Origin of the sequence: Neobacillus drentensis (assembly GCF_036965425.1) — a bacterium.
Taxonomy (GTDB): Bacteria; Bacillota; Bacilli; order Bacillales; family Cytobacillaceae; genus Neobacillus; species Neobacillus drentensis_F.
Window position 1 is genome coordinate 1,964 of the sequence record NZ_JBALPP010000005.1, and the last position, 47,391, is coordinate 49,354.

40 protein-coding genes, 1 tRNA gene, 1 pseudogene and 1 riboswitch are annotated in these 47,391 nt (G+C 38.5%); of the genes and pseudogenes, 33 read left to right on the plus strand and 9 right to left on the minus strand.

Annotated elements, in window-relative coordinates; genetic code table 11:
- Nucleotides 1-307 precede the first annotated feature (307 nt).
- The 14 genes from V7161_RS00565 (at nucleotide 308) to V7161_RS00630 (ending at nucleotide 14,612) form a co-directional block, all read left to right on the plus strand.
- On the plus strand, nucleotides 308-1,240 hold the full coding sequence (locus V7161_RS00565; protein WP_335441789.1) for an alpha/beta hydrolase: 933 nt from the start codon (nucleotides 308-310) through the stop codon (nucleotides 1,238-1,240).
- A gap of 215 nt (nucleotides 1,241-1,455) precedes the next feature.
- Nucleotides 1,456-1,628, plus strand: a riboswitch (Lysine riboswitch).
- Between the two features lie 162 nt (nucleotides 1,629-1,790).
- Nucleotides 1,791-2,120: a DUF3870 domain-containing protein gene (locus V7161_RS00570; RefSeq protein WP_335441790.1), complete on the plus strand. Its 330-nt coding sequence runs from the start codon at nucleotides 1,791-1,793 to the stop codon at nucleotides 2,118-2,120.
- Nucleotides 2,121-2,314: 194 nt separating this feature from the next.
- Nucleotides 2,315-2,971: a CoA transferase subunit A gene (locus tag V7161_RS00575; protein ID WP_335441791.1), complete on the plus strand. Its 657-nt coding sequence runs from the start codon at nucleotides 2,315-2,317 to the stop codon at nucleotides 2,969-2,971.
- Nucleotide 2,972: 1 nt separating this feature from the next.
- Complete coding sequence (locus tag V7161_RS00580; RefSeq protein ID WP_335441792.1) at nucleotides 2,973-3,635, plus strand: 3-oxoacid CoA-transferase subunit B; 663 nt, start codon at nucleotides 2,973-2,975, stop codon at nucleotides 3,633-3,635.
- Nucleotides 3,635-4,825, plus strand: coding sequence for a thiolase family protein (locus V7161_RS00585; RefSeq protein ID WP_335441793.1), 1,191 nt, complete (start codon nucleotides 3,635-3,637; stop codon nucleotides 4,823-4,825). The genes V7161_RS00580 and V7161_RS00585 overlap by 1 nt, the downstream gene beginning before the upstream one ends.
- Entirely contained in the window at nucleotides 4,813-6,198 is a 1,386-nt protein-coding gene (locus V7161_RS00590; protein ID WP_335441794.1) for an aminotransferase family protein, read from the plus strand. The genes V7161_RS00585 and V7161_RS00590 overlap by 13 nt, the downstream gene beginning before the upstream one ends.
- Complete coding sequence (locus V7161_RS00595; RefSeq protein WP_335441795.1) at nucleotides 6,182-7,495, plus strand: aspartate aminotransferase family protein; 1,314 nt, start codon at nucleotides 6,182-6,184, stop codon at nucleotides 7,493-7,495. The genes V7161_RS00590 and V7161_RS00595 overlap by 17 nt, the downstream gene beginning before the upstream one ends.
- Before the next feature lie 25 nt (nucleotides 7,496-7,520).
- On the plus strand, nucleotides 7,521-8,981 hold the full coding sequence (locus V7161_RS00600) for an aldehyde dehydrogenase family protein (RefSeq protein WP_335441796.1): 1,461 nt from the start codon (nucleotides 7,521-7,523) through the stop codon (nucleotides 8,979-8,981).
- Between the two features lie 32 nt (nucleotides 8,982-9,013).
- Nucleotides 9,014-10,534 (plus strand): M81 family metallopeptidase, encoded by a 1,521-nt coding sequence (locus tag V7161_RS00605; RefSeq protein WP_335441797.1) that lies wholly within the window; start codon nucleotides 9,014-9,016, stop codon nucleotides 10,532-10,534.
- A complete protein-coding gene (locus V7161_RS00610) occupies nucleotides 10,522-11,001 on the plus strand; it encodes a GNAT family N-acetyltransferase (RefSeq protein WP_335441798.1) in 480 nt (159 codons plus the stop codon). Before V7161_RS00605 ends, V7161_RS00610 begins: the two co-directional genes overlap by 13 nt.
- Nucleotides 11,002-11,072: 71 nt before the next feature.
- Nucleotides 11,073-12,482, plus strand: a complete 1,410-nt coding sequence (ablA, locus tag V7161_RS00615) for a lysine 2,3-aminomutase (RefSeq protein WP_335441799.1) — start codon at nucleotides 11,073-11,075, stop codon at nucleotides 12,480-12,482.
- A gap of 2 nt (nucleotides 12,483-12,484) precedes the next feature.
- The gene (locus tag V7161_RS00620; RefSeq protein ID WP_335441800.1) at nucleotides 12,485-12,763 is read left to right on the plus strand and encodes a YokU family protein; all 279 of its coding nucleotides are present in this window, start codon (nucleotides 12,485-12,487) and stop codon (nucleotides 12,761-12,763) included.
- A 124-nt stretch (nucleotides 12,764-12,887) separates the two neighbouring features.
- Entirely contained in the window at nucleotides 12,888-14,372 is a 1,485-nt protein-coding gene (locus V7161_RS00625; RefSeq protein WP_335441801.1) for an amino acid permease, read from the plus strand.
- 166 nt (nucleotides 14,373-14,538) lie between these two features.
- A tRNA-Gly gene (locus V7161_RS00630) sits at nucleotides 14,539-14,612 on the plus strand.
- Nucleotides 14,613-14,692: 80 nt separating this feature from the next.
- On the opposite strand, the gene V7161_RS00635 is transcribed toward V7161_RS00630, so the two are convergent.
- Nucleotides 14,693-15,364 (minus strand): B3/B4 domain-containing protein, encoded by a 672-nt coding sequence (locus V7161_RS00635; RefSeq protein ID WP_335441802.1) that lies wholly within the window; start codon nucleotides 15,362-15,364, stop codon nucleotides 14,693-14,695.
- 109 nt (nucleotides 15,365-15,473) lie between these two features.
- Here V7161_RS00635 and queG point away from each other — a divergent pair, with 109 nt between their 5' ends.
- From queG to yhbH, 6 genes are all read left to right on the plus strand, one after another.
- Nucleotides 15,474-16,604 (plus strand): tRNA epoxyqueuosine(34) reductase QueG, encoded by a 1,131-nt coding sequence (gene queG, locus V7161_RS00640; protein ID WP_335441803.1) that lies wholly within the window; start codon nucleotides 15,474-15,476, stop codon nucleotides 16,602-16,604.
- A 77-nt stretch (nucleotides 16,605-16,681) separates the two neighbouring features.
- Nucleotides 16,682-17,554, plus strand: a complete 873-nt coding sequence (locus V7161_RS00645) for an amidase domain-containing protein (protein ID WP_335441804.1) — start codon at nucleotides 16,682-16,684, stop codon at nucleotides 17,552-17,554.
- 71 nt (nucleotides 17,555-17,625) lie between these two features.
- Nucleotides 17,626-18,099, plus strand: coding sequence for a tRNA (uridine(34)/cytosine(34)/5-carboxymethylaminomethyluridine(34)-2'-O)-methyltransferase TrmL (trmL, locus tag V7161_RS00650; RefSeq protein ID WP_335441805.1), 474 nt, complete (start codon nucleotides 17,626-17,628; stop codon nucleotides 18,097-18,099).
- A 59-nt stretch (nucleotides 18,100-18,158) separates the two neighbouring features.
- Nucleotides 18,159-18,908 (plus strand): oxygen-insensitive NADPH nitroreductase, encoded by a 750-nt coding sequence (gene nfsA / locus V7161_RS00655; protein WP_335441806.1) that lies wholly within the window; start codon nucleotides 18,159-18,161, stop codon nucleotides 18,906-18,908.
- 329 nt (nucleotides 18,909-19,237) lie between these two features.
- Entirely contained in the window at nucleotides 19,238-21,133 is a 1,896-nt protein-coding gene (locus tag V7161_RS00660) for a PrkA family serine protein kinase (protein ID WP_335441807.1), read from the plus strand.
- Nucleotides 21,134-21,371: 238 nt separating this feature from the next.
- On the plus strand, nucleotides 21,372-22,538 hold the full coding sequence (gene yhbH / locus V7161_RS00665; protein WP_223593098.1) for a sporulation protein YhbH: 1,167 nt from the start codon (nucleotides 21,372-21,374) through the stop codon (nucleotides 22,536-22,538).
- A 38-nt stretch (nucleotides 22,539-22,576) separates the two neighbouring features.
- Here yhbH and V7161_RS00670 read toward each other — a convergent pair whose 3' ends face one another.
- Nucleotides 22,577-23,083 (minus strand): PTS sugar transporter subunit IIA, encoded by a 507-nt coding sequence (locus V7161_RS00670; protein WP_335441827.1) that lies wholly within the window; start codon nucleotides 23,081-23,083, stop codon nucleotides 22,577-22,579.
- A gap of 18 nt (nucleotides 23,084-23,101) precedes the next feature.
- A pseudogene (gene nagE / locus V7161_RS00675) lies at nucleotides 23,102-24,538 on the minus strand (N-acetylglucosamine-specific PTS transporter subunit IIBC); the annotation flags it as partial.
- 291 nt (nucleotides 24,539-24,829) lie between these two features.
- Between nagE and nagA the strand changes: the two are divergent.
- The 4 genes from nagA (at nucleotide 24,830) to V7161_RS00695 (ending at nucleotide 28,708) form a co-directional block, all read left to right on the plus strand.
- Entirely contained in the window at nucleotides 24,830-26,038 is a 1,209-nt protein-coding gene (nagA, locus tag V7161_RS00680) for an N-acetylglucosamine-6-phosphate deacetylase (RefSeq protein WP_335441808.1), read from the plus strand.
- A complete protein-coding gene (nagB, locus tag V7161_RS00685; protein WP_335441809.1) occupies nucleotides 26,025-26,762 on the plus strand; it encodes a glucosamine-6-phosphate deaminase in 738 nt (245 codons plus the stop codon). Before nagA ends, nagB begins: the two co-directional genes overlap by 14 nt.
- 61 nt (nucleotides 26,763-26,823) lie before the next feature.
- Complete coding sequence (locus V7161_RS00690) at nucleotides 26,824-27,546, plus strand: GntR family transcriptional regulator (protein ID WP_335441810.1); 723 nt, start codon at nucleotides 26,824-26,826, stop codon at nucleotides 27,544-27,546.
- 133 nt (nucleotides 27,547-27,679) lie between these two features.
- Nucleotides 27,680-28,708 carry a CAP domain-containing protein gene (locus tag V7161_RS00695; protein WP_335441811.1) on the plus strand — a complete coding sequence of 343 codons (1,029 nt, stop codon included), beginning with the start codon at nucleotides 27,680-27,682 and terminating at the stop codon, nucleotides 28,706-28,708.
- A 45-nt stretch (nucleotides 28,709-28,753) separates the two neighbouring features.
- Here the strand turns inward: V7161_RS00695 and V7161_RS00700 are convergent, their stop codons facing one another.
- From V7161_RS00700 to V7161_RS00710, 3 genes are all read right to left on the minus strand, one after another.
- Nucleotides 28,754-30,013: a HAMP domain-containing sensor histidine kinase gene (locus tag V7161_RS00700; protein WP_335441812.1), complete on the minus strand. Its 1,260-nt coding sequence runs from the start codon at nucleotides 30,011-30,013 to the stop codon at nucleotides 28,754-28,756.
- A gap of 142 nt (nucleotides 30,014-30,155) precedes the next feature.
- Nucleotides 30,156-31,310: a GGDEF domain-containing protein gene (locus tag V7161_RS00705; RefSeq protein ID WP_335441813.1), complete on the minus strand. Its 1,155-nt coding sequence runs from the start codon at nucleotides 31,308-31,310 to the stop codon at nucleotides 30,156-30,158.
- Nucleotides 31,311-31,449: 139 nt separating this feature from the next.
- Nucleotides 31,450-32,109, minus strand: a complete 660-nt coding sequence (locus V7161_RS00710) for an FMN-dependent NADH-azoreductase (RefSeq protein WP_335441814.1) — start codon at nucleotides 32,107-32,109, stop codon at nucleotides 31,450-31,452.
- A gap of 393 nt (nucleotides 32,110-32,502) precedes the next feature.
- Between V7161_RS00710 and V7161_RS00715 the strand changes: the two genes are divergently transcribed.
- Both V7161_RS00715 and V7161_RS00720 read left to right on the plus strand, forming a co-directional pair.
- Nucleotides 32,503-33,921, plus strand: a complete 1,419-nt coding sequence (locus V7161_RS00715; protein WP_335441815.1) for an MFS transporter — start codon at nucleotides 32,503-32,505, stop codon at nucleotides 33,919-33,921.
- A 261-nt stretch (nucleotides 33,922-34,182) separates the two neighbouring features.
- Nucleotides 34,183-35,559 (plus strand): glycoside-pentoside-hexuronide (GPH):cation symporter, encoded by a 1,377-nt coding sequence (locus V7161_RS00720; protein WP_335441816.1) that lies wholly within the window; start codon nucleotides 34,183-34,185, stop codon nucleotides 35,557-35,559.
- Nucleotides 35,560-35,614: 55 nt separating this feature from the next.
- Here V7161_RS00720 and V7161_RS00725 read toward each other — a convergent pair whose 3' ends face one another.
- Nucleotides 35,615-36,808: an ROK family transcriptional regulator gene (locus V7161_RS00725; protein WP_335441817.1), complete on the minus strand. Its 1,194-nt coding sequence runs from the start codon at nucleotides 36,806-36,808 to the stop codon at nucleotides 35,615-35,617.
- Nucleotides 36,809-37,017: 209 nt separating this feature from the next.
- On the opposite strand from V7161_RS00725, the gene uxaC reads away from it, so the two are divergent.
- The 7 genes from uxaC (at nucleotide 37,018) to V7161_RS00760 (ending at nucleotide 44,966) form a co-directional block, all read left to right on the plus strand.
- Nucleotides 37,018-38,421, plus strand: coding sequence for a glucuronate isomerase (uxaC, locus tag V7161_RS00730; protein ID WP_335441818.1), 1,404 nt, complete (start codon nucleotides 37,018-37,020; stop codon nucleotides 38,419-38,421).
- 51 nt (nucleotides 38,422-38,472) lie between these two features.
- Entirely contained in the window at nucleotides 38,473-39,885 is a 1,413-nt protein-coding gene (gene gndA, locus V7161_RS00735) for an NADP-dependent phosphogluconate dehydrogenase (RefSeq protein WP_335441819.1), read from the plus strand.
- Between the two features lie 204 nt (nucleotides 39,886-40,089).
- The gene (locus V7161_RS00740; protein ID WP_335441820.1) at nucleotides 40,090-40,986 is read left to right on the plus strand and encodes an AraC family transcriptional regulator; all 897 of its coding nucleotides are present in this window, start codon (nucleotides 40,090-40,092) and stop codon (nucleotides 40,984-40,986) included.
- Nucleotides 40,986-41,873, plus strand: a complete 888-nt coding sequence (locus V7161_RS00745; RefSeq protein ID WP_335441821.1) for a sugar phosphate isomerase/epimerase family protein — start codon at nucleotides 40,986-40,988, stop codon at nucleotides 41,871-41,873. Before V7161_RS00740 ends, V7161_RS00745 begins: the two co-directional genes overlap by 1 nt.
- 2 nt (nucleotides 41,874-41,875) lie before the next feature.
- Nucleotides 41,876-43,036, plus strand: a complete 1,161-nt coding sequence (locus V7161_RS00750) for a Gfo/Idh/MocA family protein (RefSeq protein ID WP_335441822.1) — start codon at nucleotides 41,876-41,878, stop codon at nucleotides 43,034-43,036.
- A 64-nt stretch (nucleotides 43,037-43,100) separates the two neighbouring features.
- Complete coding sequence (locus V7161_RS00755; protein WP_335441823.1) at nucleotides 43,101-44,105, plus strand: Gfo/Idh/MocA family protein; 1,005 nt, start codon at nucleotides 43,101-43,103, stop codon at nucleotides 44,103-44,105.
- Between the two features lie 3 nt (nucleotides 44,106-44,108).
- On the plus strand, nucleotides 44,109-44,966 hold the full coding sequence (locus V7161_RS00760; RefSeq protein ID WP_335441824.1) for a sugar phosphate isomerase/epimerase family protein: 858 nt from the start codon (nucleotides 44,109-44,111) through the stop codon (nucleotides 44,964-44,966).
- Here the strand turns inward: V7161_RS00760 and V7161_RS00765 are convergent.
- The gene (locus V7161_RS00765) at nucleotides 44,914-46,005 is read right to left on the minus strand and encodes a nuclease-related domain-containing protein (RefSeq protein ID WP_335441825.1); all 1,092 of its coding nucleotides are present in this window, start codon (nucleotides 46,003-46,005) and stop codon (nucleotides 44,914-44,916) included. The genes V7161_RS00760 and V7161_RS00765 overlap by 53 nt on opposite strands.
- Nucleotides 46,006-46,114: 109 nt before the next feature.
- Nucleotides 46,115-47,284: an ROK family protein gene (locus tag V7161_RS00770; RefSeq protein WP_335441826.1), complete on the minus strand. Its 1,170-nt coding sequence runs from the start codon at nucleotides 47,282-47,284 to the stop codon at nucleotides 46,115-46,117.
- Nucleotides 47,285-47,391 lie beyond the last annotated feature (107 nt).

Here is a 47,391-nt window from a genome sequence, read left to right on the forward strand (position 1 = left end):
AGACCCGAAAAAAAGCCGTCACGGTAAGTAAGAGGGCTTCATAATGCCCGTCAGGCTCGGAAAATAGATGTCACGGTAAGTAAGAGGGCTTCATAATGCCCGTTACCCCCAAAAAATTGTCGTGATGCTCAATAAGTGCGGAGCTGCATGTAATACTCAAAAGTGGTTGACAATTTTTAACGACTCATTTATATTCATGATAAGTTAAAATGTGACGGAGATTCGGAGACTCACTCAATGTCCTATTTTAGGAGGAATTGGGTGAGTCTTTTTTTAATAAAATAACCTGAATAAAGGAGTGGTCTGAATGAGCCAACAATCATCTTTCACCTTTCAAACAGAAGATGGCGTTGAAATTTTTGCTAAAAAATGGGCTGCAAAAAGCGAAATTAGGCCAAAAGCTATTGTTCAAATTGCTCACGGTATGGCAGAACATATTGATCGCTATGATGCTTTTGCAAAAGAGTTAATGTCCCACGATTTCATTGTCTATGGCAATGATCATCGAGGGCATGGCGAAACTGCGAAGTTAAATAATATGAGCGGTTATTTTGCGGATGAACAGGGTTTTAAAAAAGTAGTGGAAGATATGCATGCACTTACAATGATAATTGAAAAAGAGTTTCCTGGTTTTCCGATTATATTATTTGGGCATAGTATGGGATCATTTTTATCAAGAAGATATATTCAATTGTACGGAAATCGGTTAGCTGGTGTTATTTTAAGCGGTACTGGCGGAGACCCTGGAATCATGGGGACTATTGGGAAATGGATAGCATCGAGAGAAATAAAACGGAAGGGTGCACATTCGCCAAGCCCGCTGTTAAATAACTTGACCTTTGGAAGCTACAATAAAAATTTTAAACCAACTCGAACTGAATTTGATTGGTTAAGCAGAGAAAAAAGGGAAGTAGATAAATATATTAAAGATCCAATGTGTGGGGGGATTTTCTCTGCAGGATTTTTTTATGATTTATTGGAAGGAATAGCAATTATTAATAAACGCGAAAATCTAAGTATGATTCCTGCTAATCTGCCTATATTTCTAATTTCAGGGGCCAAGGATCCAGTTGGAAATAACTCAAAAGGGCCTTTGAAAACCTATAATGCCTATAAACAGGTAGGAATTGAAGAGGTAAGCTATAAGTTATATGAGGATGCTCGCCATGAATTGTTAAATGAAACAAATAGGGAAGAAGTTCAAGCAGATATTATTAGATGGATTAACATGCACATTTAAATATAGGTTAAAACGCTCATAATAGATGATTGGTACTAAGGTTTGTTGTATATATTTTCATTATTAAAAATATATTGACTTTTGATTTTCAACTAGTTAATATAATATTTAGAAATTGAAGACACCTATAAGACCTCTCAAAAAATAAAGCTTAACAAAGAAAAAAGCATTGACTTTCTATNNCAATAGTAATCATTTACAATTTAAAAACTGAATACTCAAATAGAGGCGCGTTAAAAGGGTAGTCCTTTAAGGATGAAGGTTTTTATCGCCGATAGTTTGATTTCTAGGTGAATTTTTTTATCGCCGCTCGTTGGATTCAAACTAGGGGAATGGGAGCAGGATCCCATTCACTGTCATATGTCATGTATGGAGTGCTATTTATTTCGTTTAGGCTTTGCCTAAATTAGATATATAGCCTCCTTTTTTTTGTGGAGTTGTTGGTTTCTTAATCAACTTTATAGGTAATCTTCTAATCTTCAATTTCATCCAAAGATTCCGGATGCAAGAAACAATTAGACATATGATTTTGAAGGGAGCGATTCAGAACATGCAAACACTGGATACAGTGATCGTGACAGGCTATGCTAAAGCTCCTCAGGGAACTTCCATGTATGAAATGTTTAAACACGCAGGAATCGTACTAGAAGTGGATCCAAAAGAGCATAAGATTGTGGGAGCTGAATTCACATTCGTCACTGAATTGACAAAAAAACATTTTCAAAAACTGCTGATAGGCTATTGCCTCGAGAGTGGAATTGAGTACTTGATTGAACAGATTCAAAAATTTTATTTTGCTCCATCCCAGCAAGCGATCATTGTGGCCCTTCAGGCTGCAGTTCAACGTTACTGGGATAACTTAAAGCAAGTGAATACATAACGTTTGGTTATAATAAAGTGGGGAGACGACCTCTCTCCATGGTCTTATTAAAACCGGGCAGGTATAGACACTTTATAAAGAAGGTTTTCTTTTTTGACGACATTCTTTATAGGGGATCTATGTCTTGTCCGGTTTTTTTTATATCCGAAATAGTTAAACTGCACAAAAATTACTAGAAGGGATGGAAAAAGGGGATGGGAAAGCTAATTACATGTGAAGAAGCTGTAAAAAAGATTGATAGTGGCTCAAGAATTATGGTAGGCGGATTTGGCCTAGTAGGATGTCCGCTTAGTTTAGTAGATGCTTTGGCAGACTCTGAGGTAAAAGATTTAGAGATTATAAGCAATAACCTTGGAGAGCCAGGGAGAGGTCTTGGTGTATTAGTACGGCAAAAACGAGTAAAAAAAGCAATAGGTTCTTATTTTACCTCCAACCCTGAGGTGGTTAAAGCTTTTCAGGATAAAGAATTGGAAGTCGAGGTTGTTCCACAGGGAACAATGTCAGAAGCCATTCGAGCAGGCGGTGCCGGATTGGGTGGTTTTTATACACCGGTAAGTGTCGGAACGAAAATCGCAGAAAACAAAGAAGAGCGCATCCTTAATGGAAAAAAATATGTGTTTCAGGAACCGATTAAAGCCGATTTTGCCTTAATAAAAGCAAAAAAAGCAGATACATTAGGGAACCTCATCTATAACAAGTCGGCCAGAAACTTCAATCCAATGATGGCAACAGCTGCAGATACCGTCATTGCAGAAGTAGATGAAATTGTTGAGAGCGGTCAAATTTCTCCTGAAGAAATCGTGACCCCTCATTTATACGTTGATTTTATCGTCTTGTCGGGAGGAAACTAGTATGAATGTGAAACATTATATTGCTGAAAGAGCGGCAAAGGAACTAAAGGATGGGGATATTGTTAATTTAGGTATTGGGATTCCTACGCTCGTAGCTGACCATATTCCAGAAAATATCCAAGTTTTTCTACATTCAGAGAATGGCATTCTTGGAGTAGGTCCGACTCCAGAACAGGAGCATGTTGATAAAGATCTAGTTAATGCTGGTAAACTTCCTGTCACGGTGGTAGAAGGATCGTCCTTTTTTGATAGCGCTTCCTCCTTTGCCATGATTCGTGGAGGCCATGTGACTGTCTCAATTCTTGGAGTGCTCCAAATCGATGAAAAGGGTCGAATTGCCAACTGGGCTGTACCAGGAAAAAGCGTTCTTGGTGTAGGTGGTGCGATGGATTTATTGGAAGGGTCAAAAAAAGTGATCGTGACAACCATGCACACGACGGATAAAGGAGAGTCAAAAATCGTTAAGGAATCAACCTATCCAATCACATCAGAACGTGCAGTGGATTTAATTATTACCGATTTAGCAGTTTTCTCAGTAAAGCAGGATGGGCTGCATCTGATTGAGCTGGCGCCTGGAATTTCTCTCAAGGAAGTACAAGAAAAAACTGAAGCACCTTTTCAAATTGCTGACTCAATTATTAATGGCACCGAGGTGACGGTGTAATGATTGTAATCGTCAACGGATTTAGAACCGCCATAGGAAAGTTCGGCGGTTCACTGGCCGACACTCTTCCAGAAGAGCTTGTATGTACGATTATGAAAAATAATCTTTCTGCCTCCGGTTACAGAGCAAATATCGTCGATGAAATAATAGTTGGCCAAACAAAGCAAAGCGCCCATGCTCCAAATATTGCCCGCGTTGCAGCCTTAACGGCACGTTTCCCAGAAACAATTCCCGCTTATACAGTCCATCGCCAGTGCGGTTCGGGTATGCAGGCGGTCATGAACGGAGCAATGTCCATTTTATCGGGGCAGGCGGAGGTTGTTTTGGCAGGAGGCGTAGAGAGCATGTCTCAGGCTCCACATTATACAGTGGGAACAAGATTTGGTCTTAAGATGGGTAATGTGATCCTTTACGACTCGAATACAGAGAGTCAGCCGAAATCACAGCCTGAGGAAGTTTATGGCCATTTCACGATGGGGCAAACCGCCGAATGGCTTGCAAAAAAATATAATATTAGTCGGGAAGAGCAAGATGAATTTGCTTTTAAGAGCCAGCAGAAAACGAAGCGTGCTATTGAACTGGGGCTGTTTGAAGAAGAAATCATTCCTATTCCAGTTAAAGAGGGGAAAAGTGGAACAAAGAACTTCGCAATCGATGAGCATCCTAGATTGACTAACATCGAAAAGTTAGCAGCCCTAAATCCTGTCTTTGACAAAGATGGAACCGTAACAGCAGGAAACTCTTCCGGCAGAAATGATGGTGCCTCGATGCTGCTGTTGATGTCTGAGGAAAAAGCAAAACAGCTTGGAGTCATTCCGCTGGCGAGGATTCGTTCCTTTGCCGCAACAGGCGTATCACCAAAGGAAATGGGCATAGGTCCGGTTCCTGCCTCAGAAATCGCCTTGAAAAAAGCAGGGCTGCGTTTACAGGATATCGACTTAATAGAATTAAATGAAGCGTTTGCCGCCCAAAGTCTTGCATGCTTAAAAGAATGGGGGATTAAGGGAGATAACGTGAATGTAAACGGAGGTGCGATTGCTTTAGGTCATCCCCTCGGTTGCTCCGGTGCAAGAATTGTCACGACATTATGTCATGAACTTGAAAAACAAAAACGTCAATATGGTCTGGCGACAATTTGTGTAGCAGGGGGATTAGGAATGGCAATGGTGGTGGAAAGATGGACAGAGTAAAACAAGATTATGTATTTCACCGTGATTTTAAAAAGGAATACCCAATCATAACCCACGGTGAAGGAGTTTATCTCTTTGACGATAATGGAAAAAAATATTTAGATGCTTGTTCTGGAGCAGTTGCTGCCAACCTCGGCCATGGGATTGAAACAATAGGTGACGCGATGGCAGAGCAAGCCAAAAAAGCAGCATTTGTACATACGCTGCGGTTTGAAACGAAGGCTTTATATGAATTGGCTGAAAAGATTGGAAAAATGGCTCCGGGTTATTTAAACAAGGTTTATTTTACCACCGGAGGCTCTGAGGCAAATGAAAGTGCCATGAAGCTGGCGAGGCAATATCACAAAGATGCCGGCAGACCTCAAAAACACATTGTCATCGGACGCTGGCAATCGTATCACGGTAACACGATGGGGTCATTATCAGCAGGCGGTGACGTAAAAAGAAGGCACGCATACACTCCAAATCTTTTAAATTATGCCCATGTTTACTCTCCGTACTGCCATCGATGTCCGTATGGACGTCAACAAAATGATTGTCTCGCAAAACAAAACTGGACATGTGTAACGGATTTTGAAAGGACGATTTTAGAGCTAGGACCTGAGAACGTGTCGGCTTTTATCGCCGAACCGATAGTAGGTAGCCAGCAAGGAGCTGTTCCGCCGCCGCCGGGTTATTTTGAGAAAATCCGTGAGCTTTGTGACCGATACCAAATTGTCTTAATCGTCGATGAAGTGATGACAGGCTTTGGTCGGACTGGAACCCATTTCGCGACAGAACAGCTAGGAATCGAGCCTGATATTATCACATTTGGAAAGGGAGTATCAGCCGGTTATGCTCCACTTGCTGGCATGATTGTTCATGATCAGTTAATTGATGGGCTGATTCAAAATAGCGACGGGAAATTTATTCATGGCTATACCTATAGTGGTCATCCTGTTGCAGTTGCAGCCGGTCTTGCAGCCTTAGAAGTCTATGAACGTGATAATGTATTGGAAAATGTGAACGAGCAAGGGAATTATCTTGTCGGGCGCCTTTTGGAAATGAAGCAAACACATTCTTGTATATCCGACGTCCGGGGCAGAGGACTTTTAATTGGAATCGAGCTTGTGAAGGACCGTGAACAGGATCTTTTATTTAAACCATTTGAGAAAGCAGCTGAAACAATCAATAGTATAGCCATGGAACTTGGTGCGGTTTTTTATCCGGGGTCAGGTTCAATTGATAGCATAAATGGGGAGCATCTGATTATTAGCCCCCCACTAAATGTTAAGAAAACAGATATAGATGAAATTGTGAGAATACTAGATGAATCATTATCGATATTCAAAAGCCAATTACGAAAGGATGAGACAGTTGAAATTGCAAAGTAAAACGAATGAAATTCAAGAAAAAGCACGTAAACATTTATCTCCGGTTATGACTAGAGTGACAGAGCTTGTTATCGATAAGGCACATGGCGCTAAATTTTGGACAACAGATGGTGAAGAATATATCGATTTCGTATCAGGTGTTGCTGTTAATGCAGTCGGGCATACGAACAAGAAAATGGTTGATGCGATTAAAAAGCAAGCAGACAACTTAATCCATCTTGGCTTGAACTACGGTTATTATGAAACGGCAGCAAATCTGGCGGAAAAACTTGCAAAAATCACTCCAGGAAATCTGGATACGGTTTTTTTCTCCAATTCAGGTGCTGAAGCAATCGATGGGGCGCTTAAATTGGCAAAAGCTTCCACAGGCAGACCAGCAATTATTGCTTTTGAAGGATCGTTCCATGGCCGTACATTAGGTGCAACAGCCATTACAGCATCAAGCTCTAAATACCGCCGTTATTATGAACCGATTTTAGGAGAGGTGTACCATATCCCATATCCTTACCCAAGCCAGCTGAAAAATATTAATAAAGAAGAAACAGAAGAGTATTGCTTGAACCAGCTGCAAAAATTATTTGATTTACGAGTCGATCCATCGCGCGTGGCGGCGATTATTATTGAACCGGTAATGGGCGAAGGCGGCTATTATCCAGCACCGCCAAGCTTTTTGAAGGAGTTAAGAAGGATTACAGAAGAGCATGGAATTTTGCTGATTTTTGACGAAGTACAGACAGGTTTTGGCCGTACAGGCAAAATGTTCGCCGCAGAGCATGCCAATGTTACTCCTGATATTTTAGTCTTGGCAAAAGCCCTTTCAGGGGGAATGCCTCTCGGAGCAATTGTGGCGAATCGTGAACTCCATGAAAAATGGCCAACAGCAGGACATGGTTCGACGTTTGGCGGAAATCCGATTTCTTGTGCGGCAGCCTTGGCAAACATAGAGGTCATTGAAGAAGAAAAGTTAGTGGAAAGAAGCGCTGACCTTGGGGCAGCGATTGTAGACCGGCTTCAAAAATCGATTGGTCATTTACCAGGTATTGTGGAAGTTCGAGGAATAGGCTTGATGATCGGCATTGAATTCGATCAGCAGTCTGCAGCAACATTAGTACCTCAAATTAAAGCGAAAGCATTAGAAAATGGATTGCTAATCATGAACTGCGGTGTAAGCGGTCAAACCATCAGGTTAATGCTTCCGCTAAACATTCAAGAAGATGTGCTTGACGAAGGATTGATCATTTTAGAGGAGGCTGTGTCAGAAACCATCCTGGGAGCTAGATGTCATTTCTCTATGTAGTAATTCAGAAAAGGAGGTCACGATTATGTCAAATCAAATCAAAACTGAGATCCTTAAGGGAGATCTTTTTATAAATGGGAAATGGGTAAATGAACCAGACCAATCCTACTTTGAAAGTTTAAACCCCGCTACCGGGGAGCTTGTCGGTGTTTGTGCCGCGGCTTCACCTGATCAGGTCGATAAGGCAGTAGCAGCGGCAGAAAAAGCCTATTCAAGCTGGAAGAACACTCCAATTCCGGAGCGGGCATCTTATCTGTCGAAAGCAGTCCAATTGTTTGAAGTACGGAAGGAAGAACTGGCTCGTGTTATGACCATGGAAATGGGCAAGGTTCTAACCGAGTCATTAGGAGAAGTTGGTGTGGTCAGTGCGACCGCTCAATATATGGCAGGGGAAGGCCGGCGCCTCTTTGGAGAAACGGTTCCAGCAGGTTTTTCGGGGCGGAATGTGAGAATGGTGCGTGAGCCGCTTGGAGTGGCAGCATGCATTACTCCTTGGAATTTTCCTGTTGCACTTGCTTCCTATAAAATATTTTCTGCTTTGATTGCTGGCAATACGGTGGTTTGGAAACCAGCATCAGAGGTGGCATTGTCGGCAAAGATTTTTGTCGAAATATTAGCTGAAACCGGGTTGCCTGAAGGGGTAGTGAACTTGATTACCGGTTCCGGAAGTAAGGTTGGACGAAAACTTGCTGAGCATCAGGATGTCAAAGTTATTTCGTTTACCGGCTCAACGGAGGTTGGACAGCAGCTAGCTAAAATGAGTTGCAAAACGTTAAAACGCATTTCCTTGGAATTAGGCGGGAAAAATGCAGTTATCGTCCTGAAGGATGCGGACCTTGACAAAGCGGCAGATGGAATTGTCAAATCAGCATTTACAACAACTGGTCAGCGCTGTACAGCAGCAAGCCGGGTTATTGTTGAACGTCCGGTAAAAGAGCAGCTGTTAGAAAAAATTGTACAATTAACAAAATCTATGAAAATAGGAAATGGTCTTGAAGAAGGCAGCCAGGTTGGGCCTCTTGTAAATGAAGATCAGCTTCATACAGTTGAGAGGTATGTACAAAAAGCGATTGAAGAAGGCGGAAAAATTGTATCAGGCGGGCAGCGAGTGATTGAATTGGGCGGCTTTTACTATGAGCCAACGATTATTGATAACGTCCGGCCGAATGACTCCATTGCCCAGGAGGAAATATTTGGGCCTGTCCTTGCCATCATTGAAGTAGATTCATATGAGGAAGCAATGGAGGTAAATAACGGCACGATTTATGGATTGTCTACTTCCATCTATACCAATAGTCTTCATTATGCGAATCGGGGTGCATCGGAAGCGGTAAGCGGACTTGTCTATATAAATAATGGAACCTCTAATGCTGAAATGGGGGTTGCATTTGGAGGCATGAAAATGTCTGGTAACGGACACCGTGAAGTTTCCCATCATGCATTTGATGTCATGACAGAGTGGAAGTCTATTTATACAAACTATTAATAGATTCATGACATTTTAAAAGGTGGGAGATTATGAGAAAACATCGTATTGGCATTGCCTTCTTCTACCATGAATCCCATAGTTTCAGTTCAATGAAAACCGAAATGGAACAGTTTCGAAATGAAGGTTATTTTATAGGGGATGAAATTTATGATGCCTATAGTGGAACGAAGACTGAAGTTGGCGGGTTTCTGGATGTTTTAAGGCAGGTAGAGAATGTTGAAATCGTGCCGCTGCTTTGTGCGGCCGCGGTTCCATCTGGTGTTGTAACGACAGAAACGTACTCCTTTATTGAAAAGCAAATGCTGCAGTCGCTCATGAATGCAGGAAGGCTGGATGGATTATTGGTGGCACTCCATGGAGCGATGGTTGTGGAGCACCTGTTTGATCCGGAAGAGCATTTACTGGGAAAGATCCGCGAGGTTCTTGGATCTGATGTTCCAATCGCTACGACTCTTGATATGCACGCCAATTTGAGCGAAAAGATGATTGAATATACTCCGCTTCATTTTGGATTTAAAACATATCCGCATGTTGATATGTATGAACAAGGCCTTCAGGCAGCAAACGCTTTATTAAAACAATTAAAGAATGGCGTTACATACTACGCTGCGTTTGAAAAATTGCCGATGATGCCCCCCTCTATCAATATGAGAACAGCAGAAGGGCCAATGTACAAAATGATTGAATGGGCAAAACAAGTGGAAGAAGAAGAAGAAGTATACAATGTTTCCATCTTTGGAGGGTTCCCTTATTCGGATATTCCCATGGCAGGAGCTAGTGTACTGGTTGTTGCGCTAAATCCACAAAAAGGTAAAGAAACAGCTCAAAAACTAGCTTCCTTGTTTTGGAGTGTAAGAGAAGAGTTCATCATGGATCTTCCCAATGTAAAACAAGGGCTGGATATGGCGCTGTCGATTGAAGATGACAAACCGATAGTGTTGGCTGACATCTCGGATAATCCTTTAAGCTGTGGAAGCGGGGATACAACTGAATTACTTAGGGAAGTGGTGAACCTGAACCTCGCTGAAACGCTGTTTGGAGGACTATATGATCCGGAATCGATTGAGGCATGTCGGAAGGCGGGAGTCGGAAATAAGGTATCGTTGTTACTTGGCGGCAAGGTATCTCCTGAATTCGGAGAACCTGTCCAAGTTGATGCAACAATCATTGCCTTATCAGACGGTGTATTTTATAATTCAGGGCCGTTTAATCAGAATCTTAAGGTCGATTTAAAGGGTGCGGCACACATTCGTGTGGGTAAGATGGATATCCTCCTCATTGGAAGGCCGATGTCAGCGAATGATCCGGAAATGTTCCGTCATATTGGACTGGAGCCCTCAACAAAGAGAATTCTCTGTCTTAAGGCTAAAAATCATTTCAGGGCTGCATTTGAGACGATTGTAGGACAGATCATTTATGTGGATGCACCAGGTGTTGCTTCCAACCGTTTAACAACATTTACGTATCATCACATCCCAAGGCCGATCTGGCCATTGGATGATATCAAATATGAGGTGGAACTAAGGAGGAAAGAAACATGGAAACATTAAAAAAATCCTATTATGTCGAAGTTCCGACTTCACTAAACCCGGAACAGTTACACATAATGATGGACCTCGAGAAAGATGCATTTCCGGGAATGGGAGCAGTTGATGAACAAACCCTGATTCCTTTAGTTAGATACGGGAAACTAATTCAATATCGACAACAAGATGATGCAAGACCGATCGCCATTTGCGAGATGATGAGAGATTACAATAATATTCATAAAGCCTACATATTCGGCTTTTATGTTCGTTCCGACCAACAGGGGAAAGGAATTGGAAAGTTATTCTTAGAGGAAATTTATCCTATTTTAAAGCAGGACGGCTTTCACAAAGTGTGCTTAACAGTCAACACCCAAAATAAGGCAGCTGTTAAATTATATGAAAAAATGGGATTTGCCATTAAAGGAACGAGATTCGATGAGTTTGGTGAAGGAGAAAACCGCTATTATATGGAGTACATCCTTTCTTAAATAGTTAGAATTAAGGGAGATTTTTTCTAAAAAATTGGTTATTAAAAGAACTAATTCCAGGAGGGAAAAGAATGAGAAACACTTTATTTAAACCAAAAAGACATTGGAAAGAAATCGAGCTTTGGAAAGATGTAACTGACGAGCAATGGAATGACTGGGTATGGCAATTGACAAACACCATTAAAACACTTGAAGACTTAAAGAAAGTGATCAATTTAACACCACTAGAAGAAGAAGGAGTTAAAATTGCTACCAAAACTATTCCATTAAACATTACGCCATATTATGCATCGCTGATGGACCAAGATGATCCAAGATGTCCGATTCGTATGCAATCTGTTCCAATCTCTCAGGAATTGTATAAAACAAGATATGACCTGGAGGATCCACTCCATGAAGATGAGGATTCACCGGTACCTGGGCTAACGCATCGTTATCCGGACCGTGTATTGTTCCTGGTAACGAACCAGTGCTCAATGTACTGCCGTTACTGCACAAGGAGACGTTTCTCAGGTCAAATTGGAATGGGTGTACCTAAGAAACAGTTAGACAATGCCATTAATTATATTGCTTCCACTCCGCAAATCCGTGATGTGCTAATTTCTGGAGGAGACGGACTCCTTATCAATGACAATATTTTAGAGTATATTTTAAAGAATTTACGTGAAATTCCGCATGTAGAAATTATTCGAATCGGTACAAGAGCACCGGTTGTATTCCCACAGCGTATTACTGAAAACCTTTGCAATATCTTGAAAAAGTATCATCCAGTTTGGCTGAATACGCATTTCAATACATCGATGGAGATTACGGAAGATTCGAAGCGAGCATGTGAAATGCTTTCAAATGCGGGCGTACCACTAGGCAACCAAGCAGTTATTCTTGCAGGCATTAACGACAGCGTTCCAATCATGAAACAGCTTATGCATGACCTCGTTAAAATTCGTGTGCGTCCATATTACATTTACCAGTGTGACTTATCAGAAGGGATCGGCCATTTCCGTGCACCAATCAGCAAAGGATTGGAAATCATGGAAGGGCTTCGAGGTCACACTTCGGGCTATGCGGTTCCAACCTTCATTGTTGATGCTCCTGGAGGAGGTGGCAAAATTCCATTGCAGCCGAACTATATCATTTCTCAAAGTTCCAATAAAGTAGTTTTGCGTAACTTTGAAGGTGTCATTACATCTTATCCGGAACCTGAAAATTACCATCCAGGAAGTGCAGAGGATTATTATAAAAAGATTTATCCTGAAGTATTCGAAAATTTTGAAAGCAATGGTGTACTGTCCATTATTAATGATACGAAATTTAACCTAATTCCAGAAGGTTTAAAACGATTGGACCGCCGCAAAACGTATAAGGAAAATCCAGAACATAGCTCTTTAAAGGATAAACGAGAGAAACGTGATGAATTGAAAGAGAAAAAATTCCATGCCCAAATGAGCAAGTATGAGACTGTTGGAGCAAGGGAGGAATAATGTTGAATTGTCAATGGTGCGGATCTGACAGAGCTGTTGAAACGGGTAATACAGTGTATTGGGAACTACCGGACGGTACGAAAACAATTGAAATTCAGGACACACCAGCCTTCCATTGCTCAGAATGTGGTATTACCTATCAAACTGATGAAACGGTACAGAAAATTGAAGATCAGCTATTTTTAATCGATACTTCAAAGCTTGAAAAAAGTTTGGCATTTGACACACTTATGGCTGCTCCACGCTTATTAAAGCGAAACTACTTTGATTTTTCTAAATAGTAATCCATCTTATGGCGGTTAGAAAAAACATCAATAATATCGGATAATTTATCTCCCTCTTTCTATGGGGATAAATTATCCATTGCCATTTCGTTAATATCCTAATTGTGAAGGTGGAAAATGGATGGAAGCCCATAAAATTGAAGTGAAGAGTCAGAATAATCAGGAAACAACTGATGGAATTAAACGCAATTTAAAGGCACGTCATATGACAATGATTGCGATTGGGGGATCAATTGGTACAGGGCTGTTTTTAGCCACAGGTGCGTCCATTCAAACAGCTGGACCCGGTGGTGCCATGATAGCTTATGGCGCGATTGGAATTATGGTCTATTTTTTGATGACAAGTCTCGGTGAAATGGCTACTTTTATACCGGTTTCCGGATCATTTGCCACATATGCCAGCCGTTTTGTTGACCCAGCATTAGGATTTGCGCTCGGTTGGAATTATTGGTTCAACTGGGCTGTTACCCTGGCAGTTGAAATCGTTGCTTCAGCCATCATTATGAAATTCTGGCTTCCGGATGTGCCAAGCATCGTTTGGAGTGCCCTGTTTTTAGGACTAATATTTTTATTGAATGCGTTGTCGGTTAAAAGTTACGGAGAATCTGAGTATTGGTTCGCTTTAATAAAAGTTATTACTATCATTGTTTTTATAGGCGTCGGTGTGCTCACCATCTTTGGGATTTTCGGAGGTGAGTATATCGGGTTTAAAAACTTTACAATGGGAGATGCTCCGGTAAGCGGTGGCTTTATGTCTGTGTTAAGTATTTTTTTCATAGCTGGGTTTTCCTTTCAAGGGACTGAACTGGTAGGGATTGCAGCAGGGGAAAGTGAAAATCCCAAGAAAAACATACCGAAAGCAATCCGGCAAGTATTTTGGCGAATTCTTCTATTTTATATTGGAGCGATTGCAGTCATTGGGCTAGTAATCCCATATACTAGTCCTGAACTTTTAGGCGGGGATGTTGACAAAATTGCGGTGAGCCCATTTACCCTCGTGTTTGAAAAAGCAGGAATTGCCTTTACAGCCTCTGTCATGAATGCAGTTATCTTAACGTCTGTTTTGTCATGCGGAACGTCGGGGCTATATGCCTCAACTCGTATGCTATGGTCTATGGCAAAGGACGGACAGGCACCGAAATTTTTACAACAAGTAAACCAGCGCGGAATTCCGATGAATGCGCTAGTTATGACAACGATTATTGGCGGACTTGCCTTTTTAACGTCCATTTTCGGAGATCAAGTATATACATGGCTATTAAATGCATCAGGTTTAACCGGATTTATTGCCTGGGTAGGGATTGCCTTGAGCCACTACCGTTTTAGAAAAGCCTACATTGCCCAGGGAAGAGACCTGAATGAGCTTAAATACAAGGCGAAATGGTTCCCTCTCGGCCCTATTCTTGCATTAGCAATGTGCATCATTATCATTCTTGGTCAAAATTATCAAGCGTTTATGACAGGTAACATTGATTGGTACGGAGCAGCCGTATCATATATTGGATTGCCCATTTTTTTAGTGATTTGGATCGGTTATAAAGTCATCCATAAAACAAAGGTTGTCCCATTAAAGGAATGTTCTTTTGAAGACCATCAAAAAAATTAGTCATTATTCCAGCCTTCAATTAATAAAATGATAATTAATTGAAGGCTTTTTAGCTTCTTGAAGAAATTTCGACAAAAAACGCAATAATTACTTGACGTCCATAAAAAAACTGTGTATTATGAAAAAGTCGACTTTGGTTCACAAATTTGCCATTTTTAAATTCTATGCGGGTGTAGTTTAGTGGTAAAACCTCAGCCTTCCAAGCTGATGTTGTGAGTTCGATTCTCATCACCCGCTCCATACATATTAACTAACGCAGTGTATCGTTACAAAGGAGAACGATGCATTGCGTTTTTTTACATTTTTTCATAAATACAGCTTTATTGGTTCTCCAAAATCCTGTAAGAACCATCTCCGCCATGCACCTGAATAAACATTTTCATTAATGATTCAGTCAGCTTATTTGCATTTTCCCAGTCTGTTGATGGCCTTAAATAAATAATTTGCAGTGCATTCTTGGTATCTAACGTAACTTGTGTTCTGGCAGAATCCACAAACGGACTCCCGAACGGTCCAATTAAATCAGAGGCAACAATAAGACTTTCTAAAGAGTTAGAACGGCCATTTAATCCAATGTAATCTTCTCCCTCGGTGCCTAGCCGAACATCCACGTGCCCTTCTAAACGATCTAGGTCATAAATGCCGATGGGGACTTGATATTGCAACGAGAAAAAATTATTAATATCAATCGCACTTTGAACAGACGTGAGATAATTTTGCTTTTGAACCCTCCTGTAAAGCGCCTCAGCGGAATGACGGTACCGATTAGGGTCCTTGCCAATCTTTTTAAAAATAGCACGCCATTCCTGGATTCCAGGTAACTCCGTAACATTTTTATCCTCTAAATCAAAATATATAGACTCCTGGAACATCTGGAGTCTTCCTTTAAGCATTTGCGGCGAATCCCCAACGGTAATACCTTTATATTCAATGACTCCTAATTTTAAATGAGGAATCTCCTTAAAAAGACCTGATGAAACTTGAATTTCCAACAATCACACCTCCAAAAATCATTGAAAATAGTTTATCATAAATAGATGTGCTACAAATAATTAAACGACCTCTAAAATAGATCATTCAGGAAGAAAGGAGGCAGCCAGAGTGAATGCCAAAAATTTAAAAGAAGAACTTATTGCCTACAGCAAAGAAATCGGAATCGATAAAATCGGCTTCACTAGTGCCGACCCTTTCACTGAACTAAAAAACAGACTACTAACACAACAAGAACTTGGATACCAATCCGGTTTTGAAGAGCCAGATATTGAGAAACGAGTGAATCCAGCATTACTTTTGGAAGAGCCAAAATCAATCATTTCGATTGCTCTTGCCTATCCTTCCAAAATGAACGAACGTGTTGAAAGTAAAAAGGGAGAAAGAAGAGGTATTTTTAGCCGAGCCTCATGGGGGCTCGACTATCATCATATTCTAAGAGATAAGCTCAAAAAGTTGGAAGAGTTTATTTTAACAAAAGTCCCAGATGCCCGTTTAAAATCAATGGTCGATACAGGAGAGCTTTCGGATCGGGCAGTTGCAGAAAGAGCTGGAATCGGCTGGAGCGGAAAAAACTGTGCCATTATTACTCCCGAATTTGGCTCATATGTATATATAGGTGAAATGATTGCGAGCATTCCTTTTGAGCCGGATACACCAATAGAAGACCAATGCGGAACATGCACAAAGTGTTTAGATGCATGTCCAACCGGTGCATTAGTTCAAGGCGGTCAAATTAATGCCCAGAGCTGTATTTCATTTTTAACTCAAACAAAAGAAATCATTCCGGATGAATTTCGAGAAAAGATTGGAAATCGAATATATGGGTGTGATTCCTGCCAAACTGCCTGTCCGCATAATAAGGGGAAGAACTTTCATTTTCACGACGAAATGGAACCTGATCCCGAAGTTGCCAAACCATTATTAAGACCGATTTTAAAATTAAGCAACCGGGAATTTAAAAAACAATTTGGTTCATTGGCAGGATCTTGGCGTGGGAAGAAGCCGATTCAGCGAAATGCCATTATCGCGCTTGCCCACTTTAAAGATGAATCTGCGGTTTCCGATTTAGTAGACATATTAGAAAATGAAGTAAGTCCAATAGCAAAGGGCACGGCAGCATGGGCACTAGGTAAAATTGGCGGAGAAACAGCATTTGCGGCATTAAAAAGGGCTGAAGAACAAGAAACTGATCAAGAAGTACAACGTGAAATTAAAAAAGGCTTAAGCTTTTATAACTAATTCTAGGAGCGAACCAAAACGGTTCCGCTCTTTTTTTTCAATTTCTTTCATAAGTATGAAGGGAAGGAGGGAAGATTATGCGTGAAATTCTTCAAGAACTATTTGAAAAAAGGGTTCAACAATTTGTAGCCAATCACAGAAATTCAAAGGATAATTTTTCAAAAGCAGATAGAAAGCTTGAGTCCTTAGCAAAAAGATCAGCAGAAATCGTCAAAGTGAAAGCAGCTGGCAAGGTCCTTGAAAATACAAGTGAAGACGATTTCCAAACGATAAAATACAATGCTCATTATCAATATTTAATTAAACAAAAAGGCAATCTTTATTTGGAAGAAGAAGTCGAAGAAAGAGTAGCCAAATTTTATAAAGAAACACTAATAATGGATGGGGAAATCAAGCCCATAGAGAATGGAGCTCAGCCTGTGGGATATTCCGAGCCTTTTATGGCGGATACCTTCGATCGCTTAAGCTACCAATATAATCGGTTAAAAGCGATTCAATATGCGGAACGCTGGTGGAACAGCTATAATCCAGCCTATAAAAAGTTTGAAAATGATTGTACGAATTTCATCTCCCAATGTCTTCATGTTGCAGGGGCACCAATGAGAGGCTATCCGAATCGCGGAACAGGATGGTGGATGCAAAATCATAACTGGAGCTATAGCTGGGCAATTGCCAACTCCCTACGCTTATATTTATCTAAATCTACTGCTGGATTAAGGGCAAAAGAGGTAAGCAGCCCCGATCAATTATTATTGGGTGATGTGATTTGCTATGATTTTGAAGGGGACGGCCGATTCAACCATAATACCATTGTCACGGCAAAGGACGCGAACGGAATGCCTTTAGTAAATGCCCACACCTATAATAGTCGAATGAGATATTGGGCGTATGAAGATTCTTCCGCCTATACTCCCAATATCAAATATAGGTTTTACCATATTCTTGATTAAAGGCACTTATCTTGAAAGCAAATGTCATAGTGGTATAATTCAGATAGAGTTTTTTATCTGAGGTGAAATTCGTGTCCATACATGTAGTACTATACCAACCACAAATCCCTTCTAATACAGGGAATATAGCGAGAACCTGTGCAGGTACCGATACCGCTTTACATTTAATTCGCCCGCTTGGCTTTTCAACCGATGACAAGATGTTAAAAAGAGCGGGATTGGATTATTGGGAACATGTAAATATCACATATTACGATTCATTAGAGGATTTTTACGAAAAAAATGCCGGCGGTGAATTTTTTTACTTAACAAAGTTTGGGCAAAAACCGCATAGCAGCTTTGATTATAGTAATCCTGACAAGGACTATTATTTTATCTTTGGCCGGGAAACAACAGGTTTGCCAAAAGACGTTATTGAAACAAATAAAGAGGTTTCATTACGGATTCCAATGAATGATAATATTCGTTCTTTGAATCTCTCCAATACAGCGGCGATTCTTATATATGAAGCACTTCGCCAGCAAAACTTTATTCATTTAAAATAATTGCAAGGAGGTCCTATGGTTTGGGCCTCCTTTTGCTAAAAAAAGAAAGGATAAAAGATATGAATGATACGATAGCAACTATACTTAATCATCGCTCTATTCGACACTTTGAGGACAAACCTTTAACTGAAGAACAAATACGAACCATTGTCACCTCTGCTCAATCCGCATCAACCTCAAGCTTTATTCAGGCCTACTCAATTATTGGGGTTAAGGATAGAGAGAAAAAGAGGAGACTCGCTGAGCTTGCAGGAAATCAGGAATATGTTGAAAAAAATGGCCATTTCTTTGTTTTTTGTGCAGATCTCTACCGCCATACGATTATTGGTGAAAAAGAACAGAAAAACGTCAATTCATCGATTGAAAGCACGGAGAAATTTATGGTTGCTCTCATCGATGCAACATTAGCAGCACAAAATGCAGCGATTGCAGCGGAATCTTTGGGACTTGGTATTTGTTACATTGGAGGCATTCGCAACCAACTAGAGGAAGTTCAAAAGGTTTTAAAAACACCAGAAAGAGTAATTCCTTTATTCGGACTAGCGGTCGGGTATCCAGTAAAACAAAATGAGCGTAAACCAAGACTGCCTTTTGAACATATTTACCATGAAGACGAATATCAACAAAATACGGAAATTTATAACCGGCAGCTGGATGAATATGATGAGTTAATTTCAAATTATTATATTCAAAGAACGGAAGGAAAGAGAAACGACCGTTGGACAGAACAGATGGGGAAAATGCTTGAAAAACAAAATAGAATGTACATGAAGGAATTTATCCAAAAAAATAAATTAGACTTAAGATGAAAAAAGGCTGCTAAAAAATAGCAGCCTTTTGTATGGAAGGATTATTTTGTTCCTGGTTTGTCATTATATCCTGCGGTGAAGATCGCTGCTAAAAATGTAACCATTACTAAAATAACAATGAAAGTGTTCATGTTATGTATTGCCCCCTTCGTCATACAATTTTCTACACATATAAATATTATATCCTATCTTAAAAAAATGAAAAGTGCAATATTCCTTTATTGAAACAAAAAAGATAGACAGTATCTCTTCTTGGTTACGCATGTTCAATAGACAATGTGCATAGAGTATATTAATCGTCTCTGATTAAGCTTTCGGGGGAGGGCCTTATGGATATTCTAAAAAAAATCGAGATGTATCGTGAAGAAGAGGAAAAACTGCGTTGGGAAGGATCATTCGCTGACTATTTATTGTTGTTAAAGGAAAAGCCATGGGTAGCACAATCTGCACATTCTCGAGTTTATAATATGATTAAGGATGCAGGAATTGAAGAGGAAAAAGGGACGAAGAAGTACAATTTCTTTAGCAATCAATTATTCGGTTTAGAGGAAGCACTGGAGCGTCTTGTTGAAGAATATTTCCACCCAGCAGCGAAAAGGCTGGACGTAAGAAAACGTATTTTGTTATTAATGGGGCCGGTGAGCGGCGGTAAATCTACGCTAGTAACGATGCTTAAAAGAGGTTTAGAAAGCTATTCCCACACTGCTAGAGGGTCTGTGTTCGCCATTAAAGGCTGTCCAATGCATGAAGATCCGCTGCATTTAATCCCACATCATTTACGGGGGGATTTTTATGAAGAGTATGGAATTCGAATTGAAGGAAATCTCTCACCGCTAAATATGATGCGGCTTGAACAGGATTATGGCGGCAGAATTGAAGATGTGTTAGTCGAACGTATTTTTTTCTCAGAGGATAAACGTACAGGAATTGGAACCTTTAGTCCATCGGATCCAAAATCACAAGATATTGCAGATTTAACAGGCAGTATTGATTTTTCTACGATTGCTGAATTTGGTTCTGAATCAGATCCGCGTGCTTACCGTTTTGATGGTGAGTTAAATAAAGCAAACCGCGGGATGATGGAATTTCAGGAGATGCTAAAATGTGATGAGAAATTCCTTTGGCATTTACTCTCGTTAACTCAAGAAGGAAATTTCAAAGCAGGCAGGTTTGCGCTCATCAGCGCGGATGAGCTAATCGTTGCGCATACAAACGAAACGGAATATCGTTCCTTTATTTCTAATAAGAAGAATGAGGCATTACACTCCAGGATTATCGTCATGCCGATTCCTTATAATTTAAAAGTTTCACAAGAAGAAAGAATTTATGAAAAGATGATTAGAGAAAGTGATGTTTCTGATGTCCATATTGCACCTCATACTTTAAGAGTGGCAGCCATGTTTACCATTCTTACTCGTTTGAAGGATCCTAAAAAAGGTGATATTGATTTAGTGAAGAAAATGCGCCTCTATGACGGAGAAAATGTAGAAGGATTTAATACTGCAGATGTGGAAGAACTGAAGAAAGAGTATCCAGATGAAGGTATGAGCGGTATTGACCCGCGTTATGTCATTAACCGGATTTCATCGACTATTATTCGAAAAGAAGTACCTTCCATTAATGCCTTAGATGTATTAAGGTCATTAAAAGATGGGCTGGATCAACATCCATCTATTACAGCAGAGCTGCGTGAACGATATATGAATTATATCTCTATTGCTCGAAAAGAGTATGATAATATTGCCAAAAATGAAGTTCAAAAGGCCTTTGTTTACTCCTATGAAGAATCAGCGAAGACATTAATGGATAATTATCTTGATAATGTTGAAGCTTACTGCAATAAAGCGAAACTGCGTGATCCGTTAACAGGAGAAGAGATTAATCCGGATGAAAAATTAATGCGTTCGATTGAAGAACAAATTGGAATCTCTGAAAATGCGAAAAAGGCGTTTAGGGAAGAAATATTGATAAGAATTTCAGCTTTCGCAAGAAAAGGCAAGCGGTTTGATTATAATTCGCATGATAGACTTCGTGAAGCCATTCAAAAGAAACTATTTGCGGATCTAAAGGATGTTGTTAAGATAACTACGTCTTCAAAAACACCAGATGAACAGCAGCTTAAGAAGATTAATGATGTAGTAGCCCGGTTAATTGACGAGCATGGTTATAATTCGACTTCAGCGAATGAATTGCTGCGCTATGTCGGAAGTTTATTAAATCGATAATGCCAAGGGACTGGTAGAAGCAATCTGCCAGTCTGTTTTTTTCCCGAGTAAAAAAATAAATCTTGTCCAATTAGTAGGCAACAACCCAATTGTCAAAATTATTTGTAAATTATTCGCGGTTTCTGCATAGGATAAAGTAATCCATATTTTATCTGATTTTTTCATTCGGGTTATTGTATGTGTGTGATTAAAAAATGTGCATTTTGAAGATGAATAATTTCATAAGGAGGGGTTTACATTGTCAGATAATAACCATCAATTTGTCATTTCAAGAGAAGATTGGTCCCTCCACCGTAAAGGCCACGATGACCAGCAGCGGCATCAGGAAAAAGTCCAGGAGGCAATTCGCAACAATCTTCCAGACTTAATTACAGAAGAGAGCATAATTATGTCTAATGGCCGAGATGTGGTAAAGATTCCAATTCGTTCATTAGACGAATATAAAATTCGTTATAATTATGACAAAAACAAACACGTGGGCCAAGGTGACGGTGACAGTCAAGTCGGTGATGTAGTAGCACGTGACGGTTCCAGCGGGCAAAAGGCTCCAGGCAAAGGGCAGGGAGCAGGAGATCAGGCAGGCGAGGATTATTTTGAAGCCGAAGTGTCTTTAATGGAACTTGAGGAGGCTTTATTTAAACAATTAGAGCTTCCGAATCTGAAAAAGAAAGAAGAACAGGAACATCTTGTTGAAAACATCGAATTTAATGATATCCGCAAAACAGGACTTATGGGGAACATTGATAAGAAACGGACAATGATGTCTGCTTTTAAGCGGAATGCCATGAGTGGGAAGCCGGCATTCCACCCGATTTACAAGGATGATTTGAAATTTAAAACCTGGAATGAAGTAGTTAAACCAGATTCTAAGGCTGTTGTTATCGCGATGATGGATACGAGTGGATCTATGGGGATTTGGGAGAAATACATGGCGCGCAGCTTTTTCTTCTGGATGACCAGATTTTTACGTACAAAATATGAAACGGTAGAGATAGAGTTTATTGCTCATCATACCGAGGCAAAAGTAGTTTCTGAAGAAGACTTCTTCTCGAAAGGAGAAAGCGGTGGAACGATTTGTTCATCCGCATACCGCAAAGCCCTGGAGATCATTGACGCTAAATATAATCCACGAAAATTCAACATTTACCCATTCCACTTTTCAGACGGTGATAATCTCACATCGGATAACGCCCGCTGTGTGAAGTTGGTTGAAGAATTAATGAAGGTATCCAACATGTTTGGATACGGGGAAGTAAATCAATATAATCGCCATTCGACATTAATGTCCGCTTACAAAAATATCAAAGATGAACGTTTCCGCTACTATATTCTAAAACAAAAAGCAGATGTATTCCATGCGATGAAAAGCTTCTTTCAAAAAGAAGAATCAAAACAATATGCATAACAAAAAATCGACAGGTAGGTACCTGTCGATTTTTGCTGCTATTCAATTGAGAGGATTCCGTCTTGACCTTGGGCTGAGTGTCCCTGTTTCTTTACATTTAATTTTGTTAAGTTTGTAAAGATAATTGGAGTCACAACTGATGGTACTGATTTCTTAAGGAACTCTAAATCAAATTTCAGGATTTCCTGACCTTTAGTAACTTTTTGTCCTTCTTCAACAAGTATAGTAAAGCCTTCACCTTTTAAATTAACGGTATCCAAGCCAATATGAATAAGGATTTCATAGCCTTGATTAGATTTAATTCCAATTGCATGCTTCGTAGGGAAAACATTCATAATTTCGCCGTCAACTGGTGAAACCACTGTACCTTTTGATGGAACAATTCCAAAACCGTCTCCCATCATTTTTTGGGAGAAAACTTGGTCTGGAACTTCAGTAATCGGGATAATTTCTCCTTCGATTGGCATTACAAAATCTTTATCAGAAAGTGGTGAAAGACCATCTGATTCAACCGGAGCAGACGATTTTGATAAAGCTGGATTCATTCCAGTAGGTTTTTTACCTCGAAGTTTTAGAATTTCATCTGCCACGAATTGTACATTCGTTCCGACAATGACTTGAATGCTTTGCTTTCCAACAATATTTATTCCAGGAACACCAGTCGCTTTAATTTTTTGCTTGTCGACAGCATTCATGTCTTTTACTTCCATTCTTAAACGTGTAACACAATTGTCTACAGAAGTAACATTTGCGTCTCCGCCTAATCCTTCATAAATCTGTGCTGCCATGACGGCAAATTTGCTGTCACCTGCTGGAACAGTTACGTCAGATGACTCTTCATCATCTTCTTCACGTCCAGGAGTCATTAAGTTGAATTTCGTAATAATGAATCGGAATAAGAAATAATAGATAACCGCAAACACTAAACCTTGGACTATTAACATGTAAGGATGGTTTGCCAATGGTAATCTTGAACTTAAGATAAAGTCAACTAAACCAGCACTAAAACCGAATCCTGCTGTCCAATGGAATGCTGCTGCGACGGCTAATGAAATCCCAGTTAAAACAGCATGTACTACATAGAGCATTGGAGCAACAAACATAAAAGCAAATTCGATTGGTTCTGTAACACCTGTAAAAAATGCTGCGAAACCTGCGGCTAACATTAAGGAAGCAACTGTTTTTTTCTTCCTGTCTTTTGCAGTATGATACATTGCTAATGCAGCTGCTGGAAGACCAAACATCATGACAGGGAAGAATCCGGCCTGGTACATACCAGTAATGCCTTTTGTTCCCTTTCCAGCCCAGAAATTACCAATATCATTGATTCCAGCTACGTCGAACCAGAATACTGAGTTTAAGGCATGGTGTAAACCAGTTGGAATCAATAAACGATTAAAGAATCCATATAAACCTGCGCCAAAAGCACCTAAATGAGAAATACCTTTACCAAATGATACAAGTCCAGTAAAGATTACAGGCCATAGGAAGAATAAAATTGCTGAAACAATAAGCATAGATACTGCGGTCATGATTGGTACAAGCCGCTTACCGGAGAAAAATGCTAAAGCATCCGGTAATTTTACATGGCTAAAGCGGTTGTACATCATGGAAGCAACAATACCTGAAAGAATACCAACAAAAGCATTACCAATCTTTGCGAACGCAGGATCAACCTCTTCTGGTTTAATCCCTTGCAGTAATGCCACTGTCCCTGTTGAAAGCAAGGTTGTTACTACCAAGTAAGCAACCAAACCGCTTAACGCCGATGAGCCATCCTTTTCTTTCGCCATTCCCAGTGCTACCCCAACTGCAAATAGGATTGGGATATTATCAATAATGGATGACCCAGCTTTAATTAAGAAAGCAGCCAGTGGACTATCAGCACCCCAGCCAGATGGATCGATCCAATAACCAATACCCATTAAAATGGCTGCAGCTGGTAAAACAGCTACAGGAAGCATCAATGAGCGACCAATTCTTTGTAAATATTTCTTCATCTCAGTACCTCCTATTAAAATTATTGAAAAAAATAAACAATATAATGAATGATTTCTTCAAAAAGGTTGTTGCCGGTGTAAGCGCTTTTCCAAAGTAAATATACCATTAAATATCTATAGACGTCTATACCAATTTTTAAAAATTTTTTTAGAGAATATCGCATTATAGGAAAAGAAGATTATTCTATATGGGAAAAATAAAATCAGATATTTTATTATCCTCAATTGGTATAGACAACTAGATAATGGTGATGCTAAAATTTAGGTATAACCTGAAAGGAAGTATTGAAAATGAATCTAAACCTTAATCATATTTTACTTAAGGGTATACGGGTTTATTCAGATGACCAGATAATTGAAGATGGCTATATAAAAATAGAAAACGAAAAAATCATTGAATTGGGAACATTAAGCGTGCTAACTAATGAAGATAACTATCAGATTATAGAATTGCTTGGCCATTTTAAAGCAGTTCCAGGCTTTATTGATGTCCATATTCATGGAGTGGCTGGTGCAGATACGATGGATGCAACAAGTGAAGCGCTGGATACAATGGTTCGGGCCCTGCCACAGGAAGGAACCACAAGCTTTTTAGCTACTACGATGACACAAGAAGGAAAACAAATTGAGCAGGCATTAATAAATGCTGGAAACTATATTAAAAATCAACATCCTCAAGGTACTGCAGAAATACTAGGCATTCACCTTGAAGGTCCTTTTGTAAATGCAAAGATGGCAGGGGCACAGCCGATACAGCATATTGTGGACCCTGATCTTGATCTATTTAAAGAATGGCAGAAGCTGTCCAACGGATCGATTAAACTTGTTACTTTAGCTCCTGAGCAGCCTGGGGGACTTGAAATGATTCGCTACTTAAAGGAAAACGGTGTTATTGCATCCCTTGGCCATACAAATGCCACTTATGAACAGGTTGAGGATGCAATCGTAGCGGGTGCAAACCACGTTACGCATCTTTTCAATCAAATGAGGGGACTGCATCACCGTGAACCAGGTGTAGTAGGTGCTGCATTTTTACATGATGAATTGAAGGCAGAAATTATTGTAGATGGGGTACATGTCCGGCCAGAAATGGTCCATCTCGCGTATAAGCAAAAGCGGAGTGATGGTTTACTGTTAATTACGGATTCTATGAGAGCAAAATGCTTGAAAAACGGCATGTATGATCTTGGCGGCCAAGAGGTAACGGTTCAAGATGGAAAAGCAACGTTAGCAAACGGAACTCTGGCAGGAAGCATTTTAAAATTAGGGCATGCGGTTAAAAACATCTTAACCTATACAGGGTGTTCGGTTGAAGAAGCCATTGAAATGGCATCTGTTAATCCAGCAAAGCAATTAAATATATTTGAACGGAAAGGAAGTATCGCCGCAGGTAAGGATGCTGACATTGTCATCCTAGATGACAAAATGGAAGTGGTTATGACATTCTGCCGCGGCACACTTGCCTATAAAAAGGAGGGTATATCCAATGAAAGTCATTGAAGTGAAAGACTACGCTGAAATGAGTCAAAAAGCCGCTGAATATATTATCCAAAAGGTTTGTCAAAATCCACGGATTAAGCTGGGACTTGCGACTGGCGGGACACCAATTGGGACTTATAAAAACTTAATAGAAGACCACAAAAAGAATGGAACTTCTTATCAAAATGTAACGACTTTTAATTTAGATGAATACATTGGCCTCCCGGGTGAAAACAAAAATAGCTACCGGTATTACATGAATGAGCAGCTTTTTAATCATATTGATATAAATTTGAATAAAACAAATATCCCCAAAGGCGATATAAAGGATATGGAAGCCGAATGCCTTCGGTATGAGGATTTAATTAGCAAACATGGTGGCATTGATCTGCAAATTCTTGGAATTGGCAGTAACGGACACATAGGATTTAATGAACCTGGAACCTCATTTAACTCGATTACCCATATTGTCAAATTAGCTCAATCAACCATAAATGCAAACGCCAGATTTTTTAATCGAGTCGAAGAAGTTCCGACAAAAGCGATTACAATGGGAATATCCTCCATTTTAAAAAGTAAAGAAATTCTTCTTTTGGTTTCTGGAGAAAACAAAAAAGAAGCTTTATCCAAGCTTTTGAATGGCGAAATTAATGAAAGTTTCCCAGCTTCTGTATTGAAAAATCATCCATGTGTTACAATTATTGCAGATAAAGCGGCGGTTGCGGGTTTAAAGGTTCATAGTTAGTTATGAAATAAAGTGTGAAACTAAGGCAGCCCTAGTTAAATTAGAAAGGTGTACGTAGGAGATGATTAATAAAAACTCCCCCATTCCACTTTATTATCAATTGGAAGAACATATAAAGGAATTAATTGAAAATGGTGAATTAATGCCTGGAGATGCTTTGCCTCCAGAAAGAGAGTATGCTGAAAAGTACCAAATAAGCAGGATGACAGTCAGACAGGCCTTTACTCAGCTAGTAAATGAGGGGTATTTAAATCGTTTGCAGGGGAAGGGAACATTTGTCGCCGAACGGAAAATTGAACAACCCTTACAAGGACTGACAAGCTTTACTGAAGACATGATATCAAGAGGACTTTCTCCAGGGAGTCAATTAATCCATTTCGAGATCATTCCTGCGACAAGTCTAATTGCCGGGCAGTTAAAGATACAAGAATATGGGCCGGTATATGAAATAAAGCGGATTCGTTTAGCTGATGGGGTCCCCATGGCTTTTGAAACCAATTATATTTCGGCAAATCTTGTAAAAGGACTTACAGAAGAAATTGTCAATCAATCCTTGTACGCTTACATTGAAGGACAATTGAACTTGAGAATCGACAGTGCTTCCCAAGTTATTGAGTCATCCATTGCAAGTCGATCGGAAGCAAATAATTTAAAAATTGCCAAAGGGGCACCGGTAATGCTGATTCAACGAAATACTTACCTACAAAATGGCACTCCAGTTGAATTTGTAAAATCTGTTTATAGAGCAGATCGATATAAATTTAAGATTCAGATGAAACGATAAACAGCTGCATTTTTGCATCTGTTTTTTTTTTATATTCCTTGGTGATTAAGACGTTTATTACCATTAATACTTTCTCCAAAAAAATTAAAAATAAGAAGGCAAGAGATTCTTTTGCAAGGAGGAGGTATTTCAATTGATAAAAAAACCAGTGGGGTTACTTTTAACAGGGGTCTTATCTTTGGGACTCGCTGCTTGTAATAACAACAATAAAAATGATTTAAATGATCGAACTGGGATGAATATCACCGATAGGGATAACCGTATTATGGATGTCCGTAATGGCAGGGATGATGGCATCGACCACAACGGGCCGCTTACCGAGGATTACACTAATAAAAATAACAATGACCGGGATCTTGATTTAAATTTGTTTAATGATAATCGTAAAATTAGACGTGATAAAGACGATATGATTTCGGCTTATCAAACGAACTTAGACAGCAATCAATATCCGCATACACAAGCGGTATTAACCAGGGATGCAAAATACCAATTTGTTCGTCTTGATCCAAGCCAAGCTAATTTGTCGGGAATGATGCAGCAAATACAGCCATATTTACAGCAGCAACTTCAGCCGTATTTACAGCAACAAACTCCTAATGCGGGAGCACCAGCCGGACAACAAGCGCCGAGGGTTACAACACCAACACCAAAGGTAACTTCACCGGTCCCAAAACAAACTCAGCCGGCACAACCAGCTCCTACACCAGCTGCACCGGCACCAAAGCCAGCAGCACAAGCACCAAAGCAGCCTGCACAGACCCAAGCTCCCGCTACTGGGGCAGTCAGCCAATATGCGCAGCAGGTTATTGATTTAACGAATGCACAAAGAAGTAAAAATGGTCTTCCAGCTTTAAAAGCTGATACCCAGCTAAGTGGAGTTGCTCAAAAGAAAGCTGTAGATATGCAGCAAAACAATTATTTTTCGCATACCAGCCCAACTTATGGTTCACCATTCGACATGATGAGAGATTTTGGAGTAACGTACAGAGCAGCGGGTGAAAATATTGCCCAAGGACAGCGCACACCGCAGGAAGTAGTTACTGCCTGGATGAACAGTCCAGGGCATCGTGCTAACATTTTAAGCTCCAAATTTACCCACATTGGAGTAGGCTTTGAAGGAACAGGTAAACATTGGTCACAAATGTTTATCGGGAAGTAATCACAAAAAACGACGGGTTTATTATTACCCCGTCGTTTTTTCAATTTATTCTTTTTTCATTAAGGTAGATATAGTTGGAAACTCAAAATGAAAGGTTGTTCCCACACCTAGTTCACTTTCTTCCCAAATGTTCCCGTCCATCGCCCGAACAATGCTATAGACAACCATCATTCCTAGGCCCGTGCCGTTTTTCCCTTTTGTCGAATAAAACGGTTCTCCTAACCGTTCAAGCTGTTCACCGGTCATGCCAATTCCGGTGTCTTTCACTCGAATGGTTACATTGCTTTGGGTATACTCAGTAGTAATAGATAAATGACCCCCATTTGGCATTGCTTCTATTCCGTTTTTCAACACATTCACAAAGCATTGGCGAAATTTTTGTTGATCACCTTTGATGAAACCTATAACGGAAAAATCAGTCAAAATTTCTACAGAATTTTGATTAGCTAATGGTTGAAGAATATTAATGATCTGTCTTAGTTCACTTTTCACATTAAGTTCCTCAAACGTTTCTAATGAAGGCTTGGCAAACGTTAAATAATCCTGAATAACCCTTTCTGCTGATATTAATTCTTCCTTTACGATGGAGAGGTATTCCTTTCTTTTTTGCCTGGAAAGATAGTCATCCTGCAGCAATTGGACAAAACCGCTTGCTGCTGTAAGCGGATTTCGAATTTCATGGGATATTGCTGCTCCCATTTGCTCAACTGCTTTTAATTTTTCCGCTTTTATGAGCTGTTGCCTCATTTCACTATTTCTTCTTACAAATTCAATTGAATAGGATATTATTCCAATTCCAAGAGGAGGAATCACTAAGTAAGCAAACAAAGCATCGAACAGGTTAGCATGAGTGTTTTCAAATTCCATTCCAATAACTGTAAACGCTCCTAGAATGATACCCATAACGACTGATATCAAAATACGGCGAGCGGAAACTTGTCTTGAAAACCAGGGATAAATCCTCCATAAAACAATACTAAGCGGGATATAAAGTAATAATGTTTGATAAAAACCTAAATTAATCCCATAGAAAATCCTTAAAATAATTGTGGCCGCTACCAGAATAGGCCCTATTCCAACATAAAGTCCCCCGATTACCAAAGGTATGATTCTTAAATCATATCTGGCATAGGAAACAGGATGATAAGAAAACTGAATAAAAACCCAAAGAACAAAAATTGAAAATAGAATGATAAAAGGTTTAGATATATTCGTCCTTTTGCTTTTTTCAAAAAAAATGACACAAAAAAATAGAAGAATAATTAAAATGGTGAGATTTAAGAAAAAGTGTTTCGTAATTTCCATTTACTTCACCGTCCATTAAAGGCCTTTAGGAAAATTTTACAGCTATTTTAGGCAAGATACAACAAAATTTGCATAATATTTCGAAAAAATACAACAAAAGAATAAAACCTATAAAAAAAAGGGGAATGTTTTCACAAATCCCCTAGCGTAAAGATGAAACGGTGTTTCTTCCTTTAGTTTTGGATAAATAAAGAGCAGTGTCCGCCTTTTTAATTAATTCATTGGCATTAGATAAAGAATTTGGAATCATTGTGGCAATACCGATACTTATTGTGACAATATTGGCAATCTCTGAACTTGTATGAGCAATCTTGAGTGACTGAACAGTATCCTGAATAAGCTGGGCAATTCTGCGGCCTTCCGTCTCGACGGCAGCAGGGAGGATAAGGGTAAACTCTTCACCGCCATATCGACAGAATGTATAGTTCAAATCAGATGGAAACAAATCTTGAATGGCCTGTGCTATATTTTGTAAACAAAAGTCTCCAGATAAATGACCATATGTATCATTGTATTTTTTAAAATAATCTATATCAAACATGAGTAAAGAAATAGGGGAGTTTGTATCTATTGATTTGACCCACTCAGTTTCCAGTGTTTGGTCAAAATATCTGCGATTGGCAATGCCGGTTAAACCATCCATAAAGGATAACCGATTCAAAAGCTCATTGGCTTTATGCAATTTTTGTTCGGATTGCTTGAGTTTAATGACGCTAACCTCAAGTTCTCTTTGTGCCTGATTTGATCTTGCAACAAACTCTAAAAAATGATATGCAATAAATCCGCCAATTAAAGAAAAGGTATAATGAACTACTAAAACATTCTTCAGGACCTGTAAGTCATGAATTCTAAGAAAGAAAATAAATGAAATGATCAATAATCCGAACAGGTTCATGACAACTGCTTTTACCGATGGATGATATCTAAATTTGGAGATTAGGCCACAAACAATACCTGTTAAAAGTGCTCCAAAGGAAGGGAGCAGGGCGGCTTGATTAAAGTCAAAAAATACGATTCTTCCAATTGCAATTAGCAGGGAAGCCAGTAAGGAGGGGATAAATCCGCCGAAAACAGCTGCAATAACAATAGCAATGTGTCTTAAATCGGCGATAATATTCGTGCTAATATGAATGCTGAACACCATTAATATGTTGCCAAGCAAGCCAAAGGAAAGTCCCCAATAAAGCTTTGTAGATAATGGTGCTAATAAGGTTAAGGGCCTATTTTTAAAAATTTGTCCCATAAGAGAAAAGGCCGCTACTAACAATGCGGTATTTGTAACAAAATCTTTTAACATTTGATAACTCCTGGCCTGTAAAGTAAATACTTCAGTTTATTCTTCCAATTATACTATAAGTTAACTATTTTCGATAAAATTTGATAAAACCTCAAAAAAAAGAAACTTCTGGTAAAAAGGAAGTTTCTTTTTTTATAGACTATACAGCTATTGTTTTTTTTGCGAAATCCTTAGCGACGATAATTGCTTTTTCCTTTGCAGCTGCCACTATTTCAGGAACCCTTTGAGGATATAGATCGAATCCCTCTGCAACAATAGTATCCATTACTTCAATGCCTAGAAAACGCAAGGCAATTTTTAAATAACGGTCGCCGGATTCTAATTCCTGCATTGGGGTCCCTGTATATTGTCCTCCGCGCGTTTGAATATGAAGGGCTTTTTTATTGGCTAAAAGTCCTTTTGGACCATTCGGTGTATGTGTAAAGGTTTTGCCTGCAATAAACAGATTATCAAGAAAGGCTTTTAAAACTGCTGGTGAATTTAGGTTCCACATGGGAGAAACAAAAACATAATAATCAAACGTAATAAACTCATCTGCTAATGCATGCATCTTTAAAATTTTCTCTCTCTCAACCTCCGAAAGCTGGTCTATTGTATAACCATAACCTGCTAATTTTCCACGCGCAAACACTAGATCAGCATCCATTTGGACAAAGTCTAGGCTAAATAGATCCAATTTCTTTATTTCAATCTCCGGATGTTCCAAGTGAAAAGCTTGTAGGAAGGCTTCACCAATCTGTAGGCCTTTTGATTTTTCCAGCCCTTTAGGATTGGCTGAAATATAAAGTAACTTTTCCAAATAATCACGCCCTATCAACATAATATTATTTTATTACCTTTATTATAAAAAAAAGTTCCTTGCTCAACATTGAAAAATAGGTGAAATTCTTGAACAATAAGTGTCTAGTAAATTTCTATTTCCAATTAAATACAGAATATTTAAAATGGAAAAAATTTTTTAATAGCGCTTTCAAAATATTATTGACGGAACCAAACAGTGGGTGATAAGATACAAATAACATTAATTAGTTCAGTAAACTAATTAATAAAATCTCGAGATTAAATTTTTTTAAAAAGAAATGAAAAGGGTTTCAGATTTTTAAAAAGTCAGTCAATCGTCAAGAAAAAAAGATTTAGAAGAATCTATTTTAATTTTTACAAACAAAATCAAACTAGTAATGGAGGGGTAAAGATGAGTCAAAACGCTAAGCTTAAAGTAGAGCCAACAACAAGTGGACCAAAGGCTGCAACAACCAAGCCTTTTGGAATGAAAGATAAACTAGGTTATTTATTTGGTGATTTCGGGAATGATTTTTTCTTTATTTTAGTTGCTGCGTTCTTAATGGTGTACTATACTGACGTTTATGGTCTAAATCCGGCATTTGTTGGTACTCTGTTTTTAATTGCACGATTATGGGACGCTGTAGCAGACGTTTCATGGGGCCGCTTTATTGATACTAGAAGAGCGGGTAAAAATGGAAAGTTTAGACCCTGGATTTTTAGAATGTCCTTTCCGCTTGTTATTACTGGTGTATTAATGTTTGTTCACATTCCAGGCATGTCAACAGGATTTTATGAGGCATATGCCTTTGTAACCTATATTTTGTGGGGAACCTTATATAGTACTGTTAATATTCCTTATGGTTCAATGGCATCAGTTATTACAAGTGATCCTGTTGAGCGTACTAGCCTATCTAGCTTCCGTACTTTAGGTGGCAATTTAGCTGGTTTAATCATTAACGTTGTCGGTCCGATGATATTGTTTGTAAACAATAAAGCAGACGCAAATCATTTCTTATTAGGTGCAATTATTTTTGGAGTTCTTTCAATCGCATGTTATATGGCATGTTATAAATTGTCAGTTGAACGTATTGCCATGGATGAAACAGAAAAACCAAAAGTTAAATTAGGCCAAACCATAAAAGGTCTTGGAAAAAATAAGCCATTATTATGGATTTTAATCGCTTCACTAACCTTTATGGTATGTTTTATGTTAATTGGTACAGTAAACGTGTACTTATTTAAAGATTATTTTGGCAACGCAAAAGCATTAAGTATGGTAGGACTTATTCAATCAGTAGCTGTGTTTGTGGGAATGCCTTTAATTAAACCGTTAGTTGCTAAATTTGGTAAAAAAGAAGTGGCATCAGCAGGTATTTTACTTGCCGCAGTGGTTTATGGTGCTTTATATTTCTTGCCTAACTTATCTGCAAATCAATTTATTGGAATTTTATCTATTGCTATGTTCGGTTATGGAATCTTTAACTTAGTAGTTTGGGCGTTTGTAACAGACGTTATTGATTATCATGAATATTTAACTGGATTACGTGAAGATGGAACCGTTTATTCAATCTATTCATTTGCGCGTAAAGTCGGTCAGGCTATTGCCGGCGGTCTTGGTGGTTATGCGATTGCGGCAGTTGGCTATAATGCAACTCTTAAATCCCAATCACAAAGTACACTTGATGGGATTCATACTTTAGGCACACTAGTTCCATTCATTGTCTTAATCGTGATTTTCTTAATTCTTGTCTTCTTATATCCATTAAATAAAGTTAAAACTCAGCAGCTTGCGATTGACTTAGCTGAAAAAAGAAATTCTCAAAAATAATACAGACAATAATAAATGATACAAAGGCTCTGATTACCGATTAAAGGTGATCGGAGCTTTTTTCGTTCAAAATTATACAAAATTTTTGTAACGCTTTCATTGACGAAAAATGTCGAAGGTGTTAATATACAGTCATAGATAATTAGTAAGTTTATTAAACAAATTAATAGAAAATGTATTGAATAATTTAGTTTTTTTTATTTAGTAATGAAAAGGGTTTCAAAATTATTGTCTGTAAATTGAGAAGGGAAGCGAAGAAAGATGGAAACGACAGGCACAAAGAAACTTACATTAAAAGAAAAAGTGTCGTACGGTTTAGGGGATGTTGGAAATGGATTCATGTTCGATATGGGCCAATTATATTTGCTTAAATTTTATACGGATGTATTAGGGATTTCAGCTTATTGGGGCGGATTAGTATTTTTAATTTCTAAAATATTTGATGCTTTTGCTGATTCATCGGTTGGAGCATTTGTTGATAGACGAAACTTAGGTAAACGGGGGAAATTTAGACCATTTATCTTGTTTGGATCGATTCCTTTAGCAATAATGACGGTCATTTCATTCTTAGCACCTGACTTCTCTGGTACAGGAAAAATTGTCTTTGCATTTGTAACCTACATGCTGTTCGGACTTGCTTATTCATTTGTCAATATTCCCTACGGTTCACTTGCAGCTTCCATGACCCAAGATTCTGTCGATCGTGCTTCTCTTGGGTCATTTAGAGCAATTGGCAGCCAGTTTGCCATGTTAGTTTCCCGAATGACCGTAATTCCTATTGTTTCACATTTTCCAAATGAAAAGATCGGGTACGCTGTGGGTATTGCAATAATGGCTGCTATTGGAGTGATTTTCCATTATATTTGTTATCGTAATACGAGCGAAAATATTATAAGAGCGCCAAAAGCGGATCAAGAAAAGATTCCTATGTCACGATTATTTAAATTATTGTTAAGTAACAGACCGCTAATCGCCCTTTGCTTTGTATGTTTGTTTATGGTGGCAGCAAGCAATCTCCGCACGGCAGTACAGCTATACTATTTACAATATAATTTAAAAAATACAGGTCTTATAACACTACTATCCTTTACTAGTGTAGGAATTGCTGTTGTTGGTTCTTTTTTTATTCCAACTCTTGTTAAAAGATTTGGCAAGAAGAAAACATTCATTATTGGGTTATTAATTGGTGTTGCTGCAGATGCTGCAAACTTTACTTTGCCGGCTAATGTTCCAACATTTCTAGTATTATTATCAATCGGCAGCCTTGGATTAAGCTTTGCCCTTGGATTGCCATGGGTTATGGTTGCAGACACAATCGACTACCATGAATGGAAAACAGGACAACGAACTGAAGGTGTTGTATATTCTTCCTATAGCTTCTTCCGTAAATTAGCACAAGCACTGGCTGGTTTTATACCTGGGGTAGCGCTTGGATTAATTGGATATGTTCCAAATGTACAACAAACGGCCGAAACCTTATTGGGAATTAAAGGCTTAATGTTCCTTGTCCCTGCGGCATTCAATTTAATTGCTTGTGTGATTTTAATAGTTGTCTATAATTTAACTGATGAAAAATACCAAAATATTGTAGAGGAATTAAAAGTAAAGAATTCAAATGAAAAATTAAAAAGTGCATAATAAAAAACCCCTTTCAGCTTTATGGCTGAAAGGGGTTTTTACTTTTGAAAAAAGCCTAAATGAGTGCGCTTTCATTTTGTGTGGTTTGCTGGTCATAGGATAAATTCAGCATAGGCACATCTAAAAAATGTTTAATTGCAAGGGCACACGCACCGAGAACACATGATTTTTTTCCGATATGAGATAAGGTTAATTCCCGATAGTGGCTGATGGAGGAATTTAGTTTTTCCTTAATTTTTGTTAAAGAGTCTGGATACATCCGCAGCAATTCACTATCAAGGACAAGCACTTCTGGGTTATACATATTTATCATATTATTTAATCCGATAGCGAGATAATAAAGGAATTGCTCCATCATTTCGTGAACTTCTTGATCACCTTCATCAAGCCATTTCTGAATTTGGTCATAGGTTAAATTCTTAATGTTCCTTTTTTCAGAAAGAAATTCAAAAATCCTTGATTCTGACGAGTATTTTTCCCAGCACCCTTTATTCCCGCAATTACAAGGTCTGCCATCAGGCACAATAATCATATGACCTGCTTCACCTGCAAAACCGTCATGCCCACGAAAAAACTCATTTTTCATCATCATTCCGAGGCCAATTCCGGAGTAAAGGGATGCACTTAAAAGATTTTCTGTTTCGTGATGAAAAAATACACGCTCTGCAAAGGAAGAGAGATTTGCATTGTTTTCAATGTAGATTGGGATATTAATCTGTCTTTCCAAATCACCTTTGAGGTCAAGGTCGTTCCAATGCAGGCGTGGAACATAATGAATTCTCTCATCTTTTGCCACAAGACCATGGATCGCAATGACAATCCCCACAATACCATAACGACTATCGGAGTGTAGTGCCTCATATTGTTTAATTTGATCAACTAAAAGTGGAAGAATCTCAGAATATTCAATTGTGTTTATTTCAATAAATTTTGAAGAGATAGGTTGTCCTGCAAGATTCGAAAGGGTAAATGAAATTTGCCCATAATCAAGGTCAATGCCTAGGGCATACCCTGCTTGGCCATCTAAAGAAAGCATAATCGGCTTCCTGCCGACTGAATTGTGTTCCAGCTGTGTTTCAATAATAAGCCCTTCTTCTAATAAGTCAGCCACCTGCGCTGAGATGGTTGCTCTAGTTAAGGCTGTAACTTTGGATAAATCTGCCCTCGAAATCATTCCTTCCTTGACAATTTCTCGAATAATCAAGGATCGATTGATTTTTTTTATATAAGCCGCATCACCGGTAATCATTAAAATCCTCCATTTCACGCAGATCATTTAAATATATTACTATTATAACAGGTTATTTCAATTTATTCATAAACTGTTAATTGACTAAACAAAATAATCGTGATAAATTAGGAGTGTAATTAATTTGTTCACTAAACAAATTAAATTGAAAAGAAAACTTTATTTTTTTTATAAACATTGTAAGGGTTTACAGATATGGAGGGGACTTTATGAAAGCCTTTTTAGACAAACATTTTTTACTTAACACAGAAACAGCCGTACAACTTTATGATAATGCTGTTACTGGATTGCCGATTTTTGATTTCCACTGCCATTTAAATCCACAAGAGGTTTGGGAGAACAAGCCTTATGAAAATATTACACAGGTTTGGCTAGGCGGGGACCATTATAAATGGCGATTAATGCGAATGCATGGTATTAGTGAACGTTACATTACTGGCTCTGCAAGTGATTGGGAGAAATTTGCTGCTTGGGCTGAAACCGTTCCATCTATAATTGGAAATCCGCTTTATCATTGGACACATATGGAATTGAAAATGTTTTTTGGAATTGAAAAAAACCTTAGCCCGGAAACAGCCCGTGAAATTTACGACGAATGTAATGAAAAGTTAAAGGAGCCGGATTTTAGACCAAGAGCTTTTATCGAACGTTCTAACGTGAAATTTATCGGTACCACAGATGATCCAGTTTCACCACTTGAATACCACAAATTATTAAAAAATGATGATTCCTTTAAAGCAATTATTGCACCGACATTCCGACCTGATGGAGCGCTTTTTATTGAACGCCCTAGCTTTGGAGAGTGGATTAAAAAATTAAGTGAAGTTTCTGCGATTGAGGTTAATTCCTTAGATACCTTTTTACAGGCATTAAAGCAGCGTGTTGATTTCTTCCACGAAAATGGCGGACGGGCATCTGACCATGATATTCAAAAAATGGAATATGTAGAAACGACAATGGAAGACGTAGAAAAAATCTTTAATAAGCGTATAAGCGGAGAGCAGCTATCTAATAATGAATTAGTGAGTTACCGTGCTTTCTTATTGAAAGAACTAGGAAAAATGTATGCTGAAAAACAATGGGTTATGCAGCTTCATATGGGAGCACTAAGAAATAACAATACTAGAATGAAAGAACTTATTGGTCCAGATACAGGCTTTGACTCTGTTGGTGAGGCGAATTTTGCTGAAGGATTGTCTCGATTCCTGGATACTCTTGACAAAGAGGATGCTTTGCCAAGGACAGTATTGTTCAATCTAAATGCTAAAGATAATGTAGTTCTTGCAGGAATGATGGGGAACTTCTATGAAGAAGGTGTTCCGGGGAAAGTTCAAATAGGTTCCGGCTGGTGGTTCCTCGACCATAATGATGGCATGGAAAAGCAAATGAAGGATTTTGCTAACGTTGGACTACTTAGCCATTTCATTGGCATGTTGACCGATTCTCGCAGCTTCCTTTCATATGCCCGCCACGACTACTTCCGCAGAATTCTCTGTAACATTTTAGGTGAATGGGTGGAAAAAGGCTTAGCACCAAATAATATGGCATTCCTGGAGCAGATGGTAAGGAATATCGGCTATTACAATGCTGAAAAATATTTTTTACAACGATAAAAAGGTACAATTATAAAGGAACATATTTCTAAGAAAGCTGAGGGATTAGAGATGTCGAAACAACAAATTGGTGTTGTTGGTTTAGCTGTAATGGGAAAAAACCTGGCTCTAAATATTGAAAGCAGAGGTTATTCTGTTGCAGTTTTTAACCGTTCATACGAGAAAACAGAAGAGTTTTTAAAGAATGAAGCTGAGGGTAAAAACTTTGTTGGTGCCCGCACTGTCGAAGAGTTTGTCAATTCACTAGAAAAGCCAAGAAAAATCTTATTGATGGTTAAAGCTGGAACAGCAACGGATGCTACGATTGATTCGCTTAAACCTTACCTTGAAGAGGGCGATATCCTGATCGATGGCGGAAATACCTTCTTCCAGGATACGATTAGACGAAATAAGGATCTTGAAACAGCAGGGTTCCATTTCATTGGCACGGGTGTTTCCGGAGGGGAAGAAGGAGCATTAAAAGGCCCTGCCATCATGCCAGGCGGTAAAGAGGAAGCTTATGAGCTTGTCAAACCTATCTTTGAAGCCATTTCTGCAAAAGTTAACGGAGACCCTTGCTGTACTTATATTGGACCAAATGGCGCAGGGCATTATGTAAAAATGGTTCATAATGGCATTGAATACGGCGATATGCAATTAATTTGTGAAGCATATTTTATTTTGAAAAATGTCCTTGGCTTGAATGCAGAAGAACTTCATGAAGTGTTTGCAGAATGGAATAAAGGGGAATTAGACAGTTATTTAATCGAAATTACAGCAGATATTTTTACAAAGGTTGACGAAGAAACAGGCAAACCACTAGTAGAAATGATTTTAGATACTGCCGGACAAAAAGGCACAGGAAAATGGACAAGCCAAAATGCCTTAGATCTTGGAGTACCGCTGCCAATCATTACTGAATCAGTCTTTGCCCGCTTTATTTCAGCCATGAAAGAAGAGCGTATTCAAGCAAGTAAAATCTTGAATGGCCCAGCAGTAAAACCCTTTGAAGGGAATAAAGAAGAGTTGATTGAAGCGGTTCGAAAAGCTTTATATATGAGTAAAATTTGCTCCTATGCACAAGGATTCGCTCAAATGCGCTCTGCATCGGAAGAGTACGAATGGAATCTTCAATATGGAAATATTGCAATGATTTTCCGCGGCGGGTGTATCATTCGTGCCCAATTCCTGCAAAAAATTAAGGATGCCTATAACCGTGAACCACAATTAGCTAATTTATTATTAGATCCTTATTTTAAGGAAATTGCAGAAAGCTATCAGAAGGAATTACGTCAAGTTCTGGCTGTGGCGATTGAACGCGGAATTCCTGTTCCGTCATTCGCAAGTGCGATTGCCTATTATGACAGCTATCGGACTGAAACTCTTCCAGCGAACTTGCTTCAGGCACAACGGGACTATTTTGGTGCTCACACGTATCAACGTATCGATAAAGATGGCGTTTTCCATACAAACTGGATGGAATAATCTTAACATGAAAAAGGGACAAAACTTACTAATAGGTTTTGTCCCTTTTTTCTGAAATTAACATATAAAAAGCAATATCAGTCAAAAATATATAATAATAAAGCAGTTTTAGAGAATGATTTTTATCTATAATTTTAATAAAATTAAAGTATGTTAAGTTAACAAACAAATTTTGTTGACGCTTACTCAAAAAGGTATGAGATCATGAAATTAATGAATGAGTGGATTAACGCTTTTTATCGAGTACGGGGGCTAGAATCTAATACCTTTCAATTTCATTCACATCAGGAATATGAGATTTACTTTTTTCATTCTGGAGATTGTAAATATTTAATTAACAATCGAATTTATGAATTGCAGCCGGGAGATATAATCCTTCTGGATGGTTTAACCTTGCATAAACCAAATCCAAGGCCAGGCAGCACATATACCAGGAGCATGCTTCATTTTTCCCCTACCTGGTTAGATGAGATTTTGTCAGTGTTAGGAATGCCTTATTTGTTAGATCCATTTAAAAAACTAAATAATTATTTGCTCCGTACCGGGTATGATGAATCAGGGCAATTTGTAGATGGAAGAATCAAAAAAATTGCCGGCCTAATCGCAGAAACTGATGAAGAAAAACAGCGAACTGGTCAGAAATGTGAACCCATTGAGGCAGAAATAAGGCTTGAACTCATTCAATTATTATTAGGAATTTATAAAATGAGTCAAAAGGATTTGGCCCAGCTCCCCTGCAAAAAGGCAGAGAAGGAGATTCATGCCGAGTCTATTGCCTCTTGGATAAATGATCATTATTTCGAAAAGATAACATTGGACCGAATTGCCGCTGAACTGAATTTGAGTAAATATTATACCTCTCATGTTTTTAAGGAAGTGACAGGATTTACGATTATGGAATATGTGATGGGCTGCCGTCTAAATCAAGTAAAGTATTTACTAGAAATGGAACCAGATCGAACATTATCTGAGGTTGCTCGAGACACAGGCTTTGAAAGTATGGCTCATTTCAGTCGTTTCTTTAAAGAAAAGGCAGGGATGACGCCGTCCAATTATCGAAAAAATAAACGAAATACTGTAAAAAAGGAGGATATAAATTAATGAATAAGGATTTATTGATTTCTGGCTTTTCTGATGAAATCTCGTCTGATTTTGATACTCAGCTTAAGGTTGTTGGAAACCTGGGGATGCGTTATCTTTCACTGCGTGGAATTGATGGGAAAAATATTGGCGACTTTTCTGTTGCCGAAATCAAAGAAAGTGTACAGCCTCGTTTACAAAAAGCCGGAATAGGCGTTTCTTCTATCGGATCGCCGCTTGGAAAAATCTTTATCAAAGATGAAGAGAGCTTTGCCAAACAAAAGGTGATGCTTGAGGAGCTTTGCAAAATTAGTAATCTGCTAGATTGCAAGTATATCCGTATATTCAGCTTTTATATCCCAAAGGGTGAGGACGCCGATATCTTTCGAGAGGATGTAATCAGTAAGTTAAAGCAGTTCGCTGCAATTGCTGCTGAATATAATGTCATTTTATTACATGAAAATGAGAAAGACATATTCGGCGATATTGCACGACGCTGCCGTGAAATTTTGAAATCGGTGGACTCTCCAAACTTTAAGGCGATTTTTGACTTTGCAAACTTTGTACAATGTGGCGAGGACACTCAAGCTTGCTACGACTTTCTTAAGGATGAAGTCGTTTATATTCACATTAAGGATGCTGTTTCATCTGATAAAGAAAATGTGGTCTGCGGAACAGGAGAAGGGAAAATACCAGAGCTGCTCTCTCAATTTATAAAATCAGGATATAAAGGCTTCTTAACTTTAGAACCTCATTTAGTTCTTTTTGATTCTTTAAAAGATTTAGAGCTGGAAGAGGCAGCTGAAATTATTAAGGATAATAAAGGACTTGATGGTGCTGGCGCATACAAGCTTCAATATGAAGCTCTATTAGATATTCTAAATAAAATAGAAAGCGGGGAAATGTAATTATGGCAGACGTACGATTAGGAATTATTGGTTTAGGTGCACAAGGCGGTGCATATGCTGGTTTCATTGCAGAAGGCAAAGTGAAAAATATGGTTATCGGTGCCATTTGCGATACGGATCCTGCTAAAAAGCAATTGGCACAGGAAAAGTATCCTGATGTCCCATTCTATGAGAATTATATTGATATGTTAGAAAGTGGAACTGTTGATGCTGTTGTTACATGTGTCCCTCACTATTTACACCCGGAAATGGGAATAGAGTCGTTAAAAAGAGACATCCATGCATTAGTTGAAAAACCAGCCGGTGTTTATACCAAACAGGTTCAAGAGTTAAATGATTTTGCTGCAACAAAGCTAGAGGTTAAGTTTGGAATTATGTTTAACCAACGGACAAATCCTCTTTATCAAAAAGTAAAAGAAATTATTGATAATGGTGAAATTGGAAATATCCGCCGTACAAACTGGGTTATTACTACTTGGTGGAGACCACAAGGTTACTACAACCAAAGTGAATGGAGAGCAACTTGGGGCGGCGAAGGCGGCGGTGTTCTTGTAAACCAGGCACCACACCAAATCGATTTGCTTCAATGGATCTGCGGGATGCCGAAAAAAGTTTACTCCAACGTAAAATATGGATACCAAAGAGATATCGTAGTAGAAGATGAGGTAACAGTTGTACTTGACTATGGCAATGGTGCTACTGGGGTATTTGTAACTTGCACACATGATGTTGTTGGTACAGACCGCTTTGAAATCTTAGGTAATAAAGGGAAAATTGTTGTCGATGACAGCAAAAAGGTAACAATTAAACGTCTTGTTAAACCCGAAAACGAAATGAGCGCTACCATGAACATGCAAGATGTAATGAAAATTTTCATGGGCGGAAATGCAGATGATATTTTCACCGAGGAAGTGCTTGAGTTTGGCAGCGTTTGGGGCGAACAGCACATTGCCGTATTAGAGGACTTTGCTTCTGCAATTGTAGAAGGTACTCCACTATTAGCGCCAGGCAGTGATGGTATCAATGGTGTTAGACTTGCAAATGCAATTCATCTTTCAAGCTGGTTAGGAAAAGAAGTAGAAGTACCATTTGATGAAGATTTATTCCTGGAAGAATTAAATAAAAGAATTGCTGAAGAAGGTAAATATCCTATAAGAGGCTAATCTATCACAATAAACGAACTCATCGCTGAAAGGCTTTGAGTTCGTTTTAAAGAGGGGCATAGTTATGCTAAAAGCAGCGTTAATTGGGCTTGGTGATATTTCCAAAATTCATTTGCCTGCAATTAAAGAAAACCCAATTGTAGAACTAACTGCGGTATGTGATGTAAATGAAGACTTAAGAACTCTTGTACCGGAAGCTCGCTTTTATACTGACTACCAAGACATGTTGGAATCAGAAGCAATTGATGTTGTCCATATTTGCTTGCCTCATTATCTGCACAATTCAGTCACAAAGGCTTGTATCGAAAAGGGCGTCCATGTCTTTCTTGAAAAGCCGCTTGGATTAAATACAGAGGAGGCACTCGAGATCGTTAATCTGGAGGAAGAACATCAGGAGGTAAAGGTCTGTGTCTGCTTCCAAAACAGATATAATGAGTCTTTTGAAATGCTCCAAAAAATAGCGTTTAGCGGCGAATATGGAAAGATAGTTGGAATTAAAGGGCTTGTCGCTTGGTATAGACCGAAATCTTATTATGACCTAAAGCCATGGCGGGGACAGATGGAATATGCCGGCGGCGGTGTCATGATCAATCAGGCACTTCATACTCTAGACTTGATGCAATTACTTGGCGGTAAAATCGAGTCCATTCGCGGAAGTCTTGATCAACTGCTTGATTATGGAATTGAAGTTGAAGACACTGCATCAGCACGGATTCAATTTAAAAATGGTGTCACGGGGTTGTTCTTTGCTACAAATGCAAATGCAGAAAATTCAAGTGTTGAACTTGAAGTGATTTTCGAAAAAGGTAAATTTACGATTAAAGATAGCATCTTAACTCGAGTAACTGAAAATGGGGAAAAGGAAGAATTAGTAGAAGATGCTAGGCTTCCTGGATCTAAATTTTATTATGGTGCGAGCCATGTTAAGTTAATTCATCAATTCTATCAATGTATTGAACAAGGTACGGAAAATTATGTGCATGCTAAGGATGCTTTTCCAGCAATTCAAATAATCGATGTGATCCGCAAATCATCAGATTCGAAGCAAAGAATTCAATTGGAGGGATAACGAATGAAAAAAGGTAAAATCGGCGTGCAAATGTTTAATCTTAAAAATAAAATTATTGAGTTAGGCGCTTATGAAACGTTAAGAAAAATAAAAGAGCTTGGATTTAATGCTGTTGAGGTTACACAAATTCAGATGACTGAGGAAAATGTCGCGGAGCTTAGACGGGCAAGTGTGGATTTTGATATTAAAATCGCTTCGATTTCAGCTCCATTAGACACTATGCCAGGAATACCAGGGGAGTCACTGACAAAGGACTTTGATAAAATCGTCAAAGATTGCAGAATCCTTGATTGCAACTTCATCCGAATTGGGATGATGCCAATTACATTAATGGGCCAAAAAAATAAAGCGATGGAATATATACACGCGGCAGAAGAAATGGCTGAGCGATTGGCGGAATATGGAATTGAACTCTATTATCATAACCATCACATTGAATTTGAGAAATATGATAATGAATGTCTGCTAGATATTATGAAAAATAATACAACAAAACTTGGTTTTGAGTTAGATGTTCATTGGGCTCAAAGGGGCGGCGAGAATCCGATCAATGTTATTAAGAGATTTGCAGGGCGTGTCTCCTTAATTCACTTAAAGGATTACCGGATTGGTCATATGGATTTAACAGAAGATGATTATAAAGATTTGGGTAAGTTCATGCAGAAATTCACGAATATTATTGAATTTGCAGAGCTTGGTCAAGGGAACCTTGATATCAAAGGGATTATTGATGCTGGAGTTGAGAGCGGGGTTCAATATTATTTAATTGAACAAGATGATACCTATGGACGAGATCCATTTGATTGTCTTAAAGAATCAGCTGACTACTTAAGAGAAATAGGCTACGGAGACTGGTTTTAAGAATGTAGGAGGCAGCTGCGATACAGCTGCCTTTGTGAATATGCTCTGATTTTAAATAGGTACTTGGGGACAAAACTAGTAAAAAAATCAATAGAAATGTCCTCAATAACTTTATAAAAATTATTTTGTAATCAATACTCGAAGTAATCCATTGTCCAACACCGACAATTTTAAAGTTTTTCTCTAAAATCCTACGAATTCTTTTTTTGGACTCCACAACACCACACCATTCATGAATAACATTGGTAGAAATTTTTTGATCAGGAAAAAGAAGCACATATTCCCGTACGCATCGCATAACAGCAACTGTTACCAATTCTTCATGCCCACAATCTCCACACACACATTTCTTTCCTATGACAGAAATCGAAAACGAGTTGCATAAAACACATGTTAGCCCCTTCCGGACCTCATCATATTTATACGGAGGTAATATCGTATAAGGATTTTCTTCAATATGAAGTGAAATTAGTTTGTCAGCAAGTTTTTCCTGCCGGGTAGTCAGTATCGATGGCATCAAATCTAATTTTTTTAAATAACTATTAACTAGTGTTGGAAGAATAATAGGCTTATCTAGTGGTGCTTGGTATAGGGTGAACTCAGGATTGATAAATACAACCTTGCCGTCAATGGGGAATTGATAACCTTCATGATGCAGTAATTGGCGGAGTAGTGATTCGCTTCGGTTCAATTGGACTAGAGGATCACTATATTCCGTTTTTGGCTTCTTGTATAACCTCTCACCTTCATAAAAATACTCACCCTCATAATTTTTCACTTCGTAAACATGCATATTTTCAGAAATTATTATCAGTGTATCGATTTGGAATGTGGAGTTGTTTACTTTGAATAACAAGTCGTTTAAAATCGTGCATTCACACTGTAACTTCTCAGTTAATGTATCAAACATTACTTCACCTTCATAACCTTTTTTAAGGCTGTAATAATGTTGCCGGTCTTTTTCAGCTAGCGTCATTCGTGTGTTCAAGGATCTTAAAATTCTTAATTCTTTGGATTCAATACGATTCTTCTTAGCCATGTGACACTTCCTTATGTTTTTGATCACTCCGAGTCTATTTTATAAAATAAAACCGACTCGGCTTGTCAAAAAAGTGAAGATTTTATTAATTTATCGAAAGAATCGCTCGTTATCCATGATCAGCCAAAGACAAATTTAGTTCCGGTACCTCTAAAAACTTCTTAATCGCCATAGCGCAAGCGCCTAAAATACAAGCCTTTTTTCCAAAATCTGAAATTACCAGTTCACGAAAGTGACCAACTGAAGAGTTCAAATGATTTTTTAATTTAAAAACAGCTTCAGGAAACAATTGGAGCAGCTCGCTATTAATAACAATAATCTCAGGATTATATAGATTAATAATATTATTAAGGCCAACGGATAAGATTTTAATAAACTGTTTTATTTGATGACGAGTAGTAGAATCCCCATTGTTAATCCAATCTTTTAATTCTTCATAGCTAATGGCGTCCATTTGTTTTATCTTAGCTAATCGCCTAATAAAACTGGCTTCAGAAGCATATTGCTCAAAACAGCCTTTTTTCCCGCAGCTGCACAGTTTCCCTTCTGGAACGACAATCATATGCCCTATTTCCCCTGCATAGCCATGGTATCCTTTTATTAATTCTTTATTAACCATCAGTCCAAGACCAATTCCAGAATACAGACTAACAGATAATAAATTTTCACTTTGATGGTGTTTATAGACGATTTCAGAAAATGAGCACAAATTTGCGTTATTTTCGATAAATACATTGGCACCGGTTTCATTTATCAAATCAACCTTTAAATTTCTGTTACTCCATTGGTGGTGGGGGACGAAATAGATGATTTCATCGTTATTCACGATACCATGAATTCCAATGACTACACCAATCAGTCCATAACGGGTATTGGCATATTTTTCTTTATAATCTTTAATATACTTTGATAATAACGAGAGAACCTCATTATAATCAGTGGTTTGAAGTGCAATTGTTTCAGTGGAAATTGGCCTGCCGCTTAAGTTTGATAACGTTAAAGTTATGGTAGATTTATCAAGATCAATTCCTAAGGAAAATCCAGCATTCTGATTAATCGAAAGCATTATTGGCTTTCTGCCAAGATTTTTATGCTCCTTTGGTGTTTCGATAATTAATTGTTCGGCTAATAAATCTGCAGCCTGAACAGAGATTGTTGCTTTATTTAAGCCAGTTATTTTCGCTAAATCTGAACGTGAAACCCTCCCGTGCTCAATAATTTTGCTAAGGATTAAGGAACGATTGATTTTTTTAATGTAAGTTGTATCCCCAGTAAGCATAATTTTCTCCTTTAATTACATATTTATTGACGTTTTGGAAGCATAATGATATTATACAAGTAATTAGTTTGTTTGGTAAACAAATTAAAATAAATATATTTATAAAT

What these genes read in the sequence shown, in the direction of transcription:
- gndA (WP_335441819.1), top strand. Translation starts at nt 38,473, where the DNA reads ATGTCGAAACAACAAATTGGTGTTGTTGGTTTAGCTGTAATGGGAAAA.
- V7161_RS00565 (WP_335441789.1), top strand. Translation starts at nt 308, where the DNA reads ATGAGCCAACAATCATCTTTCACCTTTCAAACAGAAGATGGCGTTGAA.
- V7161_RS00590 (WP_335441794.1), top strand. Translation starts at nt 4,813, where the DNA reads ATGGACAGAGTAAAACAAGATTATGTATTTCACCGTGATTTTAAAAAG.
- V7161_RS00755 (WP_335441823.1), top strand. Translation starts at nt 43,101, where the DNA reads ATGCTAAAAGCAGCGTTAATTGGGCTTGGTGATATTTCCAAAATTCAT.
- V7161_RS00760 (WP_335441824.1), top strand. Translation starts at nt 44,109, where the DNA reads ATGAAAAAAGGTAAAATCGGCGTGCAAATGTTTAATCTTAAAAATAAA.
- V7161_RS00625 (WP_335441801.1), top strand. Translation starts at nt 12,888, where the DNA reads ATGGAAGCCCATAAAATTGAAGTGAAGAGTCAGAATAATCAGGAAACA.
- V7161_RS00715 (WP_335441815.1), top strand. Translation starts at nt 32,503, where the DNA reads ATGAGTCAAAACGCTAAGCTTAAAGTAGAGCCAACAACAAGTGGACCA.
- V7161_RS00570 (WP_335441790.1), top strand. Translation starts at nt 1,791, where the DNA reads ATGCAAACACTGGATACAGTGATCGTGACAGGCTATGCTAAAGCTCCT.
- nfsA (WP_335441806.1), top strand. Translation starts at nt 18,159, where the DNA reads ATGAATGATACGATAGCAACTATACTTAATCATCGCTCTATTCGACAC.
- nagA (WP_335441808.1), top strand. Translation starts at nt 24,830, where the DNA reads ATGAATCTAAACCTTAATCATATTTTACTTAAGGGTATACGGGTTTAT.
- V7161_RS00575 (WP_335441791.1), top strand. Translation starts at nt 2,315, where the DNA reads ATGGGAAAGCTAATTACATGTGAAGAAGCTGTAAAAAAGATTGATAGT.
- V7161_RS00600 (WP_335441796.1), top strand. Translation starts at nt 7,521, where the DNA reads ATGTCAAATCAAATCAAAACTGAGATCCTTAAGGGAGATCTTTTTATA.
- V7161_RS00660 (WP_335441807.1), top strand. Translation starts at nt 19,238, where the DNA reads ATGGATATTCTAAAAAAAATCGAGATGTATCGTGAAGAAGAGGAAAAA.
- V7161_RS00765 (WP_335441825.1), bottom strand. Translation starts at nt 46,005, where the DNA reads ATGGCTAAGAAGAATCGTATTGAATCCAAAGAATTAAGAATTTTAAGA.
- V7161_RS00770 (WP_335441826.1), bottom strand. Translation starts at nt 47,284, where the DNA reads ATGCTTACTGGGGATACAACTTACATTAAAAAAATCAATCGTTCCTTA.
- V7161_RS00740 (WP_335441820.1), top strand. Translation starts at nt 40,090, where the DNA reads ATGAAATTAATGAATGAGTGGATTAACGCTTTTTATCGAGTACGGGGG.
- V7161_RS00700 (WP_335441812.1), bottom strand. Translation starts at nt 30,013, where the DNA reads ATGGAAATTACGAAACACTTTTTCTTAAATCTCACCATTTTAATTATT.
- V7161_RS00725 (WP_335441817.1), bottom strand. Translation starts at nt 36,808, where the DNA reads ATGATTACCGGTGATGCGGCTTATATAAAAAAAATCAATCGATCCTTG.
- V7161_RS00610 (WP_335441798.1), top strand. Translation starts at nt 10,522, where the DNA reads ATGGAAACATTAAAAAAATCCTATTATGTCGAAGTTCCGACTTCACTA.
- V7161_RS00690 (WP_335441810.1), top strand. Translation starts at nt 26,824, where the DNA reads ATGATTAATAAAAACTCCCCCATTCCACTTTATTATCAATTGGAAGAA.
- V7161_RS00605 (WP_335441797.1), top strand. Translation starts at nt 9,014, where the DNA reads ATGAGAAAACATCGTATTGGCATTGCCTTCTTCTACCATGAATCCCAT.
- uxaC (WP_335441818.1), top strand. Translation starts at nt 37,018, where the DNA reads ATGAAAGCCTTTTTAGACAAACATTTTTTACTTAACACAGAAACAGCC.
- V7161_RS00580 (WP_335441792.1), top strand. Translation starts at nt 2,973, where the DNA reads ATGAATGTGAAACATTATATTGCTGAAAGAGCGGCAAAGGAACTAAAG.
- V7161_RS00645 (WP_335441804.1), top strand. Translation starts at nt 16,682, where the DNA reads ATGCGTGAAATTCTTCAAGAACTATTTGAAAAAAGGGTTCAACAATTT.
- V7161_RS00720 (WP_335441816.1), top strand. Translation starts at nt 34,183, where the DNA reads ATGGAAACGACAGGCACAAAGAAACTTACATTAAAAGAAAAAGTGTCG.
- V7161_RS00670 (WP_335441827.1), bottom strand. Translation starts at nt 23,083, where the DNA reads ATGAATCCAGCTTTATCAAAATCGTCTGCTCCGGTTGAATCAGATGGT.
- V7161_RS00705 (WP_335441813.1), bottom strand. Translation starts at nt 31,310, where the DNA reads ATGTTAAAAGATTTTGTTACAAATACCGCATTGTTAGTAGCGGCCTTT.
- nagB (WP_335441809.1), top strand. Translation starts at nt 26,025, where the DNA reads ATGAAAGTCATTGAAGTGAAAGACTACGCTGAAATGAGTCAAAAAGCC.
- V7161_RS00745 (WP_335441821.1), top strand. Translation starts at nt 40,986, where the DNA reads ATGAATAAGGATTTATTGATTTCTGGCTTTTCTGATGAAATCTCGTCT.
- V7161_RS00585 (WP_335441793.1), top strand. Translation starts at nt 3,635, where the DNA reads ATGATTGTAATCGTCAACGGATTTAGAACCGCCATAGGAAAGTTCGGC.
- ablA (WP_335441799.1), top strand. Translation starts at nt 11,073, where the DNA reads ATGAGAAACACTTTATTTAAACCAAAAAGACATTGGAAAGAAATCGAG.
- V7161_RS00750 (WP_335441822.1), top strand. Translation starts at nt 41,876, where the DNA reads ATGGCAGACGTACGATTAGGAATTATTGGTTTAGGTGCACAAGGCGGT.